The sequence below is a fragment of the Ferrimonas balearica DSM 9799 genome, from assembly GCF_000148645.1.
In the GTDB taxonomy this organism is placed as follows: Bacteria; Pseudomonadota; Gammaproteobacteria; order Enterobacterales; family Shewanellaceae; genus Ferrimonas; species Ferrimonas balearica.
Window position 1 is genome coordinate 3,145,495 of sequence record NC_014541.1, and the last position, 57,671, is coordinate 3,203,165.

A 57,671-nucleotide genomic window follows, 5' to 3' on the forward strand; every position below is an offset into this window, starting at 1 on the left:
GATACTGTTCCAGGCTCAGGGTGGCCTGGGCCTGCTGCCATTGGGTCTGAGCCTCCTGCAGCGCGCTGTGGTTGCTGTGGATACGTTGTTCCAGCTCAGTACGCTGGCTCTGCCACCCCTGTTGCTGTTGTTGCAGCTGGGCAAGCTGGCGCTCGAGGGCATCGCAGTGCTGCCGGGCCGGGGCCAGGCGCTCCTCCAGCTCCAGCCAGCGCACCAGCTGGCGCAGTTGCTGTTGCTGAGCCTGCAATGCCTCTGCATCCGGCGCCTGAGGCTCCTGCTGGCGCAATGCGGTCAGGGCTTCGGACAGGGTCTTGTCGTGTTCGGACAGCTCCTGGGTACGGTGCTGAAGCTGTTTCAGCCTGAGCTGCTCACGTTCCAGTTCCGGCATCAGCTGGCGCAGGGTTTGGCGCAGCTGGTGCCACTGTTCGCTGTCACGCCCCAGGGCCAGCAGGCGGTTGCGCCAGGCGCTCCACTGACCCGCCAGGGCCACCAGTTCGCCGTGACGCTGGCGATACTCATTCAGCTGGCTTTGTTGCTGGTTCAGCTGCTGCAACTCGCGGTCCAGCGCCTGCAGGGCCGCCTCATGGCTGGCCACCGACTGACGCAGGGGGCTGAGGCGTTGCTGCAGGCTGTCCAGCTCCTCGCTGACCCCCTGCCGCTGGCGGGACAGCTGCTCCGCTTCCCCCCGTTGTCCCTGCCACTGCTGCCACTGTTGCTCGGCCTGTTGCTGGGCCTGCTGCAAACCGGGTTGCTGTTGTTCCAACTGCGCGATGCGCGCGTCCACCTGCTGACTGTTCTCGCGCTGGCGCGCCAGCTTCGGCGCCGCTTCCGCCAACGCCACATCCAGCTGGCTGAGCTCCTGATAAAGCGGACGGGCGGACTGGGCCTGATCAAACACGTTCAGCTCTGAAGCCAGTGCCTCGAACTCCGGCTGCTGCGCTTCGAGCGCGGCCTGCTGTTCAGCGTGTTGTGTCATCGACTGCTGCTGAGCCTGGCACTGCCGGGCCAGCTCACCGACTTTTCCGGCGTCCGCAACCAGCTGCTGCCCGCGACTCAGGGCCGCCGCCAGCCCGGCAATCTGGTTGGCCAAGGCGGCCAGCGCCTCGTCGTCCATCAGTTCGAGGTTTTGACGTTGCTCCTGCAACCGGGCCAGATCCTGCTCAGCGCGACGCCCGCGCTCAAACGCCGCCGCGCCGATGCGGCTGTAGATCTCGGTGCCGGTCAGGCGCTCCAGCAGCTCAGAGCGGGCCTTGGGGCTGGCCTTGAGGAACGCCGCGAAGTCCCCCTGGGCCAACAGCACCGCACGGCGGAACTGCTCCCAGCTGAGTCCGACCCGTTGTTCAATCTGCTCCAGCACCTCGGTTTTCTTGCCGCTCTCCACCTTGCCACTGGCCAGGTGGGTCAGGCTCATCTCCTGATTCTGCAGGCGACCATCGAGTCTGCCTCTGGCCCGGCGCACGCTCCAGCGCGCCCGGTAGAGGTCGCCGTCGGTGCCGATAAAGTCCACCTCGGCCCAGCCTTCCGCTTTGCCACGGCTGAGGATCTGGCGCACGTCGTTGCTCTTCAGCCACAGCTTGTCGTCACCGTCGACCGCCCCCACCGAGGCGCCCTGCCGTCCGGTGGTGTAGCGGGGCGTCTGGTCATACAGCGCCAGGCAAAGGGCATCCAACAGGGTGCTTTTGCCGGAGCCGGTGGGGCCGGTGATGGCAAACAGACCGGACTGGGCCAGCGGTCCGTCCGCCAGATCGATATCAAAGGGGCGGGCCAGACTGGCCAGGTTTTCCCCGCGAATGGCGACAATCTTCATGCCTGCTCCTCCACCTCGTTAACCAGCTCAGCAAACGCTGCCATCAGCGCCGGCTCTGGTGCGTCACCAAAGCGGGCGGTGTAGCCGCTGACAAACACCTGCTCCGGTTCGAGGTTATCCAGGCTGGCGCCCATCTCACTGGCGCTGACACTCTGGCCCGGATGGGTCACATGGATGCGGGCCAGTCGGACGGCGCGGTCTTCCAATGCCGCCATCACCTGCTCGCGCAGGCGCGGTTCCGGCTGCTCCAGTGCCACCCGCACCTCCAGCAGTGGTTGGCGCTCCAGCGGCAGCTCCGGCAGGTCCAGCGCCGCCAGTTCCGCCAGCACGCTCTCCAGCCCGGCGGGCTTGGCCGGGATCCGCAGGATCTCCACGGTGCGCGGCACCCGGATCGCCTTGTCCTCCTGCAATTGACCGTCAGCGAACCGCAGTTGGCGAACCTGGTGGGGGTAGTGCTCCTCCGCAAGAGAGAGGGGGATGGGGCTGCCGCTGTACCGAACCCGACCGGACTTATCCACCCGCTGCGCCTTGTGCAGATGGCCCAACGCCAGATAATCCAGCGCTGCGGGAAACTCACTGACCGGCAGGGCGTGCTGATTGCCGCCCAGGATGCGGCGCTCGGACAGCTCCGACAGTTCCGTGCCCGCCAGATAAGCGTGGCCGGTGGCCAGCAGCAGTTGGCCCGGCTTGGCCTGTGCCTGCATCCGCTCGGTGCCCTGCTGGTAGAGCCGGGTAACGCCGGCGATCAACTTATCTTCCACGTTATCGAGGGCCGGATCGGACAGGTTGAGATCGGCGCTGCGCAGGAACGGCAGTGCCAGACACCAGGCCGCGGTCTCGCCGCTGGCGTCGGTCAGCGGCAGGATCAGCCGTGACCAGTCGGTTTCGCCGTTGTCGTCCCGTGGCAACTGGCCCACCACGGTGATGCCAAAGTTGGCGAGCAGGCTGTGGGGGGCGTCCAGCTTGGCCGGGGAGTCGTGGTTGCCCCCCACCAGGATCAGGTCCAGGTTGGGCAGGCGACGACGGCAATCGGCAAGAAAGCGGTACAGCATCTGCCAGGCGTACGCGGGCGGATTGGCGCTGTCGAAGATGTCGCCGCACAGCAGCAGGGCGTCCGCCTGCTCCGACTCCAGTGTGTCGAGCAGCCAGGTCAGAAACTGTTGATGTTCAAAGGCACGGCTATGGCCGTGCAGTAACTGGCCGAGGTGCCAGTCTGCAGTATGAAATAGGTTCATGAATCAAGGCGTCAGTGAGGCTACGGCGCTAGGATAGCAAGCTCACCACATGCTCGTCAGCGTTGGGATTTGTCCGACATTCCGCTACACTGCCGCCCCATTGATTTGCCAAGCAGACAGGATCCCCTATGTGGTTTAAAAACGCGTTGCCCTATCGCCTCACCAAGCCCATCGACTGGCAGGCGGATGAGCTGGAGCGGCAGATGGAGGCCCTCGCCTTCACCCCGGCCGGCAGCCAGGAGATGGCCAAGCTGGGCTTTGTCGCTGCACTGGGGCCGAAAGTGGGCGGTGGCCTGGTTCATGTTGCCGATGGCAACCTGCTGATCGCCATCGAGAAGGAGGAGAAGATGCTCCCCGCCTCGGTGATCAAAGAGGAACTGGACGAGCGCGTTGGCCAGCTGGAAAACGAGCAGGGTCGCCCGGCTCGTAAGGCGGAAAAGGAAGCGATGAAAGAGGACATCGTGGCGATGTTGCTGCCGCGCGCCTTCAGCCGTCGCAAGCGCATCCGTGCCCTGGTGATGCCGCGCCAGCAACTGATCCTGGTGGACAGCTCCAGCGCCGCCCGCGCCGAAGAGCTGCTCTCTCTGCTGCGTCAGGCCATCGGCTCCCTGCCGGTGGCACCGCTGATGCCCAACACCCTGCCGGAAGAGGCGATGACCGACTGGGTTCGCACCGGCAACATCGGCCACAACCTGACCCTGCTGGAAGAAGCCGAGCTGAAGAGCCTGGCGGAGAACGGCGGCAGCGTGAAACTGAAAGACCTGCCGCTGGACAGCGATGAAGTGACCGCTCACCTCGATGCTGGCCTGCTGGCGGTAAAAGTGGGCCTGGACTGGGCCGAATCCGTCAGCTTTGTGCTGAGCGCCGACCTGTCAGTGAAGCGCATCAAGTTCGCCGATGTGTTGCAGGATCAGAACGACGACATCGACAAGGCTGACCTGGCCGCCCGCTACGACGCTGACTTTGCCCTGATGTGTGGCGAGTTCGAACGCCTGTGGCCGGATCTGCTGGCCTCCATGGGTGGCGTCGACGAGAGCGTCTGAGCCAATCCAGGCGCAAAAAAGGGCACCCGAGGGTGCCCTTTTTTTGTGCCGATGAGGTTAATCAAACGGCCAGTCGATGCCCAGCCAGGCTTTAAAGCGCGCCTTTTGCGCTTTGCTCACCGACGCCAGTGGCTCAATCTTGGCTTTCCCGTCCGGGGCACTGGCCAGCACCAGTTCACGACTCATCAGCCGGTCGCGGCGGAACACCGTAACGGTGACCTTCTGGCCCGCCTCATGCTGCGCCAGAGTCTGGCGCCACAGGTCCGGGTCAAAGCGCTGGTCGTCGATCGCTACCAGCTGGTCACCGGGGGTCAACCCCGCCTGCCAGGCCGGGCCATCCCGACGCACCCGGGTCAGCTTGCCGCTGTCATCGTGGCTGACCCCCAACTCCAGCTTCTGCTTCTTGGCCGGGATCAACGCCAGTCCCGCCTGAGCCAGCAAGCCATCGATGTCCAGCTGCAGCGGGCCGTCGATATGGCTCTGCCAGAACGGCGTCACATCGCGGCCACCCAGTTCGGTCAGCAGGGTTTGCAGCGAATCATTGTTGTAGGCCGCCGGCAGTCGGTGCTGTTGATACAGCGCCCGATGCAGGGCATCAATGCCGCTGCCGCCATCGCGCAGCCAGAAGTCCAGCGCCCAGTTGGCCAGGAAGCCTTCGGAGTAGATGCTGACGCTGTGGTTGGTGCCGTAGTCGCCGCCGCGGGCGATCCAGTTATCAAAACTGGCCTCCGCCACGCTCTGCAGCTCACGTCCCGGCGTCTGCTGGTGACGTTCAAGCCGCTTGGCCATGTCCGCCAGATACTCCTCCGCCGTCATGATGCCCGCCTGCACCAGCCACAGATTCTGCAGGTAACTGGTGCCCCCTTCGGCCAGCCACAGCAACGGGGTGTAGTTGTCGGCCTGGTATTCGTAGGGCACCAGGCCCTGGGGTCGGTAGGCCTTAACGTTCCAGGTGTGCACCAGTTCGTGGGAGGCGGTGCCGATAAAGCTCAGGTACTCCTGGCGCTTGGCAAAGCTCCAGCGCGGACGCTGAATGACCGTGGAGTTGAGGTGTTCCGTCGCGCCCCGCACTCCGGTGGTGGCATGCACCATAAAGACATAGCGCTGGTAGGGGTAGTCGTGGTCATAGTAAGCGCCGCCTGCCGCCACCAGGGCTTTCAGGTCGGCCACCATCTGCTCGGTGTCGTAGTTCCCCTCCCCCCAGATCACCAGCTCGTAATCGCGACCATCGACCCGGAAGGCAAAGTCCTGGTGGATGCCGGTTTCAATCGGGCTGTCCACCAGCACGTCGTAGTTGGGGGCAACAAACTGGTGCGCCCGCTCTGAGTCCATCCCTGACACGCTGCGCCACTGCTCGGGCACCGACAAGGTCACGCTGAGCGGCTCATCACGGAACGCCGGGCTGTACATAAACACCCCGGAGGCGTCCAGATAAGCGTGGGAGTCATCAATATGGCGGCTGCGATCGCCGAGCTCGGTGGCATGCACCTGATAGCGAATGGTCACTTCCGTGGGCTGTACCAGCTCAATGGCCCAGGTGGCCCGGGCGGTTTTGTGCCAGGTCAGCGGTTCACCGTCGGCGTTCACCGCCTCAAAACGGCGCACGCCATCGGCCATCGGCAGCAACTGGTAGCGGCCGGTGCGCCAGTTGGGCAGTTTCACATCCAGTTGACCGGCGTCCGCCACAGGGAAGCTGGCCGAGACGGTCGCCAGATGATGGTCTGGCCGGTCGATATCGATGTGGTAGGTCACGTCAGACCAAGCGGGGGCGGCCATCCAGGCCAGCGCAGAGAGGGCGGCGGGTAACATCCTCATCTCAAATTCCTTTTCGGTATCGTTATAGTTGTTATGGAAATGTCGGGCTGGCACTATACCCAGTGATGACATAGGGATCCAGACGAGGCAGGGAATGTACCGGGCATTAGCAGTGATTTTGGCGTGGTTGCTAACGGCACCGGTGATGGCATTTGGACCTGGGGAGTCCCGCAGCGGTTGGGCCATGGTGAACGACAATCCGGAAGGGGTATTGACCCAGTGGCAGAACGATCAGGGACGCACTCCCAGCCTGGAAACCGAGCGACTGCTGCTGATCGCTTACGCCCATCACGCGCTCAACCACAAGCCGGAACTTGAAGCCCTGCTGACCCAGCTGCGCGAGCATCAATTTACCCCACAACAACAAGCCCGCATGATGATGCTGGACGGCCTGTATGCCGGCTCCATGCGCAGCGAATTCGATTACGCCCTGCAACAGTTTGATGCCGCCAACCTGGCCCTGTCAGGGATGGACGATAACGACAGCCTGCGCCTTCAGGTGCAGATTCTGACCCTGGCTGGCTCCCTGCTGCGCTATCTTGAGCGCCTGCCTGAGGCGATAGAGCGCCTGGGCCAGGCCCGTCAGCGTGCCGTAGCACTGGGTGATAAAGGCACCCTGGCAGATATTGAACATCACCTCGGCCGCGCCCTGAGGGTAGCGGAGCAACCCCGGTTGGCGGCCGAGCACTACCGCTCCGCCCTCAGCCTGGCGGAGTTCGTCGACAACCCTCGTTTCCCCGGCTTGCTGGAACTGGAACTGGCCCGTCTTTACCGCGGCATCAATGAGTACAGCCGCGCCCTGGAACATGCCCACAATGCGGCGGCCATCTTTGAACCGCTGAACGAGCCGCTGAGGCTGGCCAATGCGCTCTCCGAACTGGGCACCGCCTACCGGGAGCTGGGAGAACCGGCGCAGTCGCTGCATCACTATATGCTGGCGCTCGACCTGCAACTGCGTGAGGAGTCCGTGCTGGCCATCGCCCGCACCCGGCACCAGATTGCCCTCACCTACCTTGATGCTGGTGAACCGGACAAATCCCTGGAGTATCTGCAACTGGCCCTGCAGGCCGTGACCGAGCGGAAGCACGACAAACTGATCTTTGCCACCCGCCTGGCGCTCAGTGAAACCTACCTGTCGCTGGGCCGCTGGAACGACGCCCTACTGTTGGCTGAGCAGTTGCTGGTGCAGAGCCGTCAGCAGGAGGACAAGCCCAGTGAGCGCACACTGCTGATGGTGATGGCCGAAGCCAACCGCGCCCTGTCCCGCACTGAGCAAGCCTGGGGTCAGCTTCGCCAGGCGGCGGACATCGCCCTGCCCGCGCCGGCCAACGGTGGTCTCAGCGCTGCCAATCAGTTGGCCGAGCAACAGCTGCGCAACCAGCTGCAGCGCCAGGGTGAAGCGCTGAATGAGTCCAAGCAACTGCTGAACAACCTGCAGAACCAACGCCTGCTGATCGTGCTGCTGCTGGTGGCACTGTCATTAAGCCTGTTGCTGCTGTGGTACCGCCATCGCCACAAAGGCAGCCAGTTGTCCCGCCTGCATGACGAAGTGCTGACCCTGGCCGACACCGGCGCCGGTAATCGTAAGGCCCTGTTTCAGCACCTCAGTGCATCGGAGTCCGGTTATCTGGTGCTGCTCAAGCTTGGCGACCTGCCAACCTCCGAGCTGCGTACCGGCCAGGCCCACTTCACCCAACAGCGCCAGCGCCTGATCACCCTGCTGAAAGAGGAGGGCTGGGTCGACCGGTTGTTCGAGCCCAACCTGGGCCTGGTGGCCATGACCATCCAGCAGGAGATTCCGCTGGAACGGGAAATGCTGCGCCTGTTTGATCGACTGCAGCGGGCGTTCCGCGGCCACAATGCCTTCTCCGGCCCCATCAGCGCCGGCATCATTCCGCTGCCGTTCCAGCCCGGCGCTTTGCTGCGCCTTCCGCCGGAACAAGCACTTGAACTGACCCAACTGGCCCTCTGGAGCGCCAACGATCTGGCTCACCGCACCGATTGTGACCAATTCGTACAATTGCGCCCGGTGGCCCTCAGCGCTCCCCTGCTCAACCCCGAACAGCTCTACGCCAGCGCCGTTAAAGGCATTCAGCATGGCGTGATTCGCTGCCTGGTCAGCAACGGCCAGGAGGAGCTGCGCTGGCCGGTGGAGCCCAGTGCGCCGGAGGATTCCGCAGAACGACAAGATATTTCGGCCCAGATCGCCCCGGAGTAACTGCGGGCTTGCACTTGCCACATCCTCAGATACCATGTGATCAAACAGAAAAATCAGTAAGTAACGCAGATTGGCGTGCAGCGGACTTAACCAAGAATGAAAGAGGCGACTCCCTCGGACCAGGCTCAGGACACCCTGGCGCACCACCTTAAGCGTGCTCAGGCTGCTCAGCAGCAATTGACGGAATATAAAGAGCTGCACGAGCGCCAGATTAAAGCCTTGGTGGAGTGTCTCCACCACCTGAGCATCAACTGCAAAGGACAGAATTTGGAGCTGGACAACCGTCTGGCCAAGCTGCGGACTCAGCTGGCCGACAATCCCGATATCGATAGCATCCTGCCGGAACTGACCAACCTCTGTCGCGCACTGCAAAATCAGTATCAGCTGACCCAGAGGGAGATCGGCACCAGCCAGCAGGCTTTGCAATCGCTGGCCCGTCGACTTGGGCAACTGGCCGAACTGCCGGACCAGTTTCAGCGCGAGCTGTATTTCTTCCAGCAGGATGTGCAGAAGCCTGTCCATACCCTGTGGGAGTTCCTGCCGCAGATGACCCGCCTGGTGGGCTACTACGAAAGCCTGCTGAAAGAGCGCATGGCCAGCGAAGAGCCACTGGCCATTACCCCGCGTCACCGCCAGCTGGCCCACGAACTGGCCCAGCTGCTCAGCGAGATCGATTTCCGCAACGAAAGCCGCGACATGATTGCCGCCATCAAGGCGGAGCTGGCCGGTGAGATCAGCGCCGAACAGCTGCTGGAAGCGTACCAGCAGGTCCTGACTCTGCTGATGGCGGACATCGCCAAGGAGAAAAGCGCTTCCCAACAGTTCCTGTTTGCCCTGAACGACGCCCTGGGGGCGGTGCGTGAAGCGGTGGCGGAGAACTGGAACCAGTCACTGCGCAACTTTGGCCATCAACGGGAGTTCCACCGCCAGCTCTCCACCCATTGCATGGAGTTTGGCGACTCCGTCCGTGCCGCTACGGAGCTGGACCAGCTCAAGTCGCTGGTTGCCAACGAACTGGGCACCATCCGCGAGCTGCTGCGCAAGCGCGATGAAGAGGAAACCCGTGAATTTGCCCGCCTCAAGGGCAGCATGGAAAAGATGCGCAAAGAGCTGACCGCCCTGGCCTCAGAAGCCAGTGGCTACAAGGATCAGCTGATTGAGCAGCAGCGCCTCAATATGCTGGATGCCCTGACCCAGCTGCCCAATCGCGCGGCGCTGGATGAGCGTCTGAAACGGGAATACCGCAACGTCCGACGCTACGGTAATGACCTGTGGGTCGCGGTAGCGGATATCGACCACTTCAAGGGGATCAACGACAGCTTTGGCCATACTACAGGGGATAAGACCCTGCAGGTGGTGGCGATGGCGTTGAAGAATTCCCTGCGAAAAGGTGAGTTTGTGGCCCGTTACGGTGGCGAAGAGTTCGTGCTGTTGCTGCCGGACGTGTCCGCCGAACAGGTGGGCCAGATCCTCAACCGCACCCGGGAGCGGATCAAGGCGATTCCATTCAAGTTCCGCAACGAAAAACTGTCCATCACCATCTCCATCGGCGCCGCTCTAGTGACCGGCAACGAAACCATGCAGGAGACCTTCGAACGCGCCGATGCCGCGCTCTATCGTGCCAAGCGTAAGGGTCGGGATCGGGTCGAAATCGACAGCTGACAACAACAAAAAAGGGAGGGGATCATGCAGGTACAAGTGCGTCCCCGGGGCAGTCTCGATCAACTGTCCCAACTGGAAGTGGAACGGCTGCGCGAGAGTGCCGCCTCGGAACTCTACCAACTCTACCGCAACTGCTCCCTGGCGGTGCTGGCCTCCGGCCTCACCAGTGACGACAGCACCGCCCTGTTTGAACGCTACCAGGAGTTTAAGGTCCGGGTGCTGCGCAGCGAGCGCGGCATCAAGCTGGAACTGACCCACCCGCCGGAAGCCGCCTTTGTGGACGGCGAAATCATCCGCAGCATCCAGGAGCACCTATTTGCCGTGCTGCGGGACATCCTCTACATCAGCGACCGCTACGAGAACCTCCGCCACATCAACCTCACCAACTCGGTGCACATCACCAACGTGGTGTTCGAGATCCTGCGCAATGCCAAGGTGATCAGCCCCAAAGGGGAAACCAATATGGTGGTGTGTTGGGGTGGCCACAGCATCAACGATCTGGAGTTCCAGTACACCCGCGAGGTGGGTTACGAGCTGGGCCTGCGCGACCTCAACATCTGCACCGGCTGTGGCCCCGGCGCCATGGAGGGGCCGATGAAGGGCGCCGCCATTGCCCACGCCAAGCAGCGCATCCGCGATGGCCGTTTTCTCGGCTTGACCGAGCCCTCCATCATCGCCGCCGAGCCGCCCAACCAGATCGTCAATGAACTGGTGATCCTGCCGGATATCGAGAAGCGTCTGGAGGCGTTTGTGCGCCTGGCTCACGGCATCATCATCTTCCCCGGCGGCGTCGGCACTGCGGAGGAGCTGCTCTACCTGCTGGGGATCCTGCTCCACGAGGAGAACCGGGACCAGCCCCTGCCGGTGGTGCTGACCGGGCCCCAAAGCAGCCGCGCCTACTTCGACGAGATCAACGCCTTTATCGGCGCCACCCTCGGCCCCGAAGCGCAGAGCCGCTACCACATCATCATCGACGACCCGCAAGCCGTAGCGCGCTACATGAAGCAGCAGCTGGCCGACGTCAAATCGTTCCGCCTCTCCGTCGACGATGCCTTCGCGTTTAACTGGCGCCTCAAGATTGAGCCGGAGTTCCAGCTGCCGTTTGAGCCGGACCACGACACCATGGCCAATCTCGATCTTCGCCCCATGGCCAACAAAGCGATGCTGGCTGGCCATCTGCGCAAAGCCTTCTCCGGCATTGTCGCCGGCAATGTGAAGTCCCAGGGCGTTAAAGCGATCCGCCAGCGCGGGCCATTCCGAATCCACGGCGACCCGGCCATGATGGCCCGACTCGATACCCTGCTCAGCGCTTTCGTTGATCAGGGCCGCATGAAGCTGCCCGGCAGCGTCTATCACCCCTGTTACGAGATCCAACCCCGATGAAACCCAAACTGCTGCTGGTAGACGGCCTCAACCTGGTAAGGCGGATCCATGCCGCCGTCCCCAATGAGGACGCAGAAGACCTCAAGCGCCGCTGCCTGGGCGCCATGGACAAGGCCCTGCGCCAGCACAAACCCAGCCACGCCATCCTGGTATGGGACGGCGGCCACGACAACAGCTGGCGCCGTCAGCTCTACCCCGAATACAAAGCACACCGCAAGCCGATGCCGGAAGACTTGGCCCGCGCCCTGCCCCTGCTCGACACCGGCTTCGCCAGTCTTGGTGTGCGTTCCGTGCGCCAGCAGGATCTGGAAGCGGATGACCTGATCGCCACCATCGCCAGCAAGGTGTCAGCAGCCGGAGGTGAGGTGGTGATCCTCTCCACCGACAAGGGCTTTGGCCAGCTGCTCGGCCCCGGCATCGCTCAATGGGACCATTTCGATGGCCACTGGATCGATGCGGAGCTGCTGCAGCAGAAAGTGGGGGTGCCCCAGTCCCGTCTGCTCGACTACTGGGCGCTGGCAGGGGACTCCGGCAACGGTATTCCGGGCATACCGGGCATTGGCAAGAAAACCGCACTGGAGCTGGTCAGCCAGTTTGACAGCCTGAAGGCCCTGTTCGCCGCCGACGCGGTGCCCGGCAAACTGGGTGAGCGCCTGCAGGCCCATCAGGATGAAGCCCGGCTGAGCTACCGCCTGGTGCAACTACGACGTGACCTGGAACTGAAGCTCAACCTCAGTCAATTTCGAGTAGGGAGTCCAACATGAGTTACACCACCCTGGTGACCGGGGCCAACCGTGGCATCGGTCTGGAGTTTGTGCGTCAGTACCTGGCCGATGGCCATCGGGTGATCGCCTGCTGTCGCCAACCGGAACAGGCGGACGAGCTGCAGGCGTTGGCCGAAGCTCACCCCGGCAGCCTGGATCTGGTGGCACTGGACCTGTCAGACCCGGCCCAACTTTTCGGCCTGAAAGCCTATCTGGGCAACCAAAGCATCGACCTGCTGATCAGCAACGCCGGGCTGTATGGCCCCAAGGGTGTGGCCTTTGGCAACGTCAGCGAGGCCGATTTTGCCCCGGTGATGGCGGTCAATGTGTTGGCCCCACTGCTGTTGGTGCAGACGCTGGCGGATAACCTCAGCGCAGGCGCCAAAGTGGCCCTGCTCTCCTCCAAGATGGGCTCCATCGCCGACAACGGCAGCGGTGGCAGTTACCTCTACCGTGCCTCTAAAGCCGCCCTCAACGCCATCGGCAAAAGTCTGTCGGTGGACCTGGCCCCACAGCAGGTCAGCGTGGCGCTGCTGCACCCCGGTTGGGTACAGACCGCCATGGGGGGCCCCAACGCCCTGATCAGCACCCAGACCTCAGTGCGTGGCATGCGCCAGGTGCTGTCCCAGCTGGACCTGTCGGTCTCCGGCCGGTTCTTTAACTACGACGGCAGCGAGATCCCCTGGTAAACCATGGCAACGAGGGAACGCTTTCATATTGAAGCCATCGAGGGGGTACGGGTCGGGCGCTTTAACTTCGGCATCAACACCACCTTTATCGTCTACCGGGTGGGCGACACCCTGATCGACAGCGGGCCGCCCAATCAGTGGGCGGCGGTGTCCGCCTTTGTTGAAGAGCGCCCGTTGCGCCAGGTGCTGTTAACCCACCACCATGAAGACCACAGCGGCAACGCCGGTCGCATCGCGGCGATGCACAATCTGGTGCCGATGGCGCCGGAGGCGGGCCGGGCCAAGCTGGCCCGGGGGTTTGCCACCCCGCCACTGCAACGGCTGATCTGGGGGGCGCCCTCGCCGCTGCTCACCGAACCTCTGGCCGACGACCTGCAGCTCGACGACGGCAGCCCCATCGTGCCGATCCCCACCCCCGGCCACGCCAAAGACCTGACCTGCTTTCACCTGCCCCATCAGGGCTGGTTGTTCAGTGGCGACCTCTACCTCTCCCGCAAACTGCGCTACCTGCGCAGTGATGAGAACCTGGCACAACTGATGGCCAGTCTGCGCCGGGTGCTGACCCTGGAGTTCGATACCGTGTTGTGCCCCCATCGCGGCCCGGTCAGGAGCGGCCATCAGGCGCTGCAGGATAAGCTCGATTACCTCGAGCAACTGTGCGACCAGGCCCAGTCCCTCGCCCGCCAGGGGCGCAGTGAGAAAGCGGTGCTGAAGGCGCTGCTGGGGCCGGAGGACTGGCTGGGCCACCTCAGCCGCTACAACATCTCCAAGACCAACCTGATCCGCCAGGCCCTCAAAGTGCCGCGGTAGTCCCCGGGCAAAGCACACAAAAAAGCCCGGCACTGGCCGGGCTTTCTGTCATATGGACTGGGGCATCAGGCCTTACGGCTGGCCGCCTTGTCCGCCGCAGCGGTAAACACCACGTCGGTGGAGCTGTTCAGCGCGGTTTCTGCCGAGTCCTGCAGAACGCCGATGATGTAGCCTACGGCCACCACCTGCATCGCTACCGAGTTATCGATGCCGAACAGGGAGCAGGCCAGCGGGATCAGCAGCAGAGAACCACCGGCCACACCGGAGGCACCACAAGCGGAAACCGCGGAAACGATGCTCAGCAGCAGCGCAGTGGCCAGATCCACCTCGATACCTAGGGTGTGTACGGCTGCCAGGGTCAGCACGGTGATGGTGATCGCCGCGCCGCCCATGTTGATGGTGGCGCCCAGCGGAATGGAGACAGAGTAGGTGTCTTCGTGCAGGTTCAGGCGCTTACACAGGTCCAGGTTCACCGGCACGTTGGCCGCAGAGCTGCGGGTGAAGAAGGCGGTCACGCCACTTTCACGCAGACAGCGCAGCACCAGCGGGTAGGGATTCTCGCGGGTTTTCACGAACACGATCAGCGGGTTCACCACCAGAGCGATGATCGCCATGGCGCTGAGCAGTACCGCCAGCAGGTGGGAGTAACCCAGCAGGGCACCAAAGCCGGTGGTGGCCAGGGTGTTGGACACCAGGCCGAAGATGCCCAGCGGGGCAAAGCGGATCACCACTTTCACGATCTGGGTGATGCCGAAGGAGACATCGTGGAACACCTGCTTGGTGGCGTCAGAGGCGCGGTGCAGGGCCAGACCCAGCGCGATACCCCAGGCCAGGATGCCGATAAAGTTGCCGGTCATCAGGGCGTTCACCGGGTTATCGACCACCTGGAACAGCAGATTATGCAGCACCTCGCCAATGCCTTCCGGCGGCGACAGGGTGCTCTGGTCAGTGACCAGCACCAGGGTGGTGGGGAAGGCAAAGCTGAGCACAACGGCGGTCAGAGATGCAGCAAAAGTGCCGATCAGGTAGAGGCCGACAATCGGCTTCATGTGGGTGTGCTGGCCCGGCTTCTGGTTGGCGATGGAGGACGCCACCAGAATGAAAACCAACACCGGCGCGACCGCTTTCAGCGCCGAGACGAACAGGTCGCCCAGCAGCGCCACGGATTTGGCCCAGGCCGGGTTGAAGCTGGCCAGGGCAATACCGGCAATGATGCCGATCAGGATCTGCAGCACGAGGCTGCCCTGAGTGAGACGTTTGATTAGTGATTGCATTCTTAAAGTCTTAAATATTTATCGTTGTCATGCTCAGCGGCCAATTTACCGCAGAGAACAGGGTTTGTAACAACGCCAGCGGGTTTTTGTCCATCCCATATGCTCAGTTTGTTGATCATTATCCTCCAGTAACAAAATTCACCAATAGATCGGCCTCCGCCTCCCCTTTGATTGTCACCAATCCACTGCTAACCTAGTCACGTTTGCAACACAGGATTAACAGTGATGTCTCAGGGAAAGTCTCGTCTTGTGCCGGTTGTGGCGGTGCTTCTTGGTCTCTATCTGGTGTTTGTGGTGGTCGTGGTGTCGGTGTGGGAAGAAGCGCCCGCTACGCCGGACAACATGGATTGGGATGACCGCCAGAAACACAATGTCGCGGCCATCGCCACCCTTGAACCGGGTCTGAGTAAAGCGATCGTGCTGGAGCGCCTCGGCAACCCGGATTTCTCCGAAGCCCTGACCGACCACGACGGTCACGGCATTCAGGTGCTGCGCTACCGCACTCACCGCACCAAAGGCGACGGTGAAACCACCCCCGATGAAACCACCCCACTGCTTTTTCGCGATGGCGTGCTGTTTGGCTGGGGGGAAACCGCGTTTGAGCAGCTGAAGAACGGCGGCTGAAACCGGCTCGTAAAAAAAGCCCCCAGGCGGGGGCTTTTTTCGTTTCAGCGGTTTACTTGTCCGGCTTGCTGTAGGGCAGCCCCTGCTGCCACCAGGCCGGTGCTGGCGCCCCTTTCAGGGTATGGTCGAAAAACGCCTTCATCTTGATGCTGTAATCCACCTTATTGGGGTACTGCTTGGGATGGTGCGGTTCGCCCTGGTACTGCAGCATCACCACCGGCTTGCTCAGTCGACGCATGGCAAGGTAGAGCTCAATGCCCTGCTCCCACGGCACGGCGTCATCCTCGTCGCCAAACATGATCACCATCGGCGTATTGATGCGGTCAGCGTAGATCACCGGGCTGTTTTGCAGATAGAGTTCCGGCGCCTCATAGAGGGTTTTGCCGATGCGGCTCTGGCCCGACTCGTACTGGAACTGACGGCCCAGGCCGGAACCGAGGCGGATACCGGTGTAGGCGGAGGTCATGTTGGATACCGGTGCACCCGTTACCACCGAGGCGAAGAAATCGGTCTGGGTGGCGATGTAGGCGCTCTGGTAGCCGGCCCATGAGTGGCCCTGAAGGCCGATGGCCTCCGGGTCAGCCACGCCCATCTCAACCAGCTTTTTAGCCCCAGAGAGCAGCGCCTTAAGCGATGCCGGGCCCGGCTGGCCCACCTCGAACACCACGTCCGGCAGAAACACCGCATAGCCCTCACTGGCGTACCAGGGGAAGTTGGGGCGGTGGTTGATCGCCATCTGCGGGAACGCGTGCAGGCGGTCGCTCATGATGCGGTAGAAGTAGATCATGGTGGGCAGCGGGGTTTTGCCGTCGTAACCCGGCGGCGTGATCAGCACCCCTTTGAGGGCCTGGCCATCCTCGGTCTGCCAACGCACCAGCTGCGCCTGACCCCAGTCCAGATCCGCCAGCTGGCCACCCAATTGGCTGACCCGGGCCAGCTCACCGTTGGCCCCTTCACTGCGGTAAAGATCCGGGAAGCGATCATAACGCTGATAACTGATCAGCAGAGTCGGCGCGTCTTCCGCCTTGGCATGGAAGCTGATCTTGTAGTCGCCCTGCTGCCAGGCGGTGAGCGCACCGTCGGCCAGGTTCAGCCGGAACAGCCCCTCGGCTTTGCTCTGTTCGTTGACGCCATGAACCAGCAGCTCGGCATCTGCCGCCACCGCCAGTTGGTCAGGGTCAGTCTGCTTCACCCGGTACAGGGTGGTGGCTTCCCGGCCCTCGGTCAGTCGGGTCAACTCGCCTTTGGCAGGGTTAAAGCGCCAGATGTCGAACTTGTCGTACAGCAACAACGCGGCGTCGTTTTCCAGCCAGGGACCAAAGCCATACCCCGGCGCGGGGCTGGGGTAATCGTGGTTCTCATTGGAGAAGCCATCCGCCACCTTACGGGTGCGGTTGGCCGCGATGTCATGGTGATAGAGGGCGTCACGCACATGCCAGAATACGTGGCCGTCATCCGGCCCCAGAGTGGGCTTGTCGCCACTGCTGACCTGCTCGGCCAGCAGGCGACGCTCACCGCTGTTCAGGTCCACCAGGTACCAGTCACGATAGAACCCGGCCCAGGAGATCATCTTGCGATAGGGCTTGTCCGAGCTGGCCAGCAGGTAACGGCGGTTCTCCGCCAGCACCAGCTCCGGCAGCGCGCCGTCGGTCAGCTGAACAAAACGCTCTCCCTTCAGATGCCATACCCCCTGATAGGTGCGCTTGCGCTCCTTGTCGTACTGGTTCATCTCACGGGTTTTGATCTGCTCATCGTCACCGTGCCACAACACCAGATCGGAGCGGGCCAGCAGGCGGTCGATGTCGGTCAGGTCCGCCTCGGAATCAAACTTGGGCGGCTCGGGGATCTTGGCCGTTCGGATCTGGCGACCGATAAACAGGCGCTCACCATCCCGGCTGAACTGCAGTTTACTGTGGCCGGACACCATAAAGTCGGCGTGGTTCAGGTCCTGCCAGCGCAGCTCACCATCGGCCCACACCGCCACCTTATGGGTGCGGTGGCGGGGTTGCTCAGTCAGATCGCCCCAACTGAACGCCAGTTGGCGGCCGTTGCGATCCCACACCAGAGAAGCGGTGCCCATGCCATCCTGTTCGAACACCGGCAGCACGGCGAGGTCGGGACCCAGCCGGAACACGCCATTGCCCTTGCCCTCTTCCACACTGGTGCTGAACGCCAGTGAACCGGCTTGTTCCGCCAGGGCATAGTCTCGAACAGCGTCAAAGCGTACGGTTTTGCCATCGCTCAGGCGCTGTACCAGCAACTCACTGCCCAGCTCCTTGTCATCGATTGCGGGTTCCTTGTCATCGCCCTCGCCCGGCTTCGGCGCTTCCTCTTTGTCTATGTCCTTCTCCTCTTCTGCGGCTTCAAACAGCACCACCAGCAGGGTGCCATCGTCGCTGAAGGCCGCAGATTTAACCCGCTCATACGCGGTTTGTTCGCCGCTTTGCAGGTCAACAAGGACCGCACCGCCTTTCAGTTTTTTGCGGGCTTTGGCGCTGGCGTTCTCCTGCTCCAGCAACGCCACCGGCTGCTCAAACAGGGCAAAACGGCCATCTGCACTCAACTGCGGTTTTTCGGCTCGCTCTACGGTAATCAACTCGCCGTTGGCCAGTCGGATCCGCCCCTCAGGATTGCCGCGATCCGGCCGGGCGGTGAAGGCCACTGCGGTGCCGTTGTCGGCCACCACCGGGTCCTTCAGGCTTTTGAATTCCATTACCCTTTGCGGCGTTACCGGCGCCGCCACCACGCTCCCCAGGGTGAGCCCCAACAGGGGCAATACTGTCAGCCATCTCCTGTGCACAGAGTTACCTCTCAAAATGTCCATTTTTGTGACTTATACCTTCAGCTAACTGTTAGTAAGCTGCAAAAATCGTTAGAATGTGGGCCGCAACATGCTAACAAAGCCCCGCCTCTCCGTCACAGTCATCAGTGACTGGTCGGAGAATAAGAAGGGCCAAGGATCCAACAAGTTCAACGTGGAAGGATGTAACCATGTCCGCAAGAAGCATTACCGTGATCCCCGGCGATGGGATCGGACCCGATATTGTCGATGCCACCCTTAAGGTACTGGACAAAGCCGGCTGTAACTTCACCTACGAATTCGCTGATGCGGGTCTGGCCGCGCTAGAAAAGCACGGTGAACTGGTTCCCGCCAGCACTCTCGAGCTGATTGAAAAGAACCGCGTTACCCTCAAAGGCCCTCTGACTACGCCCATCGGCGAAGGCTTTACCTCTATCAACGTCAGCCTGCGTAAGCGCTTTAACCTGTACGCCAACGTGCGTCCGGTGCTGTCCCTGAAAGGGACCCAGGCCCGCTATGACAACGTCGACATCATCACCATCCGTGAAAACACCGAAGGGATGTACTCCGGCGCCGGCCAGCGCGTGACCGACGATGGCAGCACCGCCGAAGCGATGAGCATCATCACCCGCGAGGGTGCCGAGCGCATCTGTGAGTTTGCCTACCAGCTGGCCCGCAAAGAGGGCCGCAAGAAGGTCACTGCGGTGCACAAGGCCAACATCATGAAGTCCACCTCCGGCCTGTTCCTGAAAGTGGCCCGTGAAGTGGGTGAGCGCTACCCGGACATCGAGTCCGAAGAGATGATCGTGGACGCCACCTGCATGAAGCTGGTGATGGACCCGTCCCAGTTTGACGTGATCGTCACCACCAACCTGTTCGGTGACATCCTGTCTGACCTGTGTGCCGGTCTGGTCGGCGGTCTGGGCCTGGCCCCGGGCGCCAACATCGGCACCGACGCCGCCATCTTTGAAGCGGTACACGGCAGTGCTCCGGACATCGCAGGCCAGGACCTGGCCAACCCCACCGCACTGATCCTCGGTGCCGTGCAGATGCTGGAGTACCTGGGCATGTCCGACAAGGCCGCGCGCATCCGTGACGCCGTCCGCGACACCATCGCCGCCGGTGAGAACGTGACCCGCGACCTCGGTGGCAACGCCGGCACCAAGGCGTTTACCGACGCCATCCTGGCTCGCCTGTAAGGCCATCCCGCCAGCAACAAAAAAGGCTCCCGCATGGGAGCCTTTTTTATGGATTACCGGTCAGGGTCGCCAGCGCAGCTGCGCCGGTTGATGATCTTTGGGCCGCGCCAGATAGGGCACCAGCACCAGATAGGAAAACAGCATCGCACTGAGGATCCACAACACTTGTGTGCAACCCTTGGCGCGGTTTAAGCGCGCTACCCACCAGGTGGGCAGCATCCAGGTTATTGTGCCCAACAGGGCCCAGAACGTCATCGCGACCATGCGGCCTCCGTCGGTATTTACCCTCGACGGCGCAGGTAGACAGTGATCTCCTCGCGGTCGTGGTACAGGTGTTTGGCTTGTAGCTCAAACCCTACCCCGGAGCCGTCCAGGATTTCCGTTAACTGGTTCAAACAATCGCACACCGTGGTGTAACGTTGTTTCATCGGCAGCTTGAGGTTAAAGATCGCCTCGCTGCACCAGCCCCGGGCAAACCAGCTGCCCATCAACTGCGCCACCCGGTCCGGCTTTTCAATCATGTCGCACACCAGCCAGGTCACGTTCTTGCGCTGCGGTTCGTACTTGAAGCCGTCTTCCATATGGTGGGTCACCTGGCCGGTTTCCATCAGGTTCTCCGCCATCGGGCCGTTGTCCACGGCCTGCACAAACAGACCGCGACGCACCAGCTGATAGGTCCAGCCACCCGGGCAGGCGCCCAGGTCCACTGCACGCATGCCCGGTTGCAGTCGGGCCGCTTCCTGCTCTTCAGTCAGGAAATAGCGGATCGCTTCGTCCAGCTTCAGGGTGGAGCGGCTTGGTGCTTCGGCCGGGAACTTCAGGCGCTCGATGCCCATAAAGTGCGGCGAGCCGTTATCGGAGCGGCTGTAACCGAGGTAACCGTTCTGGTTGTCGGTCAGAAAGAGATGGATGCGGGGCATGTTCTCTTTCTCGGCCTTGGTCAGCACACCGCGCTGACGCAGGGCCTGGCGCAGCGGCACGGTAAATTTGCGGCAGAAGGTCAGCAACGAGCGGTAATCGTCGCCTTCGCCACTCTCCACCCAAAGCTTGCCCGCCTTAGGCAGCAGTTCGGCATGCTCGAGTACCGCGGCCACGCGGTCGGCGGGGTCCATCTCGTTCAGGTCCGCCAGCACCACAAACCAGGCACGGGCGAAGATCAGGCTGCGCAGCGGCAGCTCGCGCATCAGCCGCTCAGCGTCGTCCGGCTGATAACACTCAAACAGCACAAAGCCGCTGTTCTTAATCAGGCGCGGGTAACCAAACACCTCGTGCTCGGCAGCACGCTCCTGAATCTCCGCCGCACACTCTTTCTCAAAACCAGCACGGCAGTGCAGCAGCACTTTACTCACGCTCACCCCCTTTCACCATCGCCATCACGGCCAGCAAGCCCCAGCCCACCATCAGGGTCATGCCCCCCATCGGGGTGATCGGGCCAAAGCCCTTGCTGCCCAGCAATACCAAAGCGTAGATGCTGCCGGAGAAGGCCAGCATGCCGAGGATCATGGCGATGCCCGCGGCCACCAGCAGGCGGCTCTGTTCACGCATCAGCCACAAGCCAATGGCCATCAGCGCCAGCGCATGGAAAAACTGGTACTGCACCGCAGTATTAAAGCTGTCCACCAGGTGAGGACTCACTTTGCCCGGCAGGCCATGGGCGCCGTAGGCCCCCAGGCCGGTGGCCAGAAGGCCCAGCAGGGCAGCGATTAACAGGAACAGTCGGCTCATGATGCACATCCTTTGATAAAACCGCGGGCCAAATCGGCAGCCCGCTTTAAGTTGTCTTGTTCGCTCAGGCCGCTGCGCTTGCGCGGCACCAGGCTGTGGTCGCCATCGGTGATCCACTCAAGGGTGGTGCCCGATGGCAGGGGCTGACCGGCCAGCTCCGTCTCAGAGCCAAAGCTGTCACGCTGGCCCTGGAGAATCAGCAGCGGCACCTGGCACGCCTGAATCGGCTCCCAGCGCCACTTGTCCGGTTCGGTCTTGCCCACCGGGTGGAAGGGGTAACCCAACGCGATAACGCCTTCCACGTCGTGGTCAGCGCCGCAGACGGTGGCTACCCGGCCCCCCATCGACTTGCCCGCCAGAAACAGGCGGCGACCGCTGCCCGCGAACGCCTTAATCCATTGCTGGTAGCACTCGATCAGGCGGGGCAGCTTGTCCGGCGGACGTCGCTTACCCTCGTCGCGGGCGCGGATCATATAGGGAAACTCAAAACGGATCACGGCGATCTCGTCACTGCCCAGCAGCGCCGCGAATTTGGTCATAAAGGGGTGGTCCATGCCTGCCCCGGCACCGTGGGCCAACAGCACCAGGTTAGGGGCCATGGGATTGCCATCGAGCCGAAACCCGGCAGGCAGCGCCTCAGTCGGCAGAGGGGATAAGATCACTGTGGGCCTCGTCACTGAACATCTGCAGCATCCACTCACGGAACGCTTCAATCTTGCCAAGGTCTGCCTGGTTTTCATGACACACCAGGTAGTAGGCGTTTTTGCTCTTCAATACGTCACCAAAGGGGCACACCAGACGACCGGCTTCCACCTCAGGGCGGGCCAGTACCGAGGAGCCCAGCGCCACACCCTGACCGTGGATCGCGGCCTGCAACACCAGTGAGGAGTGACTGAAGATGGGGCCGGAGTTCACATTGACGTTGGCGCCCACCTGCTTGATCCAGGCTTTCCAATCCCGCCGGGACATATCGTGCAGCAGGGTGAAGCGCGCCAGATCGGCGATCTCACGCAGCGGATTGTCGCCCTGCAGCAGACGGGGCGAACACACCGGCACCAGGCATTCACTGCGCAGCTTATCCGCCCGCAGTCCGGCCCAGTTGCCCCGGCCAAAGTAGATCGCGACGTCCACATCGTCGGTCAGCGAGGCCTCATCCTCATCCACCGCTTTGATCCGCACGTCCACCTCTGGATGCTGCTCAGAGAAGCGGGCCAACCGGGGCACCAGCCACTGAATCGCAAAGGAGGGGGTCATGCTGACGGTGAGAGAACCGGTGGCACTGCGCGCCAGCAAACGCTCGGTGGCATCGGCCAGTTGAGTGAACAGATCCTTGATGTCGAGAAAGTAGCTCTGCCCCTCTTCGGTGAGCAGGAGCGAACGGTTTCTTCGGCGAAACAATTTTAATCCAAGGAACTCCTCGAGCGCCTTGATCTGGTGGCTGACAGCGGCCTGAGTCACGAACAGCTCTTCAGCGGCCCGGGTAAAACTCAGATGGCGTGCTGCCGCCTCAAATGCCTTAACCGCATTGAGGGGTGGAAGGCGCCTGGACATGGTGATCCACCTCACGTTTATTGATTACTTTAGCTAATGCGTAATCTTATATTATTTCGTTTGTCACCGGCACTGCCACAGGCTAAATTTTGCGCCGAATTCGACACTTATTTTGCCTTAGGGCAGGAGACGTTCCATGACCACCATCGCACTGCTGGCCGCTCTGATCACCACCCCCGCCCTGCAACCGGAACCGGTTCAATTTGACCGTGAGGGTATCAACCAAGAGGTTCAGGCCCAGCTGCAGGTACAACTGGATGAAGTGCATCAGTCACTGATGAGCATGGACGCACAGCCGGCACTCAAGCTGGCCCGCACTGAGCCGCAGCAAGACAGCAAAGACGGCGAGTGATCCCGACTTGCAAAAACGCCGCCCCTGACTGACGTTGGAGGCGGCGTTTTTTGTGGCGCGAAGGGCTTACTGGATATCCAGCTCCGGCTGCGCCTTGATCAGGTCGTCCAGTGCTTTGAGCTGGGCCAGGAACGGCTCCAGCATCGCCAGCGGCAGCGCACTCGGGCCATCACACAGGGCGTTGTCCGGGTCCGGGTGGGCTTCCAGGAACAGACCCGCCAAACCGGTGGCCATACCGGCCTTGGCCAGCTCCACGGTTTGACGGCGACGACCGCCGGAGGCCGCACCCAGCGGGTCACGGCACTGCAGCGCGTGGGTCACGTCGAAGATCACCGGCAGGCCGCCGGACGCTTCTTTCATGGTGCGGAAGCCCAGCATGTCCACCACCAGGTTGTCGTAACCGAAGTTGGCGCCACGCTCACAGAGGATCACCTCCTCCTTGCCGCACTCACGGAACTTCTCAACGATGTTCTTCATCTGGCCGGGGCTCAGGAACTGCGGCTTCTTCACGTTCACCACCGCATCAGTGGCCGCCATGGCCGCCACCAGATCGGTCTGGCGTGCCAGGAACGCCGGCAGCTGGATCACATCAACCACCTCAGCCACCGGGGCCGCCTGGTGGGTTTCGTGCACGTCGGTGATCAGCGGCACGTTGAAGGTGGACTTAATCTCTTCAAAGATCTTCAGGCCCTCTTCCATGCCCGGTCCACGGTAGGAGTGGATGGAGGAGCGGTTGGCCTTGTCGAAGGAGGCCTTGAACACGTAGGGGATGCCCAGCTTCTCGGTTACCTGCACATAGTGCTCGGCAATCCGCATCGCCAGATCCCGGGATTCCAGTACGTTCATGCCGCCAAACAGCACGAAAGGCTTGTCGTTGGCCACATCACATTGGCCGACTCGGATGGCTTTCGCGTCCATCATTACCTCACTTAGGTCAACACACGGCGGGCCAGGCCCACCGCCTTAGAATTCATTGTGCCAGTGCCTGCAGGATCTGCCCGCAGAACCAGGCCATATAGGTGCCCAGCACGTATCCCAGTACCGCCAGCAACACCCCAACCGGTGCCAACGCCGGATGGAAAGCCGCGGCCACCACCGGCGCAGAAGCCGCCCCACCCACGTTGGCCTGACTGCCTACCGCCATGTAGAACAGCGGCGCCCGGATCAGACGCGCCACCAACAGCATTATGGCCGCATGCACCAGCATCCACACCGCGCCAAGCAGGAAATAAACCGGCGTCTCCAGCAGCGCAGTGATGTCCATATGCATGCCGATGGTGGCCACCAGCACGTAGATGCCGGCGGAACCCACCCGCGACGCCCCCACCGCTTCCAGTCTGTGGGCGCGGGTCAGCGACAGCAGCACCCCGAGGGTGGTGGCCAGCACCATCAGCCAGAAGAAGCCGGAGTGCAGGCTGTACTTTTCCAGCTCGGGGAAATGGCTGGCAAACCAGGGCGCCAGCCAATCGGCCCCATAGTGTGCCAGACCGGTGGCCCCAAAGCCTACTGCCAGAATCACCATCAGGTCACGAAGCAGCGGAATTTTCGCGTGTTCCTCCTGCCAGGCCGCCATCTGGCGACGAAGCGCCTCCAGCGCCGTGGTGTCCGCCCCCAGTTTGCTGTCCCAGCGGTTGGCCCGCGGCACCAGGATCAGCAGCACCGCCATCCAGGCATTGGCCACCAGCACGTCCACCGCCACCATGGCGGAGAAGATGGTGTCCCCTACCCCGTAGATCTCTTTCATCGCAGTCTGGTTGGCGCCTCCGCCAATCCAGCTGCCCGCCACCGTGGTCATGCCACGCCACACCGCTTCCGGGCCGTGGCCACTGAGCAGTTCGGGGAACAGGGCCGACACCAGCAGCAGTGCCACCGGCGCCCCCAGCACGATGCCCAGGGTGCCTGCCAGGAACATGATCACCGCCTTAGGGCCCAGCGACGCGATGGCTTTCAGGTCCAGGTTGAGGGTCAGCAGCACCAGTGCAGTGGGCAGCAGAAAGCGCGACGCCACGTAGTAGAGCGACTTATCTTCGCCATCAATGATGCCGAAGGTGTTCAGCAGCGAGGGGATGAAGTAGCACAGCAGCAGGGCCGGAATGTAGCGGTAGAAGCGACGCCAGAAGGGGTGTGGGCTGGTGGAGGTATAGAACACCGCCCCCAGTACCACCATCAGCAGGCCCAGCACCGAGGCCGGATTGGTGATCAATACGTCAGACATCTTTTACTCCTTGATCGGATTGCGCGTCTGAAAACGCACAGAGGGGCCATCCTGGCCCCTCTTGGTGTGTGGTCGAACTCAGCCCAACAGAATGGGCGTTTTGGTCATCGCCAGCACCGCCATGTAGTAGACCCAGCCCAGGGCACCCAAAAAGGCCACCACGCGGAACAGATTGCCGCGTTGCAGCTTAAAGGTGATCACCCCCAACACAATGTAGGCGACCAGCGCCATCATCTTCTCGGTCAGCCACGGGGCATCGAAGGGGTATTGGGCGATGGCCACGCACAGCAGCGCACCGGACAGCAGCAAAAAGGTATCCAGCACGTGCGGGGAGATACGGGCCCATTTGCGGTTGAGCAGGTCAGAGCCGACCATCAGCCAGACGAAGCGCACGATAAAGAAGCCGACACTGGCCGCGATCAGGGTCATGTGCAGGTGCTTCAGGCCGGGGTACAGGGAATAGAACCATTCCATATCGTTGAATTTCCTTCCGTAAAAGTCTGGGGCTAGATTACGCGCTTGCGGCCAGAAAACCCAGAGTGAAGCGTTCGCGATTGCCCAGATCCCGGCCGGTCCGTACCGAGGTCAGCCCCGCCTGACGGAAAATCTCACGTACCGCTTCCCCCTGGTCCCAGCCGTGTTCGACCATCAATACGCCACCGGCTCTGAGGTGGTTTGCTGCGGCTTCAGCCAGATGGCGGATGTCGGCCAGGCCGTGGTCATCGGCGGTCAGGGCGGAGCGCGGTTCAAAGCGCACGTCCCCCTGCCCCAGGTGCGGGTCCTGTGGGTCTATGTAAGGCGGGTTGGAGACGATCAGGTCAAAGCGCTGGCCGGACAGCGGTTCAAACCAGCTGCCGTGGTGCACGGTGATCGGCAGGTCCAGCGCCTCGCTGTTGGCCCGGGCCAGCGCCACCGCGTCGGCGATGCGGTCCACCGCACTGATGCGCCAGCCGGGCTGCTCGCTCTTCAGCGCCAGGGCGATGGCGCCGGTGCCGGTGCCCAGGTCCACCACTTCGGCGTCATCGGGCAGGCCCAGTTCCAGCGCCGCCTCCACCAGAGACTCGGTATCCGGACGCGGGATCAGAGTGGTGGCGTTCACCTTAAGCGGCAACGACCAGAACTCCCGTTGGCCGGTCAGGTGCGCCACCGGTTCACCGGCCTGGCGTCGGGCCAGCAGTCCCGCCAGATTGGCCACCAGTGGCTCGGGCAGTTCATGCTCTGGCCAGGTAAACAGGAAGCTGCGGGGCTTACCAAGGCGGGACAACAGCAGCAGCTCGGCGTCCAGCCGCGGGCTGTCGCTGTGCCCCTCCAGTTGGGCGCTGGCCTCGGCCAGCCAGGCATCGATGCGCACTTACGCGTCCTCTGCCAGGGCAGCCAGCAGGTCGGCCTGGTGCTCCTGCAGGATCGGCTGCATCAGCGCACTCAGCTCCCCTTCCATCACCTCAGTCAGGCGATAGAGGGTCAGGTTGATGCGATGATCAGAGACCCGGCCCTGCGGGTAGTTGTAGGTACGAATGCGCTCAGAGCGGTCACCGGACGCCACCAGAGAACGGCGGGTACTGGTCTCTTCGGCTTTGCGCTTTTCATCTTCCGCCGCCTGCAGACGAGCGGAGAGCACCGCCATCGCTTTGGCGCGGTTTTTATGCTGGGAACGTTCGTCCTGACACTCCACCACGGTGCCGGTGGGGAGGTGGGTGATCCGCACCGCAGAGTCGGTTTTGTTGACGTGCTGACCGCCCGCGCCGGAGGCCCGGAAGGTGTCCACCTTAAGGTCGGCGGGATTGATCTCGATCGCTTCCGCTTCAGGCACTTCCGGCATCACCACCACGGTGCAGGCGGAGGTGTGGATGCGGCCCTGGGATTCCGTCGCCGGCACCCGCTGTACCCGGTGGCCACCGGATTCAAATTTCAGCTCACCGTAGACGCTGTCGCCGCTGAACTTGGCGATCACCTCTTTGTAGCCGCCGTGCTCGCCATCACTGGCGGACATCAGCTCTACCGACCAGCCTTTCTGCTCAGCGTAGCGGCTGTACATGCGCAGCAGGTCACCGGCAAAGATCGCCGCTTCGTCGCCACCAGCGCCAGCGCGGATCTCAACAAAGGCACTGCGATCGTCGTTGGGGTCTTTGGGCAGCAGCAGGATCTGAAGCTCCTGCTCGAGGGCTTCGGTCTGGGCGCGGGCCTCCGCCAGCTCCTCTTCGGCCATCTCCTTCATCTCCGGGTCCGCCAGCATCTCGGTGGCGGTGGCGATGTCCTCCTGATTCTGCTGATAGGCCAGGAAGGCATTGACCACAGCTTCCAGCTGGGAGTACTCCTTGGAGAGTTGGCGAAAACGGTCCTGATCGGCGATCACATCGGGCTCGCCCAGCAGCGCCTGAACCTCTTCATAGCGCTCCTGCAGCCCTTCCAGTTTCGCGTAAACGGTTGGCTTCATCGAATACCTTACTTACGGCCACATCGGGTGGCGTGACAGCAAAACGGAAGCACAAGGCTTCCGTTTCAAATCCATTATGGGGATTGGGAATGGCTTAATTGTCGTCGATGCCGAGGGCAGCGCGCAAGAGCTCAAGGCTGTCCAGATCACCGGAGCGGGCCGCTTTGGACAGAGCCTGGGTGGGAGAGTGGATCAGCTTATTGGTCAGCTTATTGGCCAGCTCCAGCATCACCGCTTCCGGGTCCGCACCGGAGGCCAGTCGCTCCTGAGCCCGGGCCAGGGCATCGGCTTTCACCGCTTCACTCTGGCTACGGAAGGCGCGAATGGTGGCCACGGAGTCGAGGCTGCGCAGCCAGCTCATAAACTCGCTGGATTGCTCATGGGCAATCAGCTCAGCCTGCTCGGCCGCTTCCAGACGGGACGCCATGTTCTTCTCGACGATGCCTTGCAGGTCATCGACGGTGTAGAGGTAGGCGTTCTCCAGATCGGCCACTTCCGACTCGATGTCGCGAGGAACGGCGATATCCACCAGCAGCATGGGCTGGTGGCGACGAGCTTTCAGCGCGTTCTCCACCATCCCTTTGCCCAGGATCGGCAGCGGAGACGCGGTGGAGGAGATCACGATATCGGCTTCCGCCAGGTGCTCGGGGATCTGGGGCAGGGTCACCGCTCTACCGCCGAACTCGGCCGCCATACCTTCCGCGCGAGCCAGGGTACGGTTTGCCACCACCATATTGGTTACGCCCTGTTCGCTCAGGTGGCGAGCCACCAGTTCGATGGTTTCACCGGCGCCCACCAGCAGCACGCGGGAACGGGACAGGTCATCAAAGATATGACGGGCCAGGTTCACTGCGGCAAAGGCCACGGACACGGCGGAGGAACCGATCTCGGTTTCGGTACGGATGCGCTTGGCCACCTTAAAGGTGTGCTGGAACAAGCGGTCGAGGGTATGTGCGATGGTGCCGACGCGCTTGGCGTCCGCAAAGGCCTGCTTAATCTGGCCGAGGATCTGGGGTTCGCCCAACACCAGCGAGTCCAGACCGGCGGAGACCCGCAGCAGATGCTGGACAGCCGACTGCCCCGTGTGCAAATAGATGCACTCGCGCAGCTCAGCTTCACTGAGGTTATGGAACTGACTCAACCACTGGATCAGGCGGTCACATTCCACCTGGTTGGTATACAACTCCGTGCGGTTGCAGGTAGAGAGGATCACCGCCTCTCCGGTTCGGGTCTGATCCGCAAGACTCTTTAGGGCATCGGTGAGGATGTCCGGGCCAAAGGCCACTTTTTCCCGCAACGAGACGCTGGCGGTCTTGTGATTGATTCCAATAGCAACTAACGTCATGGCTTCGTAACTAACTCGCCCTTATCTCTGTCAATCCGTGGCGGCTCAGCAATTTTACGCACAAAGCGGATGACGATGGAAATAAAACCGGGACGTCTGGCCAGCCTCAACCTCATCTCTGAGGCGTGGCGCACAAAGTTGGAAAGAAATGCTTAACCTACCATTCAAAACGTTACCGCTTTTATTCTTCATTATTCTCATTAACGGTTGCGCCAGTCCCATCCCTGCCGGGGATGCCCCGGCCGCCGACGCCCCCAACTGGCTCATGCGCGGAAAACTGGCGGTGATCCAGCCGGATCAGCGGGTCTCCGCCAACCTGAGCTGGCGCCATCGCGACAGTTCCGGCCAGGATGATCTGCGCCTGGCCACGCCACTGGGCAACACGGTGCTGGTACTGAACAGTCGCCCGGGTCACGCCCAGGTACAATACGATGGTCAGACCCACCAGGGCCAGAGCGCCGACCAACTGATTGAACGTCTCACCGGTTGGCCCCTGCCCCTGAGCCAGATCAGCCGCTACCTGCTGGGCGACACCCGCGGGGCCGAATCCGTTGAGTATGGCAGCGATGGCGAAGTCTCCCAACTGCAGCTGGTGCATCCGCAAAGCGGCGAACTGTGGCAGTTGCGCTACCTCGGCTGGCAGCAGTTGTCCGGCTATAAAGTGCCGGTGCAGATCGAGTTGCGCCGGGACGATCAACGCTTAAAATTGGCCCTTTCCCACTGGCAACCGGAACCCTGATGTCCTCCAGCGCCGCCTGGCCAGCCCCGGCCAAACTGAATCTCTGCCTGCACATTAATGGTCGTCGTCCCGACGGCTATCACGAGCTGCAGACCCTGTTTCAATTTGTCGACTTTGCCGACCAGCTCCATTTCGACATCACCGACGACGGTGTGATTGCGCTGACGCCGGCCATTCCCGGTGTGGCCCACGATGACAACCTGATTGTCCGTGCCGCCCGCCGCCTGCAGGCCCACACCGGCACCCATAAAGGCGCACGCATCCATCTGGACAAACGCCTGCCGATGGGCGGGGGGCTAGGCGGGGGGTCCTCCGATGCAGCCACCACCCTGGTGGCGTTGAACCATCTGTGGAACACCGGTGTGGATGAAGACACCCTGGCGGATTTGGGCCTGGCCCTGGGCGCCGATGTGCCGGTGTTCGTGCGTGGCCGTGCTGCCATGGCCGACGGCGTTGGTGAAAAGTTGCGCCCGGTAAATGTTGAAGAGCCTTGGTACCTGGTGGTCGTACCAGATGTCGAAGTGAGCACAGCGGAAGTCTTTGGTCACCCGGACCTGACCCGCGACAGCGCCAAGATCACAGCATTGGAAACCCAGCCGGAACGCTGGCACAACGACTGCCAGAAGGTGGTGTGTGAAGCCTACCCCCAAGTTGCAAAGGCGCTGAGCTGGTTGGTAGAATACGCGCCGTCAAAAATGACCGGTACCGGCAGCTGTGTGTTTGGTCGATTCGACCAACAACAACAGGCGCAGGCCGCGCTCGAGCAACTCCCCGCCGAATGGCAGGGATTCGTTGCCCGGGGCTGCAACCTGTCGCCGCTGCAGGCTAAACTGGGTCAGTAAAACAACAGTCCACTGGGCTATCGCCAAGCGGTAAGGCAGCGGGTTTTGATCCCGCCATTCCCAGGTTCGAATCCTGGTAGCCCAGCCATAATCCGGAGCGCGGTCATGCAATCAGGACGTCCAGCCTGAATGACCGCGTCCCACCGTCCGGCGGGACCGGAGGGTGCCCCCAGAGGCATTTTTGACACAGGTTCGGGGCGTTTTGCCCGAACAGATGAAGTAATACGGAGAATGACCAGCTCGCCGCTGGGTCCTTAATCCCAGGCGCGCGGTCTTCCACCCAAGTCAATAAGCCTGAGGTTCTTCCTGTGCCCGACATCAAGCTTTTTGCCGGCAACGCCACGCCGGAACTTGCCAGTCGCATTGCCCAACGCCTGTACTCCTCTCTGGGTGAAGCCGAAGTGGGTCGTTTCTCCGACGGAGAGATCAGCGTCCAGATCAATGAAAACGTTCGCGGCGCTGACGTATTCATTATCCAGTCCACTTGTGCCCCCACCAACGACAATCTGATGGAACTGGTTGTGATGGTAGACGCCCTGCGTCGTGCCTCCGCCGGTCGTATCACTGCCGTTATCCCCTACTTTGGTTACGCCCGTCAGGATCGCCGTGTGCGCTCCGCCCGTGTGCCGATCACCGCAAAAGTAGTTGCCGACTTCCTGTCCAGCGTGGGTGTTGACCGCGTCCTGACCTGTGACCTGCACGCTGAGCAGATCCAGGGCTTCTTCGACGTACCGGTGGACAACGTATTCGGCAGCCCGGTGCTGCTGGAAGACATGCGCGCCAAAGCCCTGGACAACCCGGTTGTCGTTTCTCCGGACATCGGTGGTGTGGTGCGTGCGCGTGCTGTCGCCAAACTGCTGGACGATACCGACCTGGCCATCATCGACAAGCGTCGTCCGCGTGCCAACGTTTCCCAGGTGATGCACATCATCGGTGACGTTAAGGACCGTGACTGCATCATCGTTGATGACATGATCGATACCGGCGGCACCCTGTGCAAAGCGGCTGAAGCCCTGAAAGAGCACGGCGCTCGTCGCGTGTTCGCTTACGCCACCCACCCGGTGTTCTCCGGCAACGCGGCGGACAACATCCGCGACTCCGTGATTGACGAAGTTATCGTGACCGACACCATCCCGCTGAAGGATGAGATGAAGGCCACCGGTAAAGTGACTCAGCTGACCATGAGCCAGGTTCTGGCCGAAGCGATCCGTCGCGTCAGCAACGAAGAGTCCATCTCCGCGATGTTCGACCAGTAAGGTCTGAGTTCCGCGTAAAACGCCCCGCCCTGTGCGGGGCGTTTTTGTTTGGCTTCCAAGCCCGGTTTGAGCAGTTCGCCATCAAAGTGGTAGACTACGCCGCCGGCATTTCCCTTGGTGATCTGCCGGGACTCGTCTAAAAGGATAAAACCCTGTCTTGGTCGCGAGGCAGGGGGACACCCACACAAGGAGAACGGACCTATGTCGCAATTTACATTCGACGCTGAAGTCCGTACCGAGATAGGCACCGGTGCGAGCCGCCGGTTGCGTCGGGCAGAGAGATTGCCCGCAGTGTTGTACGGTGCAGACGAAGCTCCTGTGGCCATTACCCTGGACCACAATAAAGTCAACCAAGCCCAGGAACTGGAAGCGTTTTATAGCCAGATCCTGATTCTGAACATCGACGGCAAAAAGGTGGAAGCGATCGTGAAAGCGATGCAGCGCCACCCCTATAAGCCCAAGCTGCTTCATATTGATTTTCAGCGCGTTAAGCGCGGTGAGGCGATGACCGCCACCGTGCCGCTGCACTTCATCAATGAAGAAGACTCGGCCGGCGTCCGCGCCGGGGGCACCGTGATGCACCTCGTCAACGAGGTCACCATCCGTTGTCTGCCGCAGGACCTGCCGGAGAATATCGAGGTGGATACGCTCAACCTGAACACTGGGGAAACCCTGCACCTGTCGGATCTTAAGACGCCGAAAGGGGTGGAGTTCCCGAATCTGGAAGCGGGCTCTGACAACGACCTGTCAGTGGTCAGCATCCAACCGCCGAAAGGTGGCAGTGATGAGGAAGAGGGTGACACCGAAGCCGACAGCGAACAGACACAAGAGTAACGGTGAGCAACAACATCCGTTTAATCGTGGGCCTGGCAAACCCAGGCCCCGAATACGCCCATACCCGTCACAACGCCGGCGAGTGGTTGGTTAAAGAACTGGCCCGCGCCCACAACGTGACGCTGAAGAGCGAAAGCAAATTTTTCGGCCTGACCGGACGCATCCAGTCCGGCAGCCAGGACCTGCGTCTGCTGGTCCCCACCACCTTTATGAATCTGTCCGGCAAAGCCGTTGGCGCCATGGCCAACTTTTATGGCCTGGAACCGGAACAGATCCTGGTGGCCCACGATGAGCTGGACCTGCCCCCGGGCGTTGCCCGCATCAAGCAAGGCGGCGGTCACGGCGGCCACAATGGCCTGAAAGACATCATCAAGGCCCTGGGCAACAACAAAGAGTTTTATCGCCTGCGGATCGGCATTGGCCATCCCGGCGATCGTAACCGGGTCTCCGGTTACGTACTGGGCAAGGCCCCGGCGCCCGAACAACGGGCCATCGACGAGGCCGTCGATGAGGCCAGCCGCAGCATCGATATCCTGCTGCGTGATGGCATCACCAAGGCCCAAAATCGGCTTCATACCTTCACGGCCCAACCGGCCTAACTGACGTAAAGGTTAACAACACCATGGGTTTTAAATGCGGAATCGTGGGTCTGCCCAACGTGGGCAAATCCACTCTGTTTAACGCGCTGACCAAGGCCGGCATCGAAGCGGCCAACTTCCCCTTCTGTACCATTGAGCCGAACACCGGCGTGGTGCCGGTGCCGGACGCGCGCCTCGATGCCCTGGCCAAGATCGTCAACCCGCAGCGAGTGCTGCCGACCACCATGGAGTTCGTGGACATCGCGGGCCTGGTAAAAGGCGCCTCCACCGGTGAAGGTCTGGGCAACAAGTTCCTGGCCAACATCCGTGAAACCGACGCCATCGGTCACGTGGTGCGCTGCTTCGAGAACGACAACATCGTTCACGTCGCTGGCGGCGTAAACCCGGCCGAAGACATCGAGGTGATCAACACCGAGCTGGCTCTGGCCGACATGGACGCGGTAGAGAAGGCACTGCAGCGCCTGGCCAAGCGTGCCAAAGGCGGTGACAAAGACGCCAAAGCGGAGATCCTGGTACTGGAAAAGGTACTGCCGACCCTGGAACAGGGCGGCATGGCCCGCTCCGTGGCCCTCGAGCCGGAAGAGAAAGCCCGCATTCAGTACATGGGCCTGCTGACTCTGAAGCCGACCATGTACATCGCCAACGTGAATGACGATGGCTTCGAGAACAACCCCTACCTCGACCAGGTGCGCGAAATCGCCGCCAAAGAGAACGCGGTCGTGGTGCCGGTGTGTGCCGAGATTGAGTCCGAGATCGCCGAACTGGACGACGAAGAGCGCGTTGAGTTTATGGCGGACCTGGGCATTGAAGAGCCGGGCCTGAACCGCGTTATCCGTTCCGGTTACGAGCTGCTGAACCTGCAAACCTACTTCACCGCCGGTGTGAAGGAAGTGCGCGCCTGGACCATCCCTGTTGGTGCCACTGGCCCGCAGGCTGCTGGTAAGATCCACACCGACTTCGAGCGCGGCTACATCCGTGCCGAAGTGATCGCCTACGACGACTACATCGCCCTGGGCGGTGAGAACGCCGCGAAGGAAGCCGGTAAGAAGCGCTCCGAAGGAAAAGAGTACATTGTCAAAGACGGCGATGTGATTCACTTCCTGTTTAACGTCTGAGGCATCCCTGCCATTGACGTCAAAAACCCGGCCAAGGCCGGGTTTTTTTCGTTTTATCTGCCGCTTCCGGGCCCACAGTTGCGAAGACAACCGAAAAAAGCCACCCTCTCTGTGCGCGCTTTTTGCTCGCCGCCAACGGCGAATTGCTGCTTCTTTATCTAGTCTGACTATTTTCCACGCGAACAATCCCGATTGGAAAGATTTCGCGGCAAAAGCAGTTGACGCTGTGGGGGCAACTCAGCATAATACGCCCCGCTCCCAGCGATGGGACGCAACTTTTGATGGCTACGTAGCTCAGCTGGTTAGAGCACGGCACTCATAATGCCGGGGTCGCAGGTTCAAGTCCCGCCGTAGCCACCATCTTCTGCGGAAGTGGCGGAATTGGTAGACGCACCAGATTTAGGTTCTGGCGCCGCGAGGCGTGAGAGTTCAAGTCTCTCCTTCCGCACCATGTTGTCTGTTGGGCTATCGCCAAGCGGTAAGGCAGCGGGTTTTGATCCCGCCATTCCCAGGTTCGAATCCTGGTAGCCCAGCCATTATTTTGATGTTTGACGTTGTCGGGCATCGATTGGGGAAAGCCCAATCACCACAGTTTTCGTGGCTACGTAGCTCAGCTGGTTAGAGCACGGCACTCATAATGCCGGGGTCGCAGGTTCAAGTCCCGCCGTAGCCACCATTATTTCGATTGCGTCAGCAATCACCCCAGTTGGGCTATCGCCAAGCGGTAAGGCAGCGGGTTTTGATCCCGCCATTCCCAGGTTCGAATCCTGGTAGCCCAGCCATCTTTCGAACGACGTCGGTTGTTCACCCCCAGTTGGGCTATCGCCAAGCGGTAAGGCAGCGGGTTTTGATCCCGCCATTCCCAGGTTCGAATCCTGGTAGCCCAGCCATCTTCTCAAAAGCTCGCCTTGTGCGGGCTTTTGTCGTTTCTGGCTCCCGGAAAATCCTTACTGACGCCGTCCTGGTGGCGTTGTGCCGGTGAATTAAGGCCAAGCCCCCCATATCCATCAACGCGTTGCCTGGGACCGCCCCAGACGTGTCAAAATCGAGACAAAAAAAGCGGCACCCGGTGGGTGCCGCTTCGCTTGGCGAGGTTGATGAAACTCAGAAGTTGTAGTCGAGGCGAACCCAGGCGTTACGGCCCGGCTCGTTAACACGCACCGTGCGCTCCTCCGGCGGCAGCATATCGTTGCCGCTGCCCGCTTTGCTGACGTGCTCAGCGTAAGCCTTGTCGAAGAGGTTATCGATGCCGAAGCTCAGACGAATCGCTTCGCCATGTTTCCAGGCGCCGTTGAGGGAGAGCACACCGAAGCCGGCGGTTTCACCCAGGTCCTGGCCCACGATGTTGCCCTGCCCTACGGCGACGCGATCCTGGTTGTCCACCAGGCGCCACAACGCCCCGAACGCCCAGTTGTCGTTCTCGTAGTCCAGCGCGACGCGGCCTTCCAGCGGTGAGATCTGACCCAACGCCACATTGTCGGTGTCGTTATCGCCGTGGGTATACGCCACGGTGGTGGTCAGCTTGAAGTACTGAGCAAAGCGGTAACTCGCGCCCAACTCCCCGCCCCACAGGGTGGCATCCACATTCCGGGCACTGGGCATGCTGTTGTTGTCGATCAGGATGTAATCCTGAATGTCGGCATAGAACAGCGAGGCGGACAGCTCCACCGGGCCCTGATAGATCCAGCCCATATCCAGCTGGGTGGTCTGCTCCGGATCCAGGGTCAGGTTTTTGCCCGACTTCATGATCTCCCAGTAGTCGGCGATGCGCTGGGCATAACCCACACCGGCGTAGAGCTGGTGTTGTTCCAGCAGCCACTCGTAACGACCAAAACCGCTGACCAGGTTTTCAGTGCGCTCATTGACCTTATTGGCGCCAGACCAGCTGCCCAGCAACGTCTGCTCGTAGCGGTCATAACGGGCGCCAGCCACCACTTTGCCCGGACCGATCTGCCAGTCAGACTCCAGCAACAAACCGAGGTTTTCCTTGCTGTAGACGTCCTCGAACGCGTTGCCCAGCAGTTCATCCAGGCTCAGGCCGTTGCGCATGTCCTGGGTGCTGTCCAGGTAGTCGATGCCCACCAGCAGCGCCCAGTTGTCGCTGGGGGTCAGTTCAAACCAGAGGTGGCCACCGATGTTGGTGCGACGCGGGTTGGCACCGGGGACGGTGTTATCCAGCTTGTCGAACTGGTCCATGATGTGGTCGTTCTGGTTCCAGTAAGCCTGGAACTCCACCATCTTGAGCCAATCCAGCTGGGAACCGGTACGGGCCAGCAGAGTCGCGTTTTCGTTGTCGATCTGGCGGGCTTTGTTGGCGCGGTCCGCGTACTCCGCAGAGCCGGAGGAGAAGCCGTAACTCAGTTCCAGCACCGAGTCCGCATCCGGCGTCCAGCCGATGGCGGTATGGAAGCTGTCACGGTCATAGCTGGATTGCATGGTGTCGCCGTTGCCGTCCTCGAAATCATCACTCTCGGAATGGTTGGCATCGATGCGCCAGTAGTGGTCCGGGGTGCCGGTGATCAGCTCCATGGCGTAGTCTTTACGCTCGAAGCTGCCAAAGGTCATGCTGGCACGGCCCTCCGTCCCCTTCTCCGCCAGGCCGAAGTGGTCGCGTTCAAACAGCACGGTACCGGCAGAACCCACCGGGCCATACTTCACGGTCTGTGGGCCTTTAATCACCTCAACCCGTTCATAGGTGTCCGGCGAGATGTAGTTGGTCGGCGGGTCCATACGGCCACCGCAGGTGCCCCCCACCTGTTGGCCATCGTTCACGATATTGACCCGGGAACCGGCCATACCACGCAGGGTGATGTCGCCACCGGCGCCACCCTTACGGATGACGTTAAAGCCGGGGATGGTGCGCAGGAAACCGGAGCCATCAAATGCCGGCAGCGGCTGGCGCGGCAGTTTGGGGTCGGTGACCACGGTCAGCGGTGATTGCATCACGTCCGCGGTAACCACCTGGTATTCGTCGCAGTGACCCTCCTCAGCACAATCGCTGATCTTATCGGCGTAGGCCGGCAGGGCCAGCGCCAGGTTTACGGCCGCAGTAACGGCCAGAAGCTTGCTAACAGGCATGAAATGTCAATCCTTGTGATCGTTCAGCGCGGGGCAAGTGCCATGGGATAGACGCTGTTTTACTCCGATTCAGGAAAAGACCAAGGGGGAGTGCGCGGGGTGCGACAATATGCCGCAGCGGGGCGTCGCAGGGACGCCCCGAAGGGGTAAAGACTCAGCGGGATGGGGTGTCGGCGGGGGCAAAAACCCAGGTCTGGCTGGCAAAGTAATTCACCCCCATGCCAGCGAGAATGCCACCCACCAACGCGACATAGGGCGCCAACCCCTGGTGGCCCAGCAGCATCAAAAATAACTGGAACACCCCCAGGTTGGGCACGGCCGCCACCAGCGCACTGGCGAGGGCCCGGCGCCACTGGTGCCAGCAGGGCTGGCTGGGCCGGTCAGCAAAGGTCAGCCACCGGTTGCCCAGCCAGGTGGTGCTGGCTGCTGCCACAAAGGCCACGCCCCGGGCCAGTTGCAATGGCCACCCCAGCCCCTGCCACAACAGGGCAAAGCAGAGGCTGTCGACCGCGAACCCCAGCGCCCCGATCAGGGCAAAACGGGCAAAGCGCTTCACTGCACCGCCTCGCAGCCATAGATCACCCGCTTACCCCGCTGGCGCAGGGGCTCGCAACGGAACTGACCGCTCTTAAGAGGCTGAGCCAGAGAAGCCGGGCGTCCCGCCAGGTAAAACTCTCCCTGGTGCGGCAGCTGCGCCAGGCTGTCCGCCTCCAGCGCCTGGCCCTCGGAATAGAACTGGCCAGAGAAGGGGCGTTTCTGCCAGTAGTACAGCGGCGCTTCGGGCAGCCCAGCCAGCAGGGTTTTATCGCTTTTGTTGTCGCTCATGTCGGTGCCCACCAGTACCCCCAGTGCCACCACCAGCAGCATTGGCGTCACCAGGCTGGCACCGGTCACCAGCCGCATCTCGCGCTCACTGACCAGACTGGCCACCAGCAAAGCCAGCGCCGGGATGCCCGGCAGCACATAGGCAGGCAGGATGTTACCCGCCAGGGTAAACAGCAGCATCGGCGCCACCATCCACATCAGCAGGAAGCTGAGCCAGGGGCGGTTAACGCCACCCTCGCTTTGACGACGACGCCAGCCCAGCCACGGCAGCAGCACCGACCAGGGCAGTGCCGCGTACAGCCAGAACAGCCAGATGGTGCCGCGCGGCTCATCGTGGGCGGAGCCATAGAGGTCACCCTGCCAGCCACTCTCAACAAAACGCGAGAAGTGTTCGCCCACCAGGAAGTAGTTGAGGAAGCCGGGGGTGGCCTGCTCCGCCAGGCAGTACCAAGGGGCGGCAATCGCCAGCATCAGTGCGGTGCCGGACAGCAGCGGGAAGCGACGCCACAGCACCACAAAGGCGCCTTTAACGCCGTGTTGCAGCAACAGCCAGGGGCCCACCGCCAGCGCCATCAGCACGATCACCACCGGCCCCTTGGCCAGCAGGCCAATGGCAAGGCCGGCAAACGCCAGATACCCCCATCGATACTGCCCCTGCCAGCCCAGATAGAACCCCATCATCGCCAGGGTCAGGCCGAGGGTCAGCGCCATGTCGGTCATCACCGCACCGCTGGCGATGGCGAAGATGGCGCAGCTGGACAGCACCAGTGCGGTCAGGGCGCGGTTGATGCCCTGACGGCGGGCCAGACTGACCACCAGCGCCAGCGTCAGCACACCGGCAATCCAGTGCGGCAGCCGCGCGGCAAACTCATTCTCCCCCAACACCGTCATGGCGCCGGCGCTCATCCAGGTGTGCAGCGGCGGCTTGCCCCAGAACGGCACGCCGTAATCAAACTGCGGCGTTAGCCAGTTACCGGTTTCCACCATGATTCGGGCCATCTCACCGTAGCGGGCCTCGGTGGTGTCCATCAGCGGGTAAGCCCCCAACGTGGCCAGTCGCACCAACAGGGCAAACGCGGCCAGCAGCCATAACGTTCGGGTCCGAATCATCCCTGCGCCTCCTGAACCTGACGCAGAACCTGACGCGGACGCTCAATCACCTCCGCCACCAGATAGTTGGGGCGTCCTTTGGTCTCGATATAGACGCGGCCCAGGTATTCCCCCAGCAGCCCCATGGCCACCAGTTGCACCCCGCCCAAGGCCAGCACCGCCACCATCAACGAGGGGTAACCGGCCACGGTTTCGCCCCACAGCAGGGTCTTCGCCACCACCCAGCCGCCGTAGAGGAAGGCACCGAGGGCGATGGTCAGGCCGGTCCAGGTGGCCAGCCGCAAGGGACGGATGCTGAACGAGGTGATGCCATCCATCGCCAGACCCACCAGCTTGGGGTAGTTCCACTTGGTGTCACCCGCTTCGCGCGGGTCACGGTCAAACTGGAGGGTGATCTGCTTGAAACCGGGCCAGGCAAACAGCCCTTTCATATAGCGGCTGCGCTCCGGCAGGGCGTTGAGCTGGTCCACCACCTGGCGACTGAGCAGGCGAAAGTCCCCCACATTCTCCGGGATCGGCATCTCCGACAGCCAGTTAAGGATACGGTAGTAGGCGGCCGCAGAGGTGCGTTTAAACCAGCTTTCACCGAGACGGCGGCGACGCTGCATATTGACCACGTCGTACCCCTCGCGCCACTTGGCCAGCATGTCGGGGATCAGCTCCGGCGGGTCCTGCAGGTCCGCATCCAGCAGGATCACCGCCTGACCACGGGCATAAGCCAGACCCGCACTCATCGCTGCCTCTTTGCCGAAGTTGCGGCTCAGGGAGAGGCAGAGGTGCTCACTGCTGCTGCGCGGCAGGTGCTGGGCCATCTGGTGGCTGCCATCCTTGCTGCCGTCATCGACGAACACAATCTCGCAGCGCTCCGGCATTGCATCCAGTACCTGGGTCAGGCGCTGGTGCAGGGCTGGCAGCACTTCGGTTTCGTTGTAGAGGGGAACTATCACGCTGAGGGTGATGGGGGCGATTTCGCCTTTCGGTAACGCTTTAAGTTTCAGCATCGCTCTCTCACAATAACGGCAAGCAGGCCCGGTTTGGCCTTATGGCGTGCATTGTCCGGCCCCATCCGTGAAAAAAACGTTGTCGACATTTTTTCCACGCCGGAGGCGCCACCTTTGACAGAGCAAACTGCAGTATGACGACAGCGATTTTGAAGCGAATTCTTCTGGTGGAAGATAACCGGGACGTGGCCGGCATTATCTTTGATTTCTTCGAGGCACAGGGGGTGGTGCTGGATTACGCCGACAACGGCGAGCTGGGATTGACCCTGGCCCGCGAACAGGACTTTGACGCCATTATCCTCGACCTGATGTTGCCGAGGATGGATGGTCGTACCCTGTGCAAAAAACTGCGTGAGGAGGGCAAGCGCACGCCGATTCTGATGCTGACCGCCCTGGGCAGCCGGGAAGACACCCTGACCGGTTTTGACTGCGGCGCCGATGACTACCTGGCCAAGCCCTTTGACCTCGACATCCTGCAGGCCCGTCTGACTGCGCTGGTACGTCGTTACCGTGGACAAGTGACCCCGCTGGAGCGTCACTTCGGCGAGCTGGTGCTCAACCCCAATACCCGCTCTGCCACCCGCCAGGGGCGGCCGCTGGCGCTCAACCCCACCACCTACACCATTCTGGAGCTGCTGTGCCGCACCGCCCCGGAGATCGTCACCCGGGAGACCCTCTGTGACGCCCTGTGGCCCGATGGTGAACCCAATAACGAGGTGCTGCGCAGCCACATCTACCAACTGCGCAACCAGCTTGACCGTCCCTTCGCGGTGCCGATGCTGGTGACCGTGCCGAAAGTGGGCTTTCGCCTGGAGATCCCGGCATGAAACGCAGCTCTGCCTCCACCCTGACCCGCAAGCTGGCGCTGGTGTTTACCGGGCTGGCCGTGCTGGTGGGTCTGGTGCTCTACCTGCTGATCCGCGAGGCGATCATGCTGGCCGAGGACAACGTCAGCCTGCGCCATCTGGAAGCCAACCGGGGCTACGCCGAAGCGCTCTACCTGACCGGGGCTGAGGGGCCACAGCAGCTGGATGAGGTGACCTTCGCCTACAACGACCCGGACAGCCTGCCGACGTTTATCCCCGATGAGTACCGCTACGCCGTCAAGCTGCAGTCGGAGATCCAGACCGACTATGGGGAGTTCTTTATCCTGGTGGACCAGTATTATGAGGGCCGAGAGCGTAAGCCCATCTACCTGCTGGCCCACGCCGAGCCGCTGGAGCTGACCGAGCACGAAGGGGGACTGATCAGCCTGGTGATCATCGTCATCACCACCCTGCTGTTGGCCATCTTTGGCGCGGTGCTGATCCGCCTGTCGGCGCGCCTGATCCAGCCGGTGAATGACCTCAGCCGCCAGCTGGCCGACCACCAGGGCAATCCGGAGCACCCCTTTACCATCAACCCCGGAGCTGCCCGGGAGTTTCAGGAGCTGACCGACGAACTGAACCACTACCGCCGGGAAGCCAATCGGCTGCTGAAGCGGGAGCAGGCGTTCGCCCGCTACACCAGCCATGAGCTGCGTACCCCGCTGACCATCATCCGGGGGGCCACCCGCCTGCTGGAGAGCGACGCCCAACCGGAGTTTCGCCAGCGCCAGCAGCAACGCATCACCAGCGCCGCGGCGCGGATGGAGGAGACGGTGGAAGCCCTGCTCAGCCTGGTGCGCTATGAGCGTGATCAGGAGGGGGTCAGCCGCCCCCTGACCGCCGCCGAACTGGACACCATCCTCGAGCAGAACCGATCGGCGGCACTGGGCAAGGCGATTGAGTTTCAGCTAGAGGTTCAGGGCGAACCCACCATTGAGGCCAGTGAAGCGGTGATCGCCATGGTGGTGGGCAATCTTGTGCGTAACGCCATCGGTGCCACTTCAGAGGGCACCATCGTGCTGACGCTGGACCGCCACACCCTGACCGTAGCCGACCAGGGCGTGGGGCTGGGGGATGCGCCCAATTCGGGCGATGGCCACGGCCTGGGCCTGCTTATCGTGACCGATCTGTGCCGCCGCTATGGCTGGACATTTGAGCTGGAGAACCGTCCTCAGGGGGGCTGTCTGGCGACGATCCATTTTGCCCCGCCAGCACACTGCTGAGGCGCTGATAGCGCTCCAGCAGTAACGCCATCTGGTAGAGCACAAAGCCGGCCCGGTTGGGCTGCTGTTGCATCAGCAGCCCCGACAACCAACTGGATGCTTCATCCAGTTGCGGCGGCCAATGGTAGGGCTGTCCCTCCAGCGTCGCCGCCAACACCTTATACGCCTCATCAAAGCTGCGACGCAGCCGCTCGGCCACCTCCGGCTCCAGCACCACACCACGGCGGGCGAAAGGCACCACCGCGTTGATCTGGCTCATCGCGCCCTTGTACTGGGTTAACAGCGCCAGGCTGGTGGCTTCATCCCGGTAGCCCGGCTCCTGCTTCATCTGCTGGAAACTGGCGGTCAGGCTGATGCCCTGCTCGTAAGCGAGGCGACGGCTTCGGGCCAGCAGCACCGGCTCCACCTGTTTGCCCTCAAACGCCATCAACACCCGTTGCAGGTAGCGGTGCAGGTGGGCCAGGGCCTGCTTACGCAACGCGTTCTGTCGCCCGCCCTGCCATTGCGGCCACAGCCAGCGAAACGCCACAAACACCAGCACACAGCCAATCAGGGTATCCAACATCCGCGGCAGCAGGATGGCATCCCCGCCCACGCCAAAATACTCAAACATCAGCACCAGCAAGGTGGTGGCGCTGGTGATGGTCCAGCCGTGGTGGATCGGTCGGAGCGCCAGCGTCACCGGCACCAGCAACAGGGCCAGAACCAGCGCCGCTTCGGCTCTGAAACCCAGCCACACCAGCAGGGCCCCGACAACCAGGCCGGCAAAGGTGCCCGCCGCCCGCTGCCCCACCCGGTGACGGGTGGCGACGTAACTGCTTTGGGTCACCATCACAATGGTGGTGAGGATCCAGTAACTGTTGTTGAGTCCGATATGCTGACTGATGGCCGAACCGGCCGCCAGCAACACCGCCAGCCGAACGGCACCACGGGCCACCGGCGAGGACCAGCGGCACACGCTGCGCAGCCGGGCCCGCCAGTCCGGCGCGGCCAGGGGCAGAAAATCGCGCTGGTACAGCGGCGCCACCCGCTCTGCCAGGCGGGAGATGCGGCGGACATTGCCAATCATGTAGTAGGCCACCATGCCACGGGGACCGCCCGCTTCCGCTAACGGTTGCAGCGCGGCAATCAGCGGCTCGGCGAAGGCCTGGTGGCGGTCATCACTGGTCAGTGGCCGGTGTTGGGACAGGTCCCGCGCCAGTCGCCGCAGCCGCACCGATACGGCGCGGGTCCAGTCGCGGTACAGCGGGTAGATGTCCGGGCGGGTAAACAGCGCCTTGGCCTGCTCCGGATGAGGCGTTGCCTGAAGCCGCTCCTGCAGGTCAACGGCCGCAATAAAGGCGTTACGCAGGGGCGCGATGTCGCCCTGACGGCCAAACGCCAGCAACTGTTGCCGACACAGGCCAATCTGCTCCCCCAGGGCGGCATCAAACTCCACCGGCAGGCCCTGGGCCCGCAGCTGACCGGGCCGGTCGAGCAGGATCTGGGCCAGGGTCCGGTAGGTGGCAGCCAGGCTCTGGCGCAGCGGATAGTGACGCCACAACCGGTACCACAGGGCGCTAAAAACCATCAGCCACAGCACGCAGGCGCCGAAGCTCAGGGCCAGCAGCCAGGGCGGCCCCTGAGGCGCGGTGGCCAGCCCGGCCACCGCCATCACCAGCATCCCCATCCCCAGACGTCCGGCCAACTCTCCCCAGGCCGCCAGCCCGCCCAGCACCAGGCCAAGCAGGGCAAACCAGGCGGGCAGCAACGCGGGCATATGGTGAGTCAGGGTGGCGGTCAGGCCACTGGTCAGAACAAAGCCGACGATGCCCACGCCGATGCGTGGCCACCAGCGTGGCGTAGGTTGATCGAGGGCGGAGACCAGCACCGCCGGCAGCGCCAGCATCGACAGTGCGACCGGGGCCAGCAGGCCGAGAGGGTAGGCCAGCCCCAGCGCTGCCATCAGCGCCAGGGTCAGCCGCAAAGACTGATTGAGGGCGGGATTAAACCAGAGTTGCCGCACCCGGACTTACAGCCCCATGGCGTAGCGCATCACCTGGGTTTTCACCGGGCCGGCATTTTGTGCCGCCATCAGGCCCAGGTTGCGCGCCAGCTTGAACGGCAGCCGGTCGTTGGAGAACAGGGTGTAGAACAGGTCCATGGTGGATTGCATCAGCAGGTTGTCACGGCGACGACGGCACTGGTAACGATTCAGCACCTTGGCTTCGTCCCAGGCTTCGCCGCAATCCAGTGCCTGACCCAACACACCGGCCAGCTCTGCCACATCTTTGAAGCCGAGGTTGACCCCCTGCCCCGCCAACGGGTTGATGGTGTGGGCGGCATCCCCCAGCAGCACCAGGCGGTCGGCAAAGTAGTGCTGAGCGTGCTGGCGGGTCAGCGGGAAGCTGCCACGGCCATTGATCTCGAATTCGCCCAGGCGCTCGGGGAAGGCGTGCTGAATGGCGGCCTTCAACTCGGCATCGTCCATCCGCATCAGCGCCGCCACTTTCTCCGGGCTGTCGTACCACACCAAAGAGCCGTGCGGGCCCGGCAGCGGCAGGAAAGCGCGGGGGCCACTGGGGGTGAACGCCTGCCAGGTGATCGCCTGCTGAGGCATCGCCGTGGTGATGTTCACCGCCAGGCAGTGGTGGCGGTACTGCCAGCCGGTCAGGCCGATGCGGGCGACTTCACGCACCCGGGAGCGGGCGCCATCGCAGCCCAGCAGCAGGCGGCCCTTGAGGGTGCGCTCACCCACCGTCAGATAGGCACCTTCTTCATCCTGCCACAGCGCGCTGGGGGCCTCACCGGTCAACAGGGTGATGTTGGCGTGATTGGCCATCGCCTGCCACAGCCCCAGCTGCACAATGCGGTTCTCGACAATGTGGCCAAGGTGGCTGTGGTTGAGCTCGGCGGCATCGAAACAGACCTCGCTGCGCTCCCACTCCCAGGTGGCCAGCTGTTGGTAGGGGGCCAGTCGCATCGCTTCGATCGGCGCCCAGGCGCCCAGCTCATCCAGCAACCGTTCGGAGGCGGCGCTGATGGCGCTGACCCGCAGGTCCAGCGGCTGCTCGGGGGCGTAGGGCTGCGGCGTGTGAGCCTCTACGATGGCAACGGAAAAACCACGGCGGGCCAGGGCACAAGCGCTGGCGGCACCCACCATGCCGGCGCCCAGAATGAGGATGTCGTACTGCTCCATGTCGATGCGATTTCAGGCCGGAAATAAGTTGGCCCCATTCTATGTCAAAAGGCCGGCTTACGTAATAAAAGGTCAACAGGATGAGCTTTACTCACATCCGCTTACATCTGATCCGGAGCCGCCTCAAACCCCCTCCTATGCTCAACCTGTCCAAGTGAGGGAATGGTTGAAGGAGAACCGGTCATGAGAACGCTGCCACTGATTCTGAGTCTGAGTCTGAGTTTGGGTTTTGCCGCGCCACTGGCGGCCCAGTCGGTTGATGCCCGGTATACCGTGCATGGTAACCAGCAAAGCAACCCCATCGTGGACGAAATTAACCTGGCCCGGGCCAACATCCAGTATGAACTGGTGCTGGACATCCAACGCCAGGTTCAGGACACCCTGGCCCAGTGGGGCCGCGACTATGAGCTGGCTCAAGAGGCTCAAGAGGCTGAAGAGGAAGAGGTTCAGTCCGGCGAGCCGGCCCTGCCCGCCTTTGCCGTGCGTCACTGCCAGCCCTGAAACCCGCGCAACATCTGGCCAGCGTCCGCTTTCGGGTATAAAATACTCGGCTATTTTTTCCAGAGCGACGCTGATTGATGAGCAAGAAACTGCACATTAAGACCTGGGGCTGCCAGATGAACGAGTACGATTCCGCCAAAATGGCTGATCTGCTCGACGCTTTTGGTGGCTACACCCTCACCGAAGAAGCCGAAGAGGCTGATGTTCTGCTGCTGAACACCTGCTCCATCCGCGAAAAAGCGCAGGAGAAGGTGTTTCACCAGTTGGGTCGCTGGCGCCCGCTGAAAGAGCAAAATCCGGCGCTGGTGATTGGTGTGGGTGGCTGCGTGGCCTCTCAGGAAGGCGACGCCATCCGTGAACGTGCCCCCTACGTGGACATCGTGTTCGGCCCGCAAACCCTGCACCGTCTGCCAGAGATGATCGGCAAGATCCAGGCCGGTGAAAAGGGTGTGGTGGACGTGTCCTTCCCCGAGATTGAAAAGTTCGACCGCCTGCCGGAGCCCCGTGCTGAGGGCGCCACCGCGTTCGTTTCCATTATGGAAGGCTGCAACAAGTACTGCTCTTTCTGCGTGGTGCCCTACACCCGTGGTGAAGAGGTCAGCCGTCCGCTGGACGACGTATTGTACGAGATTGCCCAGCTGGCCGAGCAGGGGGTTCGCGAAATCAACCTGCTGGGTCAGAACGTGAACGCCTACCGCGGTGAAACCCACGACGGCGAGATCTGCCGTTTCTCCGACCTGCTGCGTTACGTGGCCGCCATCGACGGCATCGACCGTCTGCGCTACACCACCAGCCACCCGGTGGAGTTCACTCAGGACATCATCGACGCCTACGCCGATGTGCCTGAGCTGGTGGACTTCCTGCACCTGCCGGTGCAGAGCGGTTCGGATCGCATCCTCACTATGATGAAGCGCAACCACACCGCGCTGGAGTTCAAGTCGATCATCCGCCGTCTGCGCAAGGTGCGTCCGAACATCCACATCAGCTCCGACTTTATCGTGGGTTTCCCCAACGAAACCGATGAAGATTTCGAAGACACCATGAAGCTGATCGCCGACATCGAGTTCGATCAGAGCTTCTCCTTCATCTACAGCCCGCGTCCGGGTACTCCGGCAGCGGACATGGTGGATGACGTCTCTGAAGAGACCAAGAAGCAGCGTCTCTACATCCTGCAGGACCGCATCAACCAGCAGGCGATGCAGTTCAGCCGCCGTATGCTGGGTACCGTGCAACGTATCCTGGTGGAAGGGGTGTCCAAGAAGAACGCCATGGAGCTGCGGGGTCGCACAGAGAACAACCGTGTGGTTAACTTCGATGGTGACGTGGAGCTGATCGGTGGCTTCGTGGATGTCGAGATCACCGAAGTGCTGCCGCACTCCCTGCGTGGTACCCTGATCCGTACCGAGCAGGAGATGGATCTGCGTCGCGAACTGCGACCGGCGGACATCCTGAAGAACCGCCCCAACGGCCAACCAGACGAACTGGGCGTGGCGACTTACCAGCCCTAAAGGGACACCGTGAGTAATAAACTGCTGACCTTAGAGGTCTTTCTCGAGCCTGCACAGAACCAGCGACTGGCTGCCCTGTGCGGGCCGTTTGACGATAACCTGAAGCAGATCGAGCGTCGCCTCGGCGTCGAGATCAGTTATCGCAGTAACCACTTTATCGTGGTGGGCCAACCGCAACGTACCCAGGGCACCATTGAGCTGCTCAAGACCCTGTACGTGGAAACCGCCCCGGTGAAGAACCAACTGCCGGATCTGGACCCGGAGCGGGTTCACCTCGCTATCCAGGAACTGGTGGCGCTGGAAGCGGATGACGACAGTGCCATGGGCAAAGAGGTCTTCTTCAAGACCAAGCGTGGCGTGCTGAAGCCGCGCAACCCGAACCAGGCCCAGTACGTTCGCAACATCATCACCCACGACATCTGCTTCGGCATTGGTCCGGCCGGTACCGGTAAGACCTACCTGGCCGTGGCTGCCGCCGTGGATGCGCTGGAGCGTCAGGAAGTGCGCCGCATCCTGCTGACCCGCCCGGCGGTGGAAGCGGGCGAAAAGCTCGGCTTCCTGCCCGGCGACCTGTCGCAGAAAGTGGACCCTTACCTGCGCCCGCTGTACGACGCGCTGTTCGAGATGCTGGGCTTTGAGCGGGTGGAACGCCTGATTGAGCGCAACGTCATCGAAGTGGCGCCACTGGCCTACATGCGGGGTCGTACCCTCAATGACGCCTTCATCATTCTGGATGAAAGCCAGAACACCACCGTTGAGCAGATGAAGATGTTCCTGACCCGTATCGGCTTTAACAGCCGCGCGGTGATCACCGGCGACATCACCCAGGTCGACCTGCCCCGGGGCGCCCGCTCTGGCCTGCGCCACGCCATTGAGGTACTGCGCAACGTCGACACCATCAGCTTCAACTTCTTCCAGAGCGGCGACGTGGTACGTCACCCGGTCGTGGCCCAGGTGGTGGAAGCCTACGAGGCTTACGAGGAAGAGGAACGCGCCAAGAAAGCCGAGCAGGAGCGCCAACGTCGCGCCGAGCAGGCCGCTCAATCTTCCGGAGAGGCACAGTAATGGAACTGGACCTGCAACTGGCCGTTGAGGCCGACAACCTGCCGAGCCAGGCCCAGCTGGAAAGCTGGGCCGCCCTGGCCCTGGCTGACCGTCCGGACGCGGAGCTGACCATCCGCATCACCGACGAAGCGGAAAGTCAGCAACTGAACCGCGACTACCGCGGCAAGGACAAGCCCACCAACGTGCTCTCCTTCCCCTTTGAAGCCCCCCCGGGCATCGAGTTGCCGCTGCTGGGCGATCTGGTGATCTGCGCGGCCGTGGTGGCGCGGGAAGCGGTCGAGCAAGAGAAGGCCCCGATGGATCACTGGGCCCACATGGTGATCCACGGCTGTCTGCATCTGATTGGCTACGATCACATCGACGATGAAGACGCCGAAGAGATGGAGTCACTGGAGCGTCAATTGCTGGCTCAGTTGGGCATTGCCGATCCCTACCAAGAGCGGTAATCTCTCTGTCAGTTCCCCAACCCACAGGACAATATGAACGAAGACCAACCCCCGTCGAGCCAGACCCACGCTAAAAAGGGCTGGCTGGACCGCCTCAGCCATTTCTTTGGTGGCGAGCCGCAAAACCGACAAGAGCTTGTCGACGTGATCCAGGATGCGGAAGACCGTGCCCTGATCGACCAAGACACCAAAGAGATGATCAAAGGGGTACTCGAGGTCTCCGACCTGAAAGTACGCGACCTGATGATCCCCCGCTCCCAGATGATCACCATCGAAAAGAATCAGTCCGTTGAGGAGTTTCTCCCCATCGTGATTGAGTCGGCACACAGCCGCTTTCCGGTGATCGACCGGGACAAGGATCATATCGAAGGCATTCTGCTGGCCAAAGACATGCTGGCTTATGGCTTCGGTAACGACGCGAACTTTACTCTTGAGCAGATCCTGCGTCCCGCCGTGGTGGTACCCGAAAGCAAACGCGTTGACGTGCTGCTTAAGGAGTTCCGCTCCGACCGTTACCACATGGCCATCGTGGTGGATGAATATGGCGGGGTTTCCGGCCTGATCACCATTGAGGATGTGCTGGAAGCGATCGTCGGTGACATCGAGGACGAAACCGATCTGGAAGAGGAAAACGACGTTCATATTCGTCGTATCAGTCGCCAGGTTTGGGCGGTTGCCGCCCTGACCCCCATCGAAGAGTTCAATGAACACTTCGACGCTGGCTTCTCCGACCAGGAATACGACACCGTCGGTGGTTTGGTCAGCCACGCCTTCGGCCATCTGCCGGAGCGCGGCGAGATCATCGAACTCAACGGATTCGAGTTCAAAGTGGTCAATGCCGACACCCGTCGCCTTGTTCAACTCCAGGTTCGCCTGGCCGAGAACGAGCGCGACAACGAGGGTGAAAACGCAGGCGACAGCGCCAACGAGGACGCTCCCGCTGCCTGAACCGACACAAGGACACTTAATGGCAACGCCCCGGATTGCCATGCTTATCGCCCTGCTTTGCGGGGCGATAAGCCATCTGGCTTTTGCTCCCTACGACATCTGGCCTCTGCTGCCACTCTCCCTGACGGCGCTGCTCTGGCTCAGCCAGCGTGCCTCCCCCAAACACGCCGCCCTGATGGGCCTCAGCTATGGTTTTGGCCAGTTTGCCTTCGGCCTGCGCTGGGTCCACGTCAGCATCGATCAGTTTGGCGGCCTGCCACTGGTGGTGTCGCTGCTGCTGATGGCGCTGCTGTGCCTCTACCTGGCGCTCTATCCGGCGTTGGTGATGGGACTGCTCAACCGCTACTTCAACGACCGTCCGCTCAGCCGCGTGCTGGCCTTCCCCGCCCTGTGGCTGCTGGCCGAATGGGCCCGAGGCTGGATGCTGACCGGTTTCCCCTGGTTGTGGCTGGGTTACAGCCAGACCCAGGGCCCCCTAACCCCGCTGATCCCCTACCTTGGTGTGCTAGGGGTCGGGCTGCTGCTGAGCCTGTTGGCCGCCGCACTGGTGCCCCTGCTGGCCCGGCGCTGGGGCTATCTGGGGTTTCCCGCCGCCATCGCGCTGATGGCCATCGGTGCCGCGCTGATGCCCCCCAAGGTGACCGAACATGGCAGCGTCGACGTGGCGCTGGTACAGGGCAACATCGAACAGAGCCTGAAGTGGCGCCCCGAGATGCTGTGGCCCACCCTGCTGAAATACCAGGACCTCAGCCGTCCGCATATGGACGCCGATATGGTGATCTGGCCGGAGGCCGCCGTACCCGCCCCGGAAACCATGGTCAGCGAATTCCTCCACCAGTTTGAACGGGCGGTGGCGTTCCGTGAGACCGAAGTGATCACCGGCATCATCAGCATGGATGAGCAGGAGCACTTCTTTAACTCCCTGCTGGTGCTTGGCCCGGGCGAACACAATGGGCCCTACAGCCCCCACGATGCCAACCGCTACCATAAGCACCAGCTGCTGCCGATTGGTGAGTTTGTGCCGATGGAGGACTGGCTGAGACCGCTGGCCCCCTTCTTTAACCTGCCGATGTCCTCCTTCAATCGCGGCGGCTTTGTGCAGCCCAATCTGACTGTAGCCAATCAACACCTGACCCCGGCCATCTGCTACGAGATCGCGTTCCCGGAGCTGGTGCGTGCCAACGTCCACGACAACACCAACCTGCTGCTGACCGTCTCCAACGATGCCTGGTTTGGTGATTCCATCGGCCCGCACCAGCATATGGCCATCGCTCAGATGCGGGCACTGGAGCTGGGGCGGCCACTGCTGCGGGTCACCAACAACGGCATCACCGCCATTGTCGACGTCCACGGCCATATCCAGGCCCAGCTGCCCCAGTTTGAAACCGGTGTACTGCGTGAAATCGTGCCCCTGCAGCGGGCCGACACCCCCTTCCGCGAGTACGGCCAACGGCCCCTCTACTTTATTGCCGCCACCCTGCTGTTCCTGGCCTGGCGCTGGCGTCGGGACCCGAACTGATACAGCTTGCTCAGAAAAGGCCGCCCATAGGGGCGGCTTTTTTTATCCCCAAAAATCAAGCAAACCCTGAATGTAAATTCGCTTCCGATTACTACTCATTTTGTGCTACTGATCCTTTTCCCTTATAAATCATATATTTATGTGATTATTGCATAGGGTTATACCTTATAACTTTTCAAGGAGGAGAGGATGACGAGCCCAACTCGCCGTCAGCAATACTCCCGGTTGGCTCTAGCCTGCTTGACCGCAATGACGGTCAGCAGCGGAATTCAGGCCGCACCGGTAACCAGTAAGGTGATCGAAAGCCACCGCACTCTGCGTGCGATCAGCATCGACCCTTCACACTTTTCTGACGTCAATCCCAATGCGCTCTACCCTGATCAGCAGGGACGCAATGTCATGGTGGCTCCGGTCAATCCGGAAACCGTGTTTACCCCGGAAGAGGCGCTGCAGGGGGAACACGATTACATCGTCATCCTGCGTAACGGCTCCGCACTGGCGCAAAACGACCAGAGCGGCCTGATGCGGCAAAACCAGGCTCCGTCACTGCTCCACCATCAACGCAATCAAGTGTTGAGCCAACAGGACGCGGTACTGAGCCAGGCCCGCAATGCGGGCGTCACGCTGCAGGTAAAACGGCAGATGTCGCTGTCCGTCAATGCCATGGTGGCGCAGATGGACCAGCACAATGCCAAGGCTCTGGCCCAGCTGCCAGGCATCCGCAAAATCTATCGTGCCCGAACCCTGGAACTGCTGACCGACCGCGGTCCCGACTTCATCGGCACCACCCCGGTCTGGCAGGGTGACAGCACCGGCTACAGCCATACCGGTCACGGTGTGGTCATGGGCATCATCGATACCGGCATCAACCCTCACCACCCCGCGTTTGACGGTACCGGTATCAAGAATCCACTGGGCGATGGCGTCTACCTCGGTGACTGCGAAACCGACCCAAGCCTGTGTAACAGCAAGGTCATCGGTATCCACAGCTACCCCGAAGTGACCGACGTTTATGCCGACCACGTATTCCAGCCCGAGGTACCCGAGTGGCAAACCCCACAGCCGCTGCGACCCGCCAATGGCTTCGACTACAACGGTCACGGCACCCACGTCGCCAGTACCGCTGCCGGTCGTATCCTGACCGACGTGCCCTACACCCTGCCCGGCATCAGCAACCCCAGCCACGGTGTCGCCACCGATCTGGTGCTGCCCCAGGTCAGCGGTGTCGCGCCGGACGCCAACATCATCGCCTATCAGGTTTGTTGGCCCGGTGGCGCCGGTGACCCTCATGCCGGTTGCCCTGAAACGGCTCTGCTGGCCGCCATCGAGCAGGCCATTGAAGATGGCGTGGACGTCATCAACTTCTCCATCGGTGGCAGTGAAAGCCTGCCCTGGGAGGACGCCATCGAGCTGGCTTTCCTGTCGGCCCGTCAGGCGGGCATCAGCGTTGCAGCCGCCGCTGGCAACTCCGGCCCCAACTTCTATTCCACCGACCACACCTCTCCGTGGCTCACCTCAGTGGCCGCCACCACCCATGACCGCGAGATAGTGGTGCCGGAGAAAACCCTCAGCGGCTTTGAAGGCGGTGATAACCTGCCCTGGCAAAGCGAGATGACCGGCCTCAGCCTGTCTGGCGCCATCACCGCGCCGATCGTGCATGCCCGGGATTACGCCAACCCCAACTCGGCATTGGCACCGGAGCTGTGTGCTGACCCGTTCCCCGCCGACACTTTCACCGTGGATCGAGACGGCCAGGCACTGGCCGAAGCGCCCATCGTGCTGTGTGAGCGTGGTGAAGTCGCCCGGGTCGCCAAGGCGGCCAACGTGCAATCCGGCGGTGCGGGAGGCTTCGTACTGGCCAACGTTGACTGGAATGAGAGTGTGGTCGCCGACCCCTACCCCATTCCGGGCATCCACATCGACTACAACTCCGGCAACAGCCTGAGCAGCTGGTTAGCCAGCGGTACCGGACACCGTGCCAGCATCTCTGCGTCCGAGCCGCAACGAGTGATTGATGCCGAGAAAGCGGACATCATCGCGAACTTCAGCTCCCGTGGCCCCAGCTGGACCGTGCGAAACCACCTGGTGCCCAGTGTGGCTGCACCGGGGGTGGCCATCTATGCCGCCTGGACCCCGGACCAACCCTTTACCGCCTACCCGACTCCGGCGGATTACGCGATGATCCAGGGCACCTCCATGGCCAGCCCTCACGTCGCGGGGGCCATGGCGCTGCTGACCGAAGCCCATCCGCAATGGACTCCGGCCGAGATCCAATCCGCTCTGATGCTGACGGCCCACCAGAACATCCAGCGTGACGCCGGTCTTTTCCTGCTGCCGGTGGACGCCCCCTATTACGCCGGCTCCGGTCGAATTGATGTGGATGCTGCCATCCGCGCTGGCCTGGTGATGGATGTGGACAATGAGGCCTACCTGAAGGCAGACCCGACTCAAGGTGGCTTCGTCAACCGACTGAACACCCCCAACATGGTTGAGCTGGATTGTCGTGGTCAGTGCAGCTGGTTGCGTACCGTCACGGCAACCGAAGCGGGCACCTGGCAGGCTGAAGGAATGCCCTGGGAGGGCAATGAGGGGCTCAGCATTCAGGTGTCACCAGCCCAGTTCACCCTCGCCGCCGGTGAGTCCCAACTGCTGGAGATCGTTGCGACCATCAACGAAGACAACACCTCACAGCCGTGGGAAGGGGTCAGCATCGACAACGAGTACCTGCAGTACTTCGGTGCAATCAACCTGACCGCCAGCAACGCGGACACGCCCACCAGCACCATGCAGGTTGTGGCCGGTTTCCGACGTGGCGACATGCCCGCCGAGATCAACCTCAACGCGGGCCGTGACCAGGGCAATACCACGGTCACCGGCCTGAACTTCCCGGCCTTCAGTGATCTGTCCAGCCGCTTCTATGGCCCGGTTGCCCCGCAACAATCCGTGCATCTGCTGATGGGCGATAGTGACTGGCTCAATCCGTTTGATGACATCACCGACGGCGCCACCTATCGCAGTGTGGTGATCCCGGAAGGCACCAAGCGATTCGTCGCTGAGATCGTGTCCGCCGAACCCTACGACTACGAGCCGCTGATCTTCCGCCAGCCCACTCTGGTGGTAGGACGCAGTGCCGACGGCAGTGGCATCCCGCCGATGGGTGTGGAAGCCGCTCAGCCGGAAATGCTGTGTGTGAGTTACCACGCCACGGCCCGCAACTACTGCGCCTTCAACAATCCGCAGCCGGGCACCTACTGGGTCGTGGTTCACAACATCAACGCCCCCTGGGACCATGAAGGCCACCTTGAGGTCAAACTCAATACCGCGGTCATTGGAGAGCAGAGCAGCGATGTGATGGACCTGACCGGCCCCGCCAGTCACGACGGTGTTGGTAACATCGACCTGACCCTGCACTGGGACTGGCCGGACAGCCAGGCCGGTGACGTGCTCTATGGCGGTGTCGAAGCTGGCCCCTCCATCGATGCACCAGCAGGCTTTGGTTTCAGTGGTGTCCGTCTGTCCCGCGCTCAGAACGACATCCATATGCTGAGCAGCCAGGACGGGGCAAAGGTGGGTGATATCGTCGAGTTCACCCTCAATATCCGTGAGAACCTGGAGCGCCAGGACCGTGAACTGGCCATCGAGCTGGCGTTGTCCGAAGGGTTAACCCTGATCCCCGACAGTGTCCGTATGAGCGACGGTCTGGAAACGCTTCTGACCCAGCGCGAAGACGGTTTCAACGTCGCCGGCGTGCAAGCTTCATCCCGAGATGTGGAGCGTGGCTACCACATCACCAACAACCTCACCCATCCGCAGTGTGTGACTCCGGATCTGGCCGAGGACTGGCATGGCGGCTACATCGACCTGCACGAGTTTGGCCTGCAACCGGAAGCGAGCTGGATGCAGGGCAACGCGGCTGACGTGTTTACCCTGCCCATCGACTACCTGTTCTTTAAACCGGCCGACATCATGCTGTACGGCCAGCCCAGTTGGGGCATGGTGGAGATGACCCCGGCTGGCCTGCTCAATTTCGAACAGAGCTGGTCTCACACCTGGCACTACGGCATGGCCATCGGCACCTTCAGCAAAGCGATCGCGCCGTTCTTCAACGACAGCTTTGAAACCACCCATCAGGCACACTGGGAAGACCCGCAGGGCCTGACCATGGTGGCACTGTGGGAGGAGGACAATCCGGACCTGGGTGATCTGGCGATTCTCGAGTACGACAACGTGCGCGACCCCTTCAGTGGTGCCCAGGTCGATTTCGAGATCATCCTGCGCAGCGGCATCGATTTTGATGCGGGTAAGCCAGAGATGATCATGGCCTACGACAACCTGAGCGGTGACTACGCCCGAGGCATCATCGGTGCCGTTGGTTACGCCGGTAAGTGGGACATCTGGGGTGATGGAGGCGGTACCGAAGGCACCTTCTACGACATCCTCGGCCTCGACAACCTGGACGAAGTGGTGAGCGATGACCTGGTGATCTGTTTCGACTACGACGGTCCGGAACGCACCCGCCAATCGCTCTCATTCCAGGCCCGCGTTCATGAGGACGCCGCCGCGACCGAGCAATCGGTCACTCTGGTGCACAGCATCAGTGGCAGCGCCGATGAAACCGTGACCCACACCATTGCCGTCAGCGGCAACCTTCAGCTTGCTGCCATCGCCAATCAAAGCGTGGATGAGAACGCCATGCTGGAAGGGGTTCGGGTCACTTACACCGACGCCAACGCCTACCCCAACCGGATCCTGGTCAGTGGTGAGCACTTCAGCGCCGAGATCCATGGCGACACCAGTGGCAGCACCTTCGACATCACGCCGGATGCTGACTGGCACGGTGAAACTGAAGTAACGGTAACGGTACAGGACAAGGTGCATGGCAGCGACATCGCCACCACCACCTTTATGCTGACCGTGGTTTCCGACGGTGTTGAGCCACAACCGGAGCCGGTACCGGAACCGGAGCCTGAGCCGGAACCGGAACCGGAGCCTGAACCTGAGCCGGAACCGGAACCGGAGCCGGAGCCTGAACCTGAGCCGGAGCCGGAGCCTGAACCGGAGCCGGTAAGCAGTGGTAGCCTGGGCTCAGGCCTGCTGCTGATGCTGGCGCTGGCGATGCTGCGTCGTCGCAGCCGCTAATACGCCAAAGCGCACACAAAAACGCCGCCCGATGGGCGGCGTTTTATTGGCAACTCAAGGTCCGGTTATCAACCAAGAATTTGGCGCACTGACATGGCCACTTCCGAGTCGCTGGCGCCCTCGGGTACGGCGAAGCATCGCAGGCTGTCGCCAGCAAAGCGGCGGTCCACCTCCAGCATCACGTGAGTCACGCCGGGCTGAGCCACAAAGGACACCTCCACCTCTTTGACGCGCATGGCACCCATGCCGGTGGGGCGGAACTCCAGCTCCTGATAGCAGCCCAGCGAGGAGGCGAAATTCGGCCCCCGCAACTGGCCCTGTTCCACGTCGGTGCTGTACAGCTCAAACCCGCACGCTTCTACCGCCGCCAGCACCTGGCTCATCGCCGCCGTCGGCGCAATGCGCAGCGGGTCATGGTCGCGGCCATCCAGGCCCTGAGCGATGTCGAGGCCGGTCTCCAGCCACACTTCGCTGAAGCCACGGGTGCAACGCAGTGCGGTGATCGGGGTTTCCAGTGGCAGGGTCAGCTCAAAGCGTTCGCTCCGGCGCTCATTGGCCGCCACCGTAAAGCGATCGTCCAGATGCCAGTGGTGCAGACGCACCGGCTGGCGACTTTCGCCCCCCTCGTGTTCCACCTCCGCCATGGTCATCAGGCTGAGCTCCAGACCGTTGATGGTCTGGGGCACATCGCCGCCCTCAATGACAATCTCGATCAGCATGGTCTCGCCGGGCACCAGGGTTTCGCTGAGGATCAACGTATCCACCTTGGCCGCGCCAATACCAACAGACGCCAACAGTTTCTTAAACATTCTGCGTTTTCCTTTCCTGACAGAACGGCCTGGACATCAGAGTGCGTCCAGCGCCTCAGTTAACTTGCCGACCGCAATCACCTCCATCCCCTCAATAGGCTGACGGGGGGCATTGCCCTTGGGCA

General features: G+C 62.0%; 49 protein-coding genes and 7 tRNA genes (2 of these 56 only partly in view). 32 read left to right on the forward strand and 24 right to left on the reverse strand.

Annotated features, from left to right (window positions below):
• Together FBAL_RS14355 and FBAL_RS14360 are read right to left on the reverse strand one after the other, a co-directional pair.
• Positions 1-1,807, reverse strand: partial view of an AAA family ATPase gene (locus FBAL_RS14355; RefSeq protein WP_013346309.1) — the beginning only. Its footprint begins 1,925 nt before the window's first position; the window shows 1,807 of its 3,732 coding nt (coding positions 1-1,807); its start codon is at positions 1,805-1,807; its stop codon lies off the left edge, out of view.
• Complete coding sequence (locus FBAL_RS14360) at positions 1,804-3,042, reverse strand: exonuclease SbcCD subunit D C-terminal domain-containing protein (protein ID WP_013346310.1); 1,239 nt, start codon at positions 3,040-3,042, stop codon at positions 1,804-1,806. The genes FBAL_RS14355 and FBAL_RS14360 overlap by 4 nt, the downstream gene beginning before the upstream one ends.
• A 128-nt stretch (positions 3,043-3,170) precedes the next feature.
• Between FBAL_RS14360 and rdgC the strand changes: the two genes are divergently transcribed.
• A complete protein-coding gene (rdgC, locus tag FBAL_RS14365; RefSeq protein WP_013346311.1) occupies positions 3,171-4,085 on the forward strand; it encodes a recombination-associated protein RdgC in 915 nt (304 codons plus the stop codon).
• Between the two features lie 57 nt (positions 4,086-4,142).
• On the opposite strand, the gene FBAL_RS14370 is transcribed toward rdgC, so the two are convergent.
• Positions 4,143-5,894, reverse strand: coding sequence for a M61 family metallopeptidase (locus FBAL_RS14370; protein WP_041251313.1), 1,752 nt, complete (start codon positions 5,892-5,894; stop codon positions 4,143-4,145).
• 151 nt (positions 5,895-6,045) lie between these two features.
• Here FBAL_RS14370 and FBAL_RS14375 point away from each other — a divergent pair, with 151 nt between their 5' ends.
• The 6 genes from FBAL_RS14375 to FBAL_RS14400 all read left to right on the forward strand — a co-directional run bounded on the left by FBAL_RS14375 (position 6,046) and on the right by FBAL_RS14400 (position 13,426).
• Entirely contained in the window at positions 6,046-8,118 is a 2,073-nt protein-coding gene (locus FBAL_RS14375; protein WP_041251314.1) for a tetratricopeptide repeat protein, read from the forward strand.
• Between the two features lie 96 nt (positions 8,119-8,214).
• Complete coding sequence (locus tag FBAL_RS14380) at positions 8,215-9,780, forward strand: GGDEF domain-containing protein (protein WP_013346314.1); 1,566 nt, start codon at positions 8,215-8,217, stop codon at positions 9,778-9,780.
• Between the two features lie 24 nt (positions 9,781-9,804).
• Positions 9,805-11,163 carry a nucleotide 5'-monophosphate nucleosidase PpnN gene (gene ppnN / locus FBAL_RS14385; RefSeq protein ID WP_013346315.1) on the forward strand — a complete coding sequence of 453 codons (1,359 nt, stop codon included), beginning with the start codon at positions 9,805-9,807 and terminating at the stop codon, positions 11,161-11,163.
• On the forward strand, positions 11,160-11,927 hold the full coding sequence (gene xni / locus FBAL_RS14390) for a flap endonuclease Xni (protein WP_013346316.1): 768 nt from the start codon (positions 11,160-11,162) through the stop codon (positions 11,925-11,927). The genes ppnN and xni overlap by 4 nt, the downstream gene beginning before the upstream one ends.
• Complete coding sequence (locus FBAL_RS14395; RefSeq protein WP_013346317.1) at positions 11,924-12,616, forward strand: SDR family oxidoreductase; 693 nt, start codon at positions 11,924-11,926, stop codon at positions 12,614-12,616. The genes xni and FBAL_RS14395 overlap by 4 nt, the downstream gene beginning before the upstream one ends.
• A gap of 3 nt (positions 12,617-12,619) precedes the next feature.
• Complete coding sequence (locus FBAL_RS14400; RefSeq protein ID WP_013346318.1) at positions 12,620-13,426, forward strand: MBL fold metallo-hydrolase; 807 nt, start codon at positions 12,620-12,622, stop codon at positions 13,424-13,426.
• 65 nt (positions 13,427-13,491) lie between these two features.
• On the opposite strand, the gene sstT is transcribed toward FBAL_RS14400, so the two are convergent.
• Positions 13,492-14,700, reverse strand: coding sequence for a serine/threonine transporter SstT (gene sstT / locus FBAL_RS14405; protein ID WP_013346319.1), 1,209 nt, complete (start codon positions 14,698-14,700; stop codon positions 13,492-13,494).
• 225 nt (positions 14,701-14,925) lie between these two features.
• Here sstT and FBAL_RS14410 point away from each other — a divergent pair, with 225 nt between their 5' ends.
• Positions 14,926-15,324: a DUF3192 domain-containing protein gene (locus FBAL_RS14410; RefSeq protein WP_013346320.1), complete on the forward strand. Its 399-nt coding sequence runs from the start codon at positions 14,926-14,928 to the stop codon at positions 15,322-15,324.
• 52 nt (positions 15,325-15,376) lie between these two features.
• Here the strand turns inward: FBAL_RS14410 and FBAL_RS14415 are convergent, their stop codons facing one another.
• A complete protein-coding gene (locus FBAL_RS14415; RefSeq protein ID WP_049779511.1) occupies positions 15,377-18,037 on the reverse strand; it encodes a S9 family peptidase in 2,661 nt (886 codons plus the stop codon).
• A gap of 278 nt (positions 18,038-18,315) precedes the next feature.
• Between FBAL_RS14415 and FBAL_RS14420 the strand changes: the two genes are divergently transcribed.
• Positions 18,316-19,323 carry an isocitrate dehydrogenase gene (locus FBAL_RS14420; protein ID WP_013346322.1) on the forward strand — a complete coding sequence of 336 codons (1,008 nt, stop codon included), beginning with the start codon at positions 18,316-18,318 and terminating at the stop codon, positions 19,321-19,323.
• Between the two features lie 60 nt (positions 19,324-19,383).
• Here FBAL_RS14420 and FBAL_RS14425 read toward each other — a convergent pair whose 3' ends face one another.
• Genes FBAL_RS14425 through FBAL_RS14445 form a run of 5 tightly spaced genes read right to left on the reverse strand, consistent with a single transcriptional unit; the run spans position 19,384 to position 22,599 of the window.
• Complete coding sequence (locus FBAL_RS14425) at positions 19,384-19,587, reverse strand: hypothetical protein (protein WP_013346323.1); 204 nt, start codon at positions 19,585-19,587, stop codon at positions 19,384-19,386.
• A 17-nt stretch (positions 19,588-19,604) separates the two neighbouring features.
• Entirely contained in the window at positions 19,605-20,672 is a 1,068-nt protein-coding gene (gene rlmM / locus FBAL_RS14430) for a 23S rRNA (cytidine(2498)-2'-O)-methyltransferase RlmM (RefSeq protein ID WP_041251316.1), read from the reverse strand.
• Positions 20,665-21,048 (reverse strand): DUF423 domain-containing protein, encoded by a 384-nt coding sequence (locus FBAL_RS14435; protein WP_013346325.1) that lies wholly within the window; start codon positions 21,046-21,048, stop codon positions 20,665-20,667. The genes rlmM and FBAL_RS14435 overlap by 8 nt, the downstream gene beginning before the upstream one ends.
• Complete coding sequence (locus FBAL_RS14440) at positions 21,045-21,710, reverse strand: alpha/beta fold hydrolase (protein ID WP_013346326.1); 666 nt, start codon at positions 21,708-21,710, stop codon at positions 21,045-21,047. The genes FBAL_RS14435 and FBAL_RS14440 overlap by 4 nt, the downstream gene beginning before the upstream one ends.
• Complete coding sequence (locus FBAL_RS14445) at positions 21,685-22,599, reverse strand: transcriptional regulator GcvA (RefSeq protein WP_013346327.1); 915 nt, start codon at positions 22,597-22,599, stop codon at positions 21,685-21,687. The genes FBAL_RS14440 and FBAL_RS14445 overlap by 26 nt, the downstream gene beginning before the upstream one ends.
• Positions 22,600-22,735: 136 nt before the next feature.
• Between FBAL_RS14445 and FBAL_RS14450 the strand changes: the two genes are divergently transcribed.
• Entirely contained in the window at positions 22,736-22,951 is a 216-nt protein-coding gene (locus FBAL_RS14450) for a hypothetical protein (protein ID WP_013346328.1), read from the forward strand.
• A 66-nt stretch (positions 22,952-23,017) separates the two neighbouring features.
• On the opposite strand, the gene kdsA is transcribed toward FBAL_RS14450, so the two are convergent.
• The 6 genes from kdsA to hemA form a co-directional block, all read right to left on the reverse strand.
• Entirely contained in the window at positions 23,018-23,869 is an 852-nt protein-coding gene (gene kdsA / locus FBAL_RS14455; protein WP_013346329.1) for a 3-deoxy-8-phosphooctulonate synthase, read from the reverse strand.
• Between the two features lie 52 nt (positions 23,870-23,921).
• Positions 23,922-25,166, reverse strand: a complete 1,245-nt coding sequence (locus FBAL_RS14460; RefSeq protein WP_013346330.1) for a DUF819 family protein — start codon at positions 25,164-25,166, stop codon at positions 23,922-23,924.
• 78 nt (positions 25,167-25,244) lie between these two features.
• A complete protein-coding gene (locus FBAL_RS14465; RefSeq protein WP_013346331.1) occupies positions 25,245-25,640 on the reverse strand; it encodes a SirB2 family protein in 396 nt (131 codons plus the stop codon).
• Between the two features lie 37 nt (positions 25,641-25,677).
• Positions 25,678-26,517 (reverse strand): peptide chain release factor N(5)-glutamine methyltransferase, encoded by an 840-nt coding sequence (gene prmC, locus FBAL_RS14470; protein ID WP_013346332.1) that lies wholly within the window; start codon positions 26,515-26,517, stop codon positions 25,678-25,680.
• Complete coding sequence (prfA, locus tag FBAL_RS14475) at positions 26,518-27,600, reverse strand: peptide chain release factor 1 (RefSeq protein ID WP_013346333.1); 1,083 nt, start codon at positions 27,598-27,600, stop codon at positions 26,518-26,520.
• 94 nt (positions 27,601-27,694) lie between these two features.
• Positions 27,695-28,945, reverse strand: a complete 1,251-nt coding sequence (gene hemA / locus FBAL_RS14480; RefSeq protein ID WP_013346334.1) for a glutamyl-tRNA reductase — start codon at positions 28,943-28,945, stop codon at positions 27,695-27,697.
• Positions 28,946-29,210: 265 nt separating this feature from the next.
• Between hemA and lolB the strand changes: the two genes are divergently transcribed.
• From lolB to FBAL_RS14545, 13 genes are all read left to right on the forward strand, one after another.
• Complete coding sequence (gene lolB, locus FBAL_RS14485) at positions 29,211-29,684, forward strand: lipoprotein insertase outer membrane protein LolB (protein WP_171814276.1); 474 nt, start codon at positions 29,211-29,213, stop codon at positions 29,682-29,684.
• A complete protein-coding gene (ispE, locus tag FBAL_RS14490) occupies positions 29,684-30,526 on the forward strand; it encodes a 4-(cytidine 5'-diphospho)-2-C-methyl-D-erythritol kinase (RefSeq protein WP_013346336.1) in 843 nt (280 codons plus the stop codon). The genes lolB and ispE overlap by 1 nt, the downstream gene beginning before the upstream one ends.
• A 13-nt stretch (positions 30,527-30,539) precedes the next feature.
• A tRNA-Gln gene (locus FBAL_RS14495) sits at positions 30,540-30,614 on the forward strand.
• 220 nt (positions 30,615-30,834) lie between these two features.
• Positions 30,835-31,782, forward strand: coding sequence for a ribose-phosphate pyrophosphokinase (locus FBAL_RS14500; RefSeq protein ID WP_013346337.1), 948 nt, complete (start codon positions 30,835-30,837; stop codon positions 31,780-31,782).
• A gap of 201 nt (positions 31,783-31,983) precedes the next feature.
• Positions 31,984-32,616, forward strand: a complete 633-nt coding sequence (locus tag FBAL_RS14505) for a 50S ribosomal protein L25/general stress protein Ctc (protein WP_013346338.1) — start codon at positions 31,984-31,986, stop codon at positions 32,614-32,616.
• A 2-nt stretch (positions 32,617-32,618) separates the two neighbouring features.
• On the forward strand, positions 32,619-33,215 hold the full coding sequence (pth, locus tag FBAL_RS14510; RefSeq protein WP_013346339.1) for an aminoacyl-tRNA hydrolase: 597 nt from the start codon (positions 32,619-32,621) through the stop codon (positions 33,213-33,215).
• Between the two features lie 23 nt (positions 33,216-33,238).
• A complete protein-coding gene (gene ychF, locus FBAL_RS14515; RefSeq protein ID WP_013346340.1) occupies positions 33,239-34,330 on the forward strand; it encodes a redox-regulated ATPase YchF in 1,092 nt (363 codons plus the stop codon).
• A 283-nt stretch (positions 34,331-34,613) separates the two neighbouring features.
• Positions 34,614-34,690: transfer RNA gene (locus FBAL_RS14520), tRNA-Met, on the forward strand.
• 6 nt (positions 34,691-34,696) lie between these two features.
• Positions 34,697-34,781 (forward strand) — tRNA-Leu (locus tag FBAL_RS14525).
• A gap of 10 nt (positions 34,782-34,791) precedes the next feature.
• Positions 34,792-34,866, forward strand: a tRNA-Gln gene (locus tag FBAL_RS14530).
• Between the two features lie 63 nt (positions 34,867-34,929).
• Positions 34,930-35,006: transfer RNA gene (locus FBAL_RS14535), tRNA-Met, on the forward strand.
• Between the two features lie 31 nt (positions 35,007-35,037).
• Positions 35,038-35,112, forward strand: a tRNA-Gln gene (locus FBAL_RS14540).
• A gap of 33 nt (positions 35,113-35,145) precedes the next feature.
• Positions 35,146-35,220 (forward strand) — tRNA-Gln (locus FBAL_RS14545).
• Between the two features lie 214 nt (positions 35,221-35,434).
• Here FBAL_RS14545 and FBAL_RS14550 read toward each other — a convergent pair.
• From FBAL_RS14550 to FBAL_RS14565, 4 genes are all read right to left on the reverse strand, one after another.
• Positions 35,435-37,408, reverse strand: coding sequence for a TonB-dependent copper receptor (locus FBAL_RS14550; RefSeq protein WP_013346341.1), 1,974 nt, complete (start codon positions 37,406-37,408; stop codon positions 35,435-35,437).
• A 154-nt stretch (positions 37,409-37,562) separates the two neighbouring features.
• The gene (locus FBAL_RS14555) at positions 37,563-37,964 is read right to left on the reverse strand and encodes a GtrA family protein (RefSeq protein ID WP_013346342.1); all 402 of its coding nucleotides are present in this window, start codon (positions 37,962-37,964) and stop codon (positions 37,563-37,565) included.
• Entirely contained in the window at positions 37,961-39,343 is a 1,383-nt protein-coding gene (locus FBAL_RS14560; protein ID WP_013346343.1) for an ArnT family glycosyltransferase, read from the reverse strand. The genes FBAL_RS14555 and FBAL_RS14560 overlap by 4 nt, the downstream gene beginning before the upstream one ends.
• Entirely contained in the window at positions 39,340-40,344 is a 1,005-nt protein-coding gene (locus FBAL_RS14565) for a glycosyltransferase family 2 protein (protein WP_013346344.1), read from the reverse strand. Before FBAL_RS14565 ends, FBAL_RS14560 begins: the two co-directional genes overlap by 4 nt.
• Positions 40,345-40,478: 134 nt before the next feature.
• Between FBAL_RS14565 and FBAL_RS14570 the strand changes: the two genes are divergently transcribed.
• Together FBAL_RS14570 and FBAL_RS19995 are read left to right on the forward strand one after the other, a co-directional pair.
• Positions 40,479-41,171 carry a response regulator transcription factor gene (locus FBAL_RS14570; protein ID WP_013346345.1) on the forward strand — a complete coding sequence of 231 codons (693 nt, stop codon included), beginning with the start codon at positions 40,479-40,481 and terminating at the stop codon, positions 41,169-41,171.
• Positions 41,168-42,433, forward strand: coding sequence for a sensor histidine kinase (locus tag FBAL_RS19995; RefSeq protein WP_013346346.1), 1,266 nt, complete (start codon positions 41,168-41,170; stop codon positions 42,431-42,433). Before FBAL_RS14570 ends, FBAL_RS19995 begins: the two co-directional genes overlap by 4 nt.
• On the opposite strand, the gene FBAL_RS14580 is transcribed toward FBAL_RS19995, so the two are convergent.
• Positions 42,324-44,438, reverse strand: a complete 2,115-nt coding sequence (locus FBAL_RS14580; RefSeq protein WP_013346347.1) for an FUSC family membrane protein — start codon at positions 44,436-44,438, stop codon at positions 42,324-42,326. The two genes, FBAL_RS19995 and FBAL_RS14580, sit on opposite strands and share 110 nt — an antisense overlap.
• Positions 44,439-44,444: 6 nt before the next feature.
• Positions 44,445-45,611, reverse strand: coding sequence for an FAD-dependent oxidoreductase (locus FBAL_RS14585; RefSeq protein WP_013346348.1), 1,167 nt, complete (start codon positions 45,609-45,611; stop codon positions 44,445-44,447).
• A 183-nt stretch (positions 45,612-45,794) separates the two neighbouring features.
• Here FBAL_RS14585 and FBAL_RS14590 point away from each other — a divergent pair, with 183 nt between their 5' ends.
• The 7 genes from FBAL_RS14590 to FBAL_RS20745 all read left to right on the forward strand — a co-directional run bounded on the left by FBAL_RS14590 (position 45,795) and on the right by FBAL_RS20745 (position 56,737).
• The gene (locus FBAL_RS14590; RefSeq protein WP_013346349.1) at positions 45,795-46,112 is read left to right on the forward strand and encodes a hypothetical protein; all 318 of its coding nucleotides are present in this window, start codon (positions 45,795-45,797) and stop codon (positions 46,110-46,112) included.
• A gap of 77 nt (positions 46,113-46,189) precedes the next feature.
• Positions 46,190-47,620: a tRNA (N6-isopentenyl adenosine(37)-C2)-methylthiotransferase MiaB gene (gene miaB / locus FBAL_RS14595; RefSeq protein WP_013346350.1), complete on the forward strand. Its 1,431-nt coding sequence runs from the start codon at positions 46,190-46,192 to the stop codon at positions 47,618-47,620.
• 9 nt (positions 47,621-47,629) lie between these two features.
• Positions 47,630-48,685, forward strand: a complete 1,056-nt coding sequence (locus FBAL_RS14600; protein ID WP_013346351.1) for a PhoH family protein — start codon at positions 47,630-47,632, stop codon at positions 48,683-48,685.
• Positions 48,685-49,131, forward strand: a complete 447-nt coding sequence (gene ybeY / locus FBAL_RS14605) for an rRNA maturation RNase YbeY (protein ID WP_013346352.1) — start codon at positions 48,685-48,687, stop codon at positions 49,129-49,131. Before FBAL_RS14600 ends, ybeY begins: the two co-directional genes overlap by 1 nt.
• A 33-nt stretch (positions 49,132-49,164) precedes the next feature.
• Entirely contained in the window at positions 49,165-50,079 is a 915-nt protein-coding gene (corC, locus tag FBAL_RS14610; RefSeq protein WP_013346353.1) for a CNNM family magnesium/cobalt transport protein CorC, read from the forward strand.
• 19 nt (positions 50,080-50,098) lie between these two features.
• On the forward strand, positions 50,099-51,598 hold the full coding sequence (gene lnt, locus FBAL_RS14615) for an apolipoprotein N-acyltransferase (RefSeq protein WP_013346354.1): 1,500 nt from the start codon (positions 50,099-50,101) through the stop codon (positions 51,596-51,598).
• 189 nt (positions 51,599-51,787) lie between these two features.
• On the forward strand, positions 51,788-56,737 hold the full coding sequence (locus FBAL_RS20745; RefSeq protein ID WP_013346355.1) for a S8 family serine peptidase: 4,950 nt from the start codon (positions 51,788-51,790) through the stop codon (positions 56,735-56,737).
• A gap of 68 nt (positions 56,738-56,805) precedes the next feature.
• Here the strand turns inward: FBAL_RS20745 and FBAL_RS14625 are convergent, their stop codons facing one another.
• Positions 56,806-57,546 carry a sporulation protein gene (locus FBAL_RS14625; protein ID WP_013346356.1) on the reverse strand — a complete coding sequence of 247 codons (741 nt, stop codon included), beginning with the start codon at positions 57,544-57,546 and terminating at the stop codon, positions 56,806-56,808.
• A gap of 36 nt (positions 57,547-57,582) precedes the next feature.
• Positions 57,583-57,671: the 3' end of a DNA repair protein RadA gene (radA, locus tag FBAL_RS14630; protein ID WP_013346357.1), read on the reverse strand. Its footprint extends 1,276 nt past the window's final position; the window shows 89 of its 1,365 coding nt (coding positions 1,277-1,365); its start codon lies beyond the right edge, outside the window; its stop codon occupies positions 57,583-57,585.

What these genes read in the sequence shown, in the direction of transcription:
- FBAL_RS14375 (WP_041251314.1), top strand. Translation starts at nt 6,046, where the DNA reads ATGGCATTTGGACCTGGGGAGTCCCGCAGCGGTTGGGCCATGGTGAAC.
- FBAL_RS14360 (WP_013346310.1), bottom strand. Translation starts at nt 3,042, where the DNA reads ATGAACCTATTTCATACTGCAGACTGGCACCTCGGCCAGTTACTGCAC.
- FBAL_RS14565 (WP_013346344.1), bottom strand. Translation starts at nt 40,344, where the DNA reads ATGCTGAAACTTAAAGCGTTACCGAAAGGCGAAATCGCCCCCATCACC.
- FBAL_RS14410 (WP_013346320.1), top strand. Translation starts at nt 14,926, where the DNA reads ATGTCTCAGGGAAAGTCTCGTCTTGTGCCGGTTGTGGCGGTGCTTCTT.
- lolB (WP_171814276.1), top strand. Translation starts at nt 29,211, where the DNA reads ATGCGCGGAAAACTGGCGGTGATCCAGCCGGATCAGCGGGTCTCCGCC.
- FBAL_RS19995 (WP_013346346.1), top strand. Translation starts at nt 41,168, where the DNA reads ATGAAACGCAGCTCTGCCTCCACCCTGACCCGCAAGCTGGCGCTGGTG.
- miaB (WP_013346350.1), top strand. Translation starts at nt 46,190, where the DNA reads ATGAGCAAGAAACTGCACATTAAGACCTGGGGCTGCCAGATGAACGAG.
- lnt (WP_013346354.1), top strand. Translation starts at nt 50,099, where the DNA reads ATGGCAACGCCCCGGATTGCCATGCTTATCGCCCTGCTTTGCGGGGCG.
- prfA (WP_013346333.1), bottom strand. Translation starts at nt 27,600, where the DNA reads ATGAAGCCAACCGTTTACGCGAAACTGGAAGGGCTGCAGGAGCGCTAT.
- ychF (WP_013346340.1), top strand. Translation starts at nt 33,239, where the DNA reads ATGGGTTTTAAATGCGGAATCGTGGGTCTGCCCAACGTGGGCAAATCC.
- ppnN (WP_013346315.1), top strand. Translation starts at nt 9,805, where the DNA reads ATGCAGGTACAAGTGCGTCCCCGGGGCAGTCTCGATCAACTGTCCCAA.
- FBAL_RS14550 (WP_013346341.1), bottom strand. Translation starts at nt 37,408, where the DNA reads ATGCCTGTTAGCAAGCTTCTGGCCGTTACTGCGGCCGTAAACCTGGCG.
- rdgC (WP_013346311.1), top strand. Translation starts at nt 3,171, where the DNA reads ATGTGGTTTAAAAACGCGTTGCCCTATCGCCTCACCAAGCCCATCGAC.
- FBAL_RS14465 (WP_013346331.1), bottom strand. Translation starts at nt 25,640, where the DNA reads ATGGAATGGTTCTATTCCCTGTACCCCGGCCTGAAGCACCTGCACATG.
- FBAL_RS14460 (WP_013346330.1), bottom strand. Translation starts at nt 25,166, where the DNA reads ATGTCTGACGTATTGATCACCAATCCGGCCTCGGTGCTGGGCCTGCTG.
- FBAL_RS20745 (WP_013346355.1), top strand. Translation starts at nt 51,788, where the DNA reads ATGACGAGCCCAACTCGCCGTCAGCAATACTCCCGGTTGGCTCTAGCC.
- FBAL_RS14560 (WP_013346343.1), bottom strand. Translation starts at nt 39,343, where the DNA reads ATGATTCGGACCCGAACGTTATGGCTGCTGGCCGCGTTTGCCCTGTTG.
- FBAL_RS14415 (WP_049779511.1), bottom strand. Translation starts at nt 18,037, where the DNA reads ATGGAATTCAAAAGCCTGAAGGACCCGGTGGTGGCCGACAACGGCACC.
- FBAL_RS14395 (WP_013346317.1), top strand. Translation starts at nt 11,924, where the DNA reads ATGAGTTACACCACCCTGGTGACCGGGGCCAACCGTGGCATCGGTCTG.
- FBAL_RS14570 (WP_013346345.1), top strand. Translation starts at nt 40,479, where the DNA reads ATGACGACAGCGATTTTGAAGCGAATTCTTCTGGTGGAAGATAACCGG.
- xni (WP_013346316.1), top strand. Translation starts at nt 11,160, where the DNA reads ATGAAACCCAAACTGCTGCTGGTAGACGGCCTCAACCTGGTAAGGCGG.
- kdsA (WP_013346329.1), bottom strand. Translation starts at nt 23,869, where the DNA reads ATGGACGCGAAAGCCATCCGAGTCGGCCAATGTGATGTGGCCAACGAC.
- ispE (WP_013346336.1), top strand. Translation starts at nt 29,684, where the DNA reads ATGTCCTCCAGCGCCGCCTGGCCAGCCCCGGCCAAACTGAATCTCTGC.
- hemA (WP_013346334.1), bottom strand. Translation starts at nt 28,945, where the DNA reads ATGACGTTAGTTGCTATTGGAATCAATCACAAGACCGCCAGCGTCTCG.
- FBAL_RS14425 (WP_013346323.1), bottom strand. Translation starts at nt 19,587, where the DNA reads ATGGTCGCGATGACGTTCTGGGCCCTGTTGGGCACAATAACCTGGATG.
- FBAL_RS14370 (WP_041251313.1), bottom strand. Translation starts at nt 5,894, where the DNA reads ATGTTACCCGCCGCCCTCTCTGCGCTGGCCTGGATGGCCGCCCCCGCT.
- FBAL_RS14445 (WP_013346327.1), bottom strand. Translation starts at nt 22,599, where the DNA reads ATGTCCAGGCGCCTTCCACCCCTCAATGCGGTTAAGGCATTTGAGGCG.
- FBAL_RS14380 (WP_013346314.1), top strand. Translation starts at nt 8,215, where the DNA reads ATGAAAGAGGCGACTCCCTCGGACCAGGCTCAGGACACCCTGGCGCAC.
- FBAL_RS14585 (WP_013346348.1), bottom strand. Translation starts at nt 45,611, where the DNA reads ATGGAGCAGTACGACATCCTCATTCTGGGCGCCGGCATGGTGGGTGCC.
- sstT (WP_013346319.1), bottom strand. Translation starts at nt 14,700, where the DNA reads ATGCAATCACTAATCAAACGTCTCACTCAGGGCAGCCTCGTGCTGCAG.
- FBAL_RS14420 (WP_013346322.1), top strand. Translation starts at nt 18,316, where the DNA reads ATGTCCGCAAGAAGCATTACCGTGATCCCCGGCGATGGGATCGGACCC.
- FBAL_RS14505 (WP_013346338.1), top strand. Translation starts at nt 31,984, where the DNA reads ATGTCGCAATTTACATTCGACGCTGAAGTCCGTACCGAGATAGGCACC.
- FBAL_RS14590 (WP_013346349.1), top strand. Translation starts at nt 45,795, where the DNA reads ATGAGAACGCTGCCACTGATTCTGAGTCTGAGTCTGAGTTTGGGTTTT.
- FBAL_RS14450 (WP_013346328.1), top strand. Translation starts at nt 22,736, where the DNA reads ATGACCACCATCGCACTGCTGGCCGCTCTGATCACCACCCCCGCCCTG.
- FBAL_RS14435 (WP_013346325.1), bottom strand. Translation starts at nt 21,048, where the DNA reads ATGAGCCGACTGTTCCTGTTAATCGCTGCCCTGCTGGGCCTTCTGGCC.
- FBAL_RS14400 (WP_013346318.1), top strand. Translation starts at nt 12,620, where the DNA reads ATGGCAACGAGGGAACGCTTTCATATTGAAGCCATCGAGGGGGTACGG.
- corC (WP_013346353.1), top strand. Translation starts at nt 49,165, where the DNA reads ATGAACGAAGACCAACCCCCGTCGAGCCAGACCCACGCTAAAAAGGGC.
- ybeY (WP_013346352.1), top strand. Translation starts at nt 48,685, where the DNA reads ATGGAACTGGACCTGCAACTGGCCGTTGAGGCCGACAACCTGCCGAGC.
- FBAL_RS14625 (WP_013346356.1), bottom strand. Translation starts at nt 57,546, where the DNA reads ATGTTTAAGAAACTGTTGGCGTCTGTTGGTATTGGCGCGGCCAAGGTG.